Genomic DNA, 57,671 nt, shown 5'->3' on the forward strand with positions numbered 1-57,671 from the left:
CATATTTATGCAAAAATGCTTATATCTGTATGTATATTCAACTCCACCATTGACCATCAGACCTCAACTGATTTTGTTGAGTAGACATTGCCAGTTATATACATTCCGTTTGTAATGATACTTAACATATTTTTGTGACTTATGGCCTATTAAAACAGCATTTAGCCTTAGTCCAACAATATCATGTATATACTAGCTTATTTGCTCCAGTTTGTAAACATTATGAAGCAACTTTCTTCACAGAATGTCCAACTTTTTCCTATTTGTTTCTTTTATCATTACCATTATTTTACATAATCTCTATTCGCGCAAAAAAAGGATTAGCAGCCTTTCGAAAATGACACGTTCCTAATCCCCTTTTATTTTCCTATCCTATTCCATTTCTTTCCTTCTCAAAATATCAAACCTATCCAATTCCACGCCAAGATCAATCCACAATTTCTGCTTCGGATGCGGCGCACTCTCCATCTGGTTCCCTTCATCATCCCAGATCCCCTTCACCGTAACGCAGACATTCTCCCCATCCGGTTTCATCACTTCAATCTCTTCCCCAACCGAAAACTTATTCCTCTGCTCAATCGCATATCTACTTTTTTCATTCTTCTCCCCAACAATCCCCAGATACGTATACTCCTTCACATACGTATTACTATCATAAATCTGGCTCTCATGATCCGGCTTCCCATAGAAAAATCCCGTAGTAAACTGCCTGTACGTACAGTTCGAGATCTGATCACGATACCACTCCATATTCTCCTCATACTTCTTGGGGCTCTCCAGATAATCATCAATCGCCTTCCGATACGTCCTTGCCACCGTCGCCACATACAGCGCCGTCTTCATTCTTCCTTCAATCTTATAACTGTCAATCCCTGCATCCAGCAAATCCGGGATATGCTCAATCATACAAAGATCTTTCGAGTTAAAGATATACGTCCCTCTCTCATTCTCATACACCGGCAGATACTCCCCCGGTCTGGACTCTTCCACGACCGCATACTTCCACCGGCACGGATGTGTACAAGCCCCCTGGTTCGCATCTCTTCCTGTGAAATAATTGGACAGCAGACATCTTCCCGAGTACGAAATACACATCGCCCCATGAATAAATGTCTCAATCTCCATCTCCTCCGGAATATGCTCCCGAATCTCTTTGATCTCCGCCAGCGACAGCTCCCGCGCTGTCACGACGCGCTTCGCCCCCTGTTCATACCAGAACTGATACGTTCCATAGTTCGTATTATTCGCCTGTGTACTGATATGCCGCTCAATCTCCGGGCACACTTCCATCGCAATCCGATACACTCCCGGATCCGAAATAATGAGTGCATCCGGTCCAATCTCTTTCAATTCGGCAAAGTAAGCCCGCACACCCTCCAGATCCTGATTATGTGCCAGAATATTCGCGGTGACATACACTTTCACTCCATGCGCATGCGCAAACTCCACGCCTTCTTTCATATCTTCCATCGAAAAGTTCTTCGCCTTCGCGCGGAGTCCGAAGACTTCTCCGCCGATATATACGGCATCTGCGCCGAAGATCACTGCTACTTTTAATACTTCCAGACTGCTGGCTGGAACCAGTAATTCCGGTTTTCTCATGTTGTTTCCTCTCTCTTCTCATGGCTTTTCATCGTGATCGCGATTCCATCTCCCAGCGGCACGACCGATGTCAGCAGCCCTTCATTGTGTGTCAGTTCAAATAAGTATTCCCGCATCCGTTTGTGGATCGTGCGGTTCCGGCGTTCCACGGCGAAGCGGGATTCGATGACGTCGCCGTCCTGCAGCACGTTGTCGGTGATCAGTACGCCGTTCTTATCAAGGACACGCAGGACTTCCGGCAGGAAGTGGATGTACTGTCCCTTAGCGGCGTCCATAAAGATAAAATCGTACGGGCCGTCCAGGGTTTTTAAGACTTCTGCAGCGTCTCCCGGGATCAGCGTGATGCGGTCGGCGAAGCCGGATTTTTCGAAGTTCTCCCGTGCGATCGGGATTCGTTTTTCGTAATTTTCTATTGTGGTAATCTCTGCGTCCGGTTCGCCGTACTGTGCCATGAAAACAGCAGAGAATCCTACGGCAGTTCCTACCTCCAGGATTCTCTTTGGCTGTTTCATCTTTAAGAATACTTTTAAAAAGCTCTGCATTTCACGGCGAATGATCGGCACCCGGTCCTGTTTGGCCGTCCGCTCCAGATTTTCCAGAAACGGGGTGTGGCCGGTGTCCAGGGAATTGATGTAGGTTACCATTCGTTCGTCTATTATCATGTAAGATTCCTCTTGTTTTGCAAACGTGCGTTATTCCGCAGACGGCTGTCCTTCGGTGTTGATGCCCGCCAGAATTTCCAGCATTTCATCGACGGTCTGTGCGGTGTTCAGCACGTAGGAACCGTCCTTGATGCCGCCGTAGTAGCCGGACAGGCGGTACTGGACTTCGAAAACCAGAAGGCTTTCGTCGATCAGTCCGTTGTCTTTCAGGAGTTCGCCAAGTTCTTTCGCCTCCATGCCGGAACGCACCTGTACGGTGACTTCCTTTCCTTTTCCTCTGGATGCGACTGGCTCCTCAGCAAACACGTCATGTCCAAACTGATATGAAGTTTTCGCTGCCAGAATGATCACAAGAATTACGCAGACGTAAATGAGCAGGCGCACGGTTCCTTTCGCACCTGTCAGCGCTGCGCGGTATCCGGCATCCCTTTTCTTTTCGGACATGGGCGCTCTCCTTTTGATTTTCGGTTTTAGATTTCCGGTACGCCGATGCGGATTGCCTCTGAAATACGGTCCTGCACCTTCTGTACCATCTTACAGACCTCGAGTTCCGCTTCAAGATAGGCGTTTGCTTTCTCGCTTTTGCGGAGTGCGTAGGAATCCCGTTCGAGGGAATCTACCGCATCGTAAAGGTCTACGTTTTCGGACTGCTGCAGTCGGTAGTTGCGGATTCGATAGTCGTCGACCCGGCTTTTTAAGTCCGGGTCTTTTTCAAGTTTCTCTTCCATCCACAAGTAATTCTGATATGCCCTGCTCTCCCTCATTTCTTCGATGAGCGCGTCCAGGCATTCTGTTACTTTGTCCATGGTATTTATGCCTCCATGATGATCGGAAGGATCATCGGTCTTCTCTTTGTTTTCTTCCATACATAATCGCCGAGGGCATCTTTGATCGTGGATTTGATCTTGCCCCAGTCGGAGATATTTTTGGAAAGGCAGCCATCCAGCGCCTCTTCTACAACTTCTCTTGCCTCGCCCATCAAATCCTCGGATTCGCGTACATAGACGAAACCGCGGGATACGATGTCCGGGCCGGCCAGAAGCTGGTTCGTTCTCTTTTCGAGAGTCAGTACAACGACCATGATTCCGTCCTCGGACAGATGCTGGCGGTCACGCAGGACGATATTTCCTACATCACCAACGCCGAGTCCGTCGACCATGATGGCTCCGGTGTGGACTTTGCCAGTTACTGCTGCGCCGTCCTCATCGAGTTCCATGACATCACCGGAATACATGAGGAAGATGTTCTCTTTCGGGATGCCGAGACTCTGTGCTACTTCTGCGTGTGCTTTTAAGTGGCGGTACTCGCCGTGTACCGGAATGGCGTATTTCGGTTTTACCAGGGAGTAGATCAGTTTGATTTCCTCCTGGCAGGCATGTCCGGATACGTGAACGTCCTGGAATACGACGTTGGCACCCTGTGCAGACAGTTCGTTGATGACGTTCGAAACGGCTTTTTCATTTCCCGGGATTGGGTGGGAACTGAAGATCACGGTGTCGCCCGGCAGGATCGAGATCTTTTTGTGCAGGTGTGCCGCCATACGGGACAGTGCTGCCATGGACTCGCCCTGGCTTCCGGTGGTGATCAGGACAAGCTGCTCGCCGGTGTAGTTTTTCATCTGCTCCACATCGATCAGGGTATTTTCCGGGATATTGATGTAGCCCAGCTCCTGCGCGATGGAGATGATGTTGACCATGCTGCGGCCTTCGATGACAACTTTACGGCCGTATTTATAAGCAGAGTTGATGATCTGCTGCACACGGTCGACGTTCGATGCGAAGGTTGCGATGATGATTCGGGAATTCTGATGCTCGGCAAACAGGCCGTCGATCGTCTTTCCTACGGTCCGCTCGGACATGGTAAAGCCAGGCCGCTCTGCATTGGTACTGTCGCACATCAGTGCCAGAACGCCTTTCTTTCCGATCTCTGCGAATCTCTGCAGGTCGATGACATCACCAAAGACTGGTGTGTAGTCGACTTTGAAGTCTCCGGTGTGGACGATGATGCCAGCCGGGGAGTAGATTGCCAGTGCTGCTGCATCTGCAATACTGTGGTTTGTTTTGATAAACTCAATGCGGAATGCGCCCAGGTTGATGGACTGTCCGTGTTTGATGATTTTCCGTTTTGTGGTACGGAGCAGGTTGTGCTCCTTTAATTTGTTTTCGATCAGGCCGATGGTCAGTTTGGTGGCGTAGACCGGCACGTTCACTTCTTTTAAGATGTAAGGCAGGGCTCCGATATGGTCCTCGTGGCCGTGGGTGATGACGAAGCCTTTGACTTTGTCGATGTTTTCTTTCAGATATGTTACATCCGGGATGACCAGGTCGATACCGAGCATGTCGTCTTCCGGGAATGCAAGTCCGCAGTCTACGACGATGATACTGTCCTCATACTCGAAAACGGTGATGTTCATACCGATCTGTTCCAGACCGCCAAGCGGTATAATTTTTAATTTACTTCCATTATTCTTTTTCAAATAGCACCTCCGCGCATGTTTTCCAAACGATTCCGTTACCGGTACGGCTTCACGCACGCATCCCCTGAGCGTCACTTCAGGCTGATGGAGCATGTCCCGCACCTGCAGGATTTGCCCTTTAAAGCGCTGTCCCGGTCCCGCTTTGTCTGCGTCCCGGTATGGCTTCAAAACGGCTGGTTCAATAGGTGATGTCTGCCTCGTCATCCAACATGGAAGCAAATACGCCGGAAACGGCATCGAATTCGGTGTCGTCTTCTACCATAACATACTCTGCCTCTGCGTCGGTGTCGGTGGAGATATCCTTCAGAATATAGGCATTTGCCTCGTCGTCCTTTGAATCGGATACCAGAATATAGTTGACTCCGTTGATTCTGGTCTGCTCCTCCACATAAAATTCTTCTTTGCCGCCATCATCTGTTACAAATGTTATTTTTTCCATACAATATTCCTTTGTTCAGTTTTCCTGTGATTCCTTCTGATGGGAAAGATAGTCCAGATATCCCTGCAGGATAAAAACAGCTGCAATCATATCTACGTACTCCTTGCGGTTTTCCCTGCGGATTCCGGTTTCCATCATGGTGCGGTCTGCTTCGACCGTTGTCAGCCGCTCGTCCCACATGACAACGGGCAGACCTGTCCGTCTCTCCAGCATTTCTTTGAACTCGAGAGATTTTTCGGCCCGCTCTCCGATGTCGTTGTTCATATGTTTCGGGAAGCCGAGTACGATTTTTTCCACGCCGTACTCTTTTGCTATCTCTTCAATCCGGGCCAGCGTCTGGCGCAGCTTATTCTCCGATTTTCTGCGGACAATTTCGATTCCCTGCGCAGTAAGACCCAGGGCGTCGCTGACTGCCACCCCTACTGTTTTTGAGCCGTAATCTAATCCCATTATTCTCATAGTAATTACGCTCACTTCCAGGATTCATTTTTGATGTACTCTTTTAACAGTTCCTCTACCAGCTCGTCACGCTCTACTTTCATGATCAGGCTTCTGGCCCCCTTGAAGCTTGTAATGTACGTCGGATCGCCTGACATGATATAGCCTACGATCTGGTTGACTGGATTATACCCTTTTTCTACCATGGCGTTGTAAACGGTTTCGAGTACCTCTTTTACCTGAATCTCCGGCTCTGTTTTTACTTTAAAATATTGTGTGTTACTTAATCCTGACATTCTTTTCACGTCCTCGTATTTATTGATATCATTTATATTCTAATACATGTTATGGGAAATTTCAATCGTGAAATTGCCCAACTATTTGAATGTTACAGTTCACTGCATCTCAGCGAACTGTAACATTCAAAGCCCGCATGGAAAATTTTGCTTTGCGAAGGGGCGGCAGCTATTTCTGATGTTATTTTATCCCTGAAAACGCCGCATTATTCATATGAATTGGAAGTAAAAATCATTTCCAGAATTTTCTGGGCACAGGCGGTCAGGTCTTTTTCCTCGAGATACTGGTCATTTTCGGCACTCAGCGCATCCAGGATTTCGCGGCGGTCGATGTCGGTTCCCGGCATCACAAGATCGTTTCCGGCAGCGATGCATTTTGCGGCAGAGGAGCCTCCGTCGGCGTTTGTTGTGGTCCAGTCTGTCATGATGATGCCGGCAAAGCCCCATTCCTTTCTTGCAGCGGTTGTGCACAGATCGTAGCTGTTGGCGGTGTGGACACCGTTTACCTTGTTGTAGGAGGTCATGATCGCCTTTGGCTGGGATTCTTTGATTGCAATTTCGAAGCCCTTCAGATAGATCTCACGCAGAGCGCGCTCGGAGACGATGCTCGATACGCCGCGGCGGTTTTCTTCCTGATTGTTGCAGGCGTAATGTTTGATGGTCGTTCCGACGCCGTGCTGTCTCTGCACACCGCGTGTGAGAGCTGCTGCGATGATTCTGACCAGAATTTCGATTGAATTTTCTCCCGCCCTGTTCTATACTAATGTAAACAAATGTAGCTGTTTTTTATTCCAGATAACTACAAAATCGGAGGTATCACGCTTTATGCATATGACACAAATTCAATCTGTCTTAAACGAGAAAAAAATCACGTTTTCCTATACGGAAGAGGATAACTGCGGAAGCATCGACTTTGAGCACCGCGGTCTGCGGTATCATATCTGGGAATTTGCAGACGATGTGGAGCCGGTCGGCGTGGAGACCAATCTGCGGTATGCAGGGCGCGATGAGGAAATCGAAGGCGATTACGATACGATTCTCGCAGAACATTTAAAGAAAGAATTTTAAGCGATTTCATTTCATTTTTGGGAAAAGATGTGTATTTTATGACGCCAGTTCTTCAACCACAGCTCGAAAAAGTCACGCTGGAACAGTATGAAATGCTTCCAGAAGAGAAACGCTTCGAAGTTTTTGACGGTGTCATCTACGACATGGCAAGCCCTTCGCAGGTTCATCAGGCACTATCCATGCAGCTTTCTACACTCATCAATACTTACATTCTTCGCAAAAAATCATATATTTTCTAACGCTGCCAGAAACAGCTCATAGAAGTCATCTTCCCCTTCAAGCGCCGGGGAATTTTCTCTGCCGCCATTGGTGCTGCGTTTGATTTCTGCGTAAAATTCTTCACCTGCCATGGCAAGATCCATTTCATAGATGGAAACGCCATAGGCATGGCAGATTTCGCAGAATGCGTGGATTGGATTCGGATTTTCCCTTGTCTGAAGCAGTTTTTCACGCAGAATGGGGTCTGCCTTTGCTTTTTTCTGCCAAGCTTTTGCCTGCACTGCAGGGAAGTTCTTTCATCGCCATGATTGCTGTTCTCAGACATCTGCGAGCCGTAACTTTTCTCAATCAGTTCGTTTTTTGTCAATAAATGATTTCTTGACGCTTTCAGATCTCTGTGATACAGTAATGGCAGAAACGAGGTGATTGCATGAAAAACACATTTGAGCAGCAGATTTACGAGATCTTTGGAACAACAGATCCAAAGGAGCTGCGCAGGCTTTCCAAGGACGCGGAACAATACCAGCAGTTAGCCCAAAAAGAAGCCCTGCGCCATGCGGCTGGAAGAAAACCTGCTTTTTCGCTGCCACAAATCATTCAGATGGCTGCCATGCAGCAGCAGGGAAAAAGTATTGCCGAGATCGCGCGCACCTTTCAGGTCAGCAGGCAGACGGTATACAATCAAATTGCCCGTGCTCACTGTTTCAGCACGGATCCCGATGTCAAAACGCGGATGTGTTTTCTTTACCGCGATCAGCTTTGCACAACGATTGATATCGACTTCCGTCATGAGAAAATTGCAATCCAGAATTACACAAAAAAAATTCCGCTTCGTGCCTTTGGCGTTGTGGAGCATCCGACCTGGGATGATTTTACCTGGTTTCTGGAAAGCCGCTGTTTTCCCAAAACACGCGATCATGCCAAAGATATTTTAAAAGAAATGGGACTTCCCTTTTATGATCCGCTGCTTATCATTGAAAAAACAGATGGGCGAATGGCCGGTGACGAGCAATGGATCCTGATTCTGAAGAATAAGGAGGCACGCCATGGAACAGATCCGTCTTGATAATCAGCTGCCTGTCAAAAAAACAGATCACACCTCAAAAGGGGACCAGCTCAAGTGGAAAATCGGTAATATCTGGTACAAATCCGACTATATGGGATATGAGGGACTCTCGGAGACACTGGTGTCTCATTTACTGCAAAAAAGCTCTCTTTCCCACCCGTTTGTCCTGTATCAGCCAGTTCGGATTGCATACCGCGGTACTCTCCGCAGTGGCTGTTCCAGTCCTGATTTTCTAAAAGCAAATCAGATGCTGATCCCATTGGAAAAACTGTACCGCCAGAATACCGGAGACAGTCTGGCAATCACGCTTGCTGCTTTTTCAGAACCGGCGGAACGCATTCGTTTTCTGGCAGATCAGATGGAACACATGACGGGAATTCAGAATTTCGGTGCATATCTGACCGCTATGCTGGAAATTGATGCCTTCTTTCTAAACGAAGACCGGCACACCAACAACATCGCTGTTCTATATGATACAGAAACAGAGCAATATTCTCCAAGTCCTCTATTCGATCAGGGTTTATGCCTGTTTGCAGACATTAGCAATGACTATCCTCTGGATCTGCCGATGGATGTCTGTATAGAATGCATCGAAGCCAAACCTTTCAGCTCTGATTTTGATACACAGCTGGATGCTGCGGAGGAATTATACGGTATCCAGCTTCACTTTTCCTTTACTGCAAAAGATGTCTGCACGGAACTGGATTCTCTGGCCGATTACTATCCTCTGGAAATCCGCCAGCGTGTTGAGCAGATCATACGCCGACAGATGCGCAAATATGGATATCTGATGCGCAGTTAGAGTCGAAAAGAAAACAGTACAGAAAAGTCCCCACGCTGTGTGTGTCTTCTGTACTGTTTTCTTTTTTGACCTTTTTACACGATCTTATGCCATTTTCTTAAATACCGGAATCGAATCGATCGGTGCAGCGGCACGGATAGTCTGTCCGCCTTCGTACACTTTTCCGTCTCTGGTGTCTTCCCAGCGTCCTGCCGGAAGATATACTTCACGCTCAAACTCGTTCAGATGGAAAATCGGCGCTACCAGGTATTCGCTTCCGAACATATACTGATCCTGCAGCTCCCAGCATTTTTTGTCATCCGGGAACTCGTAGAACATGGTACGGATCAGCGGAGAACCGTTTTCGGATGCTTCGTCATACAGCTGTTTGATGTAATCGTGCATGCTGATGCGGATGTCGTAATATTTTTTCATGATCCGGTAATTTTCTTCTCCATAGCTCCACAGTTCATTGGACTGGCCGGTATACAGGTAGCCGCCGCCAAAATCACGGTCATCGAGCGGTGGAATGTTGTGCGGTCCGCGGTCGCCGTGCATACGAAAAACAGCAGAGTAAACGGCAAACTCATACCAGCGGATCAGAAGCTGCTGAAAATCCGGGTCGTTGACATCATCTGTCATAAAGCCGCCGATATCGGTTGTCCACCACGGAATGCCGGCAAGACCCATATTAAGGCCGGCCTGGAGCTGATCATAGAAGGCCTCAAAGGTACTCGGCACATCGCCGGACCATACAACATTTCCGTATTTCTGACTTCCGGCCCAGGCGCAGCGAAGCAGGTTTACAATATTTTCTTCTCCTTCTGCTTTCATGCCGTCATAGAAGACACGGCTGTACAGCTGCGGATAGATATTGCTGCAGGAAAGAGCCGGTCCGTCGATATAGCGGTAATGATCGAAATCGTAAACGCCGAAATCCGGTTCTGAGTTGTCCAGCCAGAAGGCATCGATTCCAAAATCATAATAGTTTTTCTTGCAGACTTCCCAGACGTATTTTCTGGTTTCCGGGTTGAACACATCGATTTCCACGCAGTCCCCCTGGAAATCATACGTCTGCAGGGCGCCGCGCTCTGTTTTAATCAGCAGGCCGCGGTCCAGCATCGGCCAGAAATTCTCGCTCTTCCGGTCTACGCTTGGCCATACGGAAACGATAACTTTGATTCCCATGGAATGCAGTTCGTCCACCATGGCTTTTGGATCCGGCCAGTATTTTTCATCGAATTTCCAGTCGCCCTGTACGGTCCAGTGGAAGAAATCGATGACAATCTGATCGATTTTGATGCCTTCCTTCTGGTAGCAGCGTGCCACTTCAAGCACTTCCTCCTGCGTACGGTAGCGCAGCTTGCACTGCCACAGGCCCATACGGTCCTCCGGGAATTTCGGCGCGCGGCCGGTCACTGCGGTGTAATTTTCCAGGATCTCTTTCGGTGTATCGGCTGCGGTCAGCCAGTAGTCCATATCTTTGGTCGAGCGTGCAGTCCATTCGGTGTAGTTCTTTCCGAAGGTTACCTGTCCGACAGCCGGATTGTTCCACAGCATACCATATCCTAAGCTGGATACGGCGAATGGTACGCTGATCTGGGAGTTCCGCTGCGCCAGCTCCAGGGTGCATCCCTTCAGATCCATGTATTTCTGCTGATACTGGCCCATTCCGAAAATCTTCTCTTCGTCGTTGCTCTCAAATTTCAGGTTCAGGCTGTATTCGCTTCCGCCGATCACACCTTTCCACTCACGGTTGACCGTTTTTAAGCAGCGGCTCTCTTTGCTGATCGTTCCGTCGTAGCAACGGTGATATTCTCTTAAAATTTCCTGTTCTTCTTTGTAGAAGGTGATAACTCCTGCAAAGTTGACCACAGCACGGATTTTTCCATTGGTGATGGATGCGCTGGTTCTTTTTCCCATCGATCCGTCGATTTCCAGATGATCGACCGCAAACTGCTCTGCTTTTGCCTCTGTTTTTTCCGGCACTTCGGTCAGCGCCCAGTCCTTTCCGGAAAATCCCGGAAGCATCGTTGCGCGGACACGTAAGGAATCTTTTCCCCACGGCTCAATCCGCAGTGTTTCTCCGTTTGCCTGTGCAATTAACACACCATTTTTTGTCTGAAAACGCATTGTTTTATTCTCCTTTTTTGAAAAGAGAGGTCACAGAAAAATTTGCTTTTCCGTGCCTCTCCCTCCCTATATTCTTACATTCCGATGCTTATGCAACAACAACTTCGTTCGCATCTGCTGCCAGCACAGCCTCTTTCTTCTCGTTTCCGACGAATACTTCTACTTTCAGTTCGGTATGTGCGCCTTCTACGGATACTTTCACTGCATCGCCGTCTTTGACTGCTTTCACGGTGAATACGGTGTTTCCGTGGATATCCGAAACCTTTGTCTCGGCTGCGTCTTTTAACTGATATACGCAAACAGTTGCGTGGTCAGCGTAGTCGTAATCCGGTTTGGTGTCGCAGTTTCCTCTTACTACGATGCTGTTCTCTCTTACATACAGCGGCATGGAGAAGTAGTCGTAGGTTCCCTGGAACCATCTGCCGCCTTCTTTTGTCTCGCCGGTCAGAAGCTCTGTCCAGATGCCTTCCGGCAGATAGTACTGTGCTACCTTGTCCTCACGGAAGACAGGTGCTACCAGAAGGGCATCACCCAGCATGTACTGCTGATCCAGATACGGAACGGCCGGGTCGTTCATGAACTCGAATACCATCGGGCGCATTACCGGGGTTCCTTCCTCGTGTGCCTCTACAGATTTCTGGAAAATGTACGGCATCAGCGAGCATTTCAGGTTGGTGAAGAATTTTACTACGTCGCAGGACTCTTCGTCGAACAGCCACGGCACACGGTAGCTTGTGGATCCGTGCAGACGGCTGTGGGTGGACATGAGGCCGAATGCGCACCATCTCTTGTACAGATCCGGTGTTGCGGTGCTCTCGAATCCGGAGATATCATGGCTCCAGAAGGAGAAGCCGCTCATGGCGAAGGAAAGGCCGCCGCGCAGCGTTTCTGCCATGGACGGATAGTTTGCAGAGCAGTCGCCGCCCCAGTGTACCGGGAATTTCTGGCTTCCTGCTGTTGCACTTCTTGCAAACAGAACTGCCTCGTTCTCACCTTTTACTTCTTTTAACAGGCTGAATACTGCCTGGTTGTACAGGTATGTATAGTAGTTGTGCATTGCCTGCGGATCGCTTCCGTCGTGGTAAACAACGTCAACCGGGATTCTCTCGCCGAAGTCGGTCTTAAAGCAGTCTACGCCGCAGTCCAGAACAGTTCTCAGTTTATCGGTATACCATTTAACCGCATCCGGGTTGGTAAAATCCACAAGGCCCATACCTGCCTGCCAGTTGTCGGTCTGCCATACGCCTTTTCCGTCTGCTCTCTGCAGCAGATAGCCGTTTGCAGCGCCTTCTTTGAAGAATGCGGTTCCCTGTGCAATATACGGGTTGATCCATGCACAGATGTGAAGACCTTTGTCGTGATATTTCTTTAAGGTTGCGCGAATATCCGGGAAGCATTTCTTGTCCCACTCAAAATCGCACCAGTGGAATTCGTGCATCCAGAAGCAGTCGAAGTGGAAAACGCTCAGCGGAATATTTCTCTTTTCCATTCCCTCGATGAAGGATGTGGTAGTCTCTTCGTCGTAGTTTGTGGTAAAGGATGTGGACAGCCACAGACCAAAGGACCACGCCGGAGGAAGTGCCGGGCGTCCGGTCAGCGCGGTGTACTCGTTCATGATCTTCTTCGGTGACGGTCCGTGGAACAGATAGTATTTGATTCTTTCGCCCGGTACGGAGAAGCCGACATACTCTACTTTTTCACTTGCTACTTCGAAAGAAACGTTGTCGGTACTGTCAACGAGAATACCGTAGCCGTTGTTTGTCATGTAGAACGGTACGCATTTGTAGCCGATTTCGGATGCCGTACCGCCGTCCTCGTTCCAGGTGTCTACAACCTGTCCGTTTTTTACGAATGGAGTAAATCTCTCGCCAAGGCCGTATACGCACTCGCCGACGCCAAGGGAGAGCTCGCTTACCATATATGGCTGATATTTTTCGGTCATGTAATTCTGGGCTGGCAGCATGGTGCTCTGCTGACGGTCCCATCTGATATAGGAAAGGTTGCGGAAGCCGCTTCCGGTCAGAACTTTTCCATCTGCCTCGAAGGTGTAAGCAAAGACACCTTTTCTCTGTACGCGGACCTGTACGCTTCCGGTATCAAGAACTGCCTCATCCTCGTTGATCGTTACAGTTACGTCCTCGTATACGCTCTCTGTTTTGTCGAAGGACGGAACTTTGTTGTCGTAGGCTTCGTAGTGCCATGCCTCCATGGAGATGGTGTCCGGTGTATGTGCTACGAACTCAACGGTGATGGTCGGCAGGTTCAGGGTCATGCCTCTGTGCTCGATCGGACGTGTGGTAGCCAGGATACGCATACCGCCTGGAATCTGCTCTACTTCATAAGCCTGCATTGCATGGGATGCATTTGCTTTTTCACTCGGAAGCCAGTAACCTTCTGTGAATTTCATCTTTTCATTACCTCCTGATTTGATGCGCCCGAAACAGAGGATGAAAAGCACTCTCTTTTCATCATTTTTTACAGAATTCCTGTTTCAGGCTGACGTTTTTTGGTAATTTTATCCTACCACACTTTTCCTGTCGAAAACAGGGAGGATTCTGTGAAAAAATACGGCGATATTATCTTTTTTCCGGTTTGAACCTTTTTCTGGTTCCAATATGCAAAACGGGAGTGTGTCCCGCAAAAGTATCCTGTTGCATTTCCAATTACTTTTGCCGGGACACACTCCCATCTTTCTTCTTTTGTTTTTTCTTTATGCCACAATCAGATAGGCAACAACTGCCAGCAGGATCTGCAGGATCACAAAGCGGATCACAACCTGACTGTCGGACCATTTGTATTTCAGGCGGACATGGTCATGCAGCGGTGTTCTTGTATTTTTGAGGATCGCGATTTTCAGGAAACGGAGTAAAAATACTTTGACAAGGCCGATTCCTCCGTCGACGATCATCACGCCTGCCATCAGCAGATATAAGAACGGATGGCGGGACTGCATGGCAAGGATGGCGATGTAGAAGCCAAGTGCTCTCGAACCGGCGTCGCCCATCAGCATGCTGCTCGGCGAGGTATTGAAATACAGGTACGCGAGAAGCGCTGCCACGAACAGGTAATTGGCTACGGTGAAGCTTCCAAGGACATCGTGGAAAATCATACTGAACGCGAAGATGACCACGCAGGAAAGGCTCGCGCAGAGTCCGTCGACACCGTCGGAACAGTTTGTAACGTTGATCGAAATCCAGATCAGGATGATGCCGAGGATTATGTAGACCACTTTCGGAATGGTAAGGGACATGCTTCCGAAGTAGATCGTGGTGGAATTGTAATTCACAAAGGTGATGACGGTCACAATGGAGATGACGAGGTCAATCGCGCCTTTTTTGTAATCGCTCCACGGGGTTTCGGATGCATCATCGAGGTAGCCGCTCAGCATGATGCAGACGAGCAGGATCGCGTAGATCACATACTCGGCGCCAAGAGGCAGGAACAATACGCTTCCGATCAGGAAACAGATGACGATCACGAGGCCGACGCCGCGCAGTTTTCCGCGGGAGAGGCCGCCGTTTACGGCAAATTCTCTGCCGTGATCGCTCGGCAGAAAGGAAAATGGATGCTTTAACGCCAGAAAGGTCAGCAGAAAGGTGACCACGATTCCCAGCATGGCGATCTGGCCGGGATTTAAAAAATTACTCCATACTTGATACATACGTTTTCTTCCTTCACTTTTCTTTAGATTGAGTTTGCACGAAGCCGTATGTGACGTGGCTTTGTGTTCATTTATTATAACAACTTCATACAAAAATTGCTATACCCAATTCGGGGGTTTCGTGATAAGATAGTGATACACTAAGTTGAACAAAAAAGGAGTTTTTTATGCCACGCAAAGATCATCTGCCGCGCCAGACACGCCAGGAACACATCACGCTGCAGCCGAACCGCAGCATCGAATTTCGTGTAACCGACGATTTCGGCAGTTTTTCGCCGCCGCACTGGCACGACGCGCTGGAAATTATTTATATTCTGGAGGGTTCCTCCATTGTCACGCTCTCGGACCGCACAAAGACCGTCCTTCCGGGTCAATTTCTGCTGATCAATTCCGGGCGTATCCACACGGCGCGCTGTCCGTCCACGGGAAACCGCTCGATTCTGATGCAGATTCCGGATGCGTTCCTTGCGAACTATCTGCCTGATCCGTCACAGCTCTGGTTCTCGATTGACTACGACAGTACGAATCCGGAAGTGCAGAAAAATATCAGCCAGCTCCGGCGTCTTCTGCTTTCGATGATGCAGCTTCATGACGAAATGCCCGACGGCTATCTGCTGACGTTCCAGCGGGAGCTTTTTACGTTTCTCGATCTGCTCTACACGAAATTTTCCGAGAAGAGCCCGCTTGCGCACCACCCGATGAGCTCCCGGACGCAGACACGGCTCGATACGATTCTGACGTACACGCAGGAAAATTACCAGCGGCCGATTACGCTGAAGGAGGCTGCCGATGTTGTCTCGCTGCAGCCGGAATATTTCTGCCGGTTCTTCCGCCAGAACATGGAAACGACGTATCTGGAATACTTGAATTCCTACCGTCTTTCCCGCATCTACCGCGACCTGATCGCCACGGATCTGCCGGTCGGCACGCTCGCGGAAAAGCATGGTTTTACAAACGATAAGCTATTTCACCGCCTCTTCCGCGAGCGGTTTCACACGACGCCGCTGCAGCTTCGGAAGGCAGCACGCGAGAAAGGATCCTGATAGCTTTCGCTGTTTTAATATCTTTGAGAATGGGAGTTTAACACGATGACAAAAGAAAAACTGGCGCTTGCCGTCATTGAACGTTTGAAACAAGAATATCCTGACGCCGACTGTACGCTTGACTATGACCAGGCGTGGAAGCTGCTCGTCAGTGTCCGCCTGGCCGCACAGTGCACCGATGCGCGGGTCAATGTTGTGGTGGAGGATCTCTACGCAAAGTATCCTGATATTGATGCGCTGGCAAACGCGACACCGGAGGAAATCGAGGAAATTGTGCGGCCGTGCGGTCTTGGAAAGAGCAAGGCACGCGACATCAACGCCTGCATGCGCATGCTGCGCGACGAGTACCACAGCCAGGTGCCGGATGACTTTAACGCACTTTTGAAGCTCCCGGGCGTGGGACGGAAAAGTGCGAACCTGATTATGGGCGATGTATTCAAAAAGCCTGCGATTGTGACGGATACGCACTGCATCCGACTGTGCAACCGCATCGGGCTCGTGCATGACTGCAAGGATCCGAAGAAGGTGGAGATGGCACTCTGGAAAATTGTGCCGCCGGAAGAAGGAAGCTCGCTCTGCCACCGGTTTGTGGAGCACGGACGCGAGGTCTGTACTGCGCGGACGACACCGCACTGTGAACGGTGTGTGCTCGCGGATATCTGTGAGAAGAACGGCGTAGAAAAATAGCATTTTTCTATGCGTTTCCATGCGAAAAAGGCTTTTGCATACCGGACAGATTTTTCTGATTCTGTCCCGGCTGCAAAAGCCTTTTTGTTTCTATTTTTTATACGACCGAAAGAAGTCCGTCAGCGCTTTCAGCGTTTTCCCGAGCACCTGCACTTCCTCTTCTCCGAGTTCCGCCATCACGGCATCCGTCATCTGCTCGTGGAATTTTGCGTGATGATGGAATGCCTGCCGTCCCTTTCCGGTCAGGTGGATGTAGACGATCCGGCGGTCCTTCTCGCTGCGCTCCCGCTCGGTGTAGCCTTTTTTCACCAGACTGTTCATCGACGTTGTCAGCGATCCGACCGTGATGTCGAGCTTTGCCGCGATCGATGACATATTGCCGCCCTCCAGGCCGACGGCTTCTATGATGTGCATATCGTTGTTCGTCAGATCCTTGAAATCCTCGGTGATGATCGCCTCTTCTTCCAGTTTTTGTATCTCGTGAAACAGATGGACCAGTGTCTCATTGATGATTTCTCTGTTATCCACTCCTCTTCCCCTTTCCGTCTGTTCTGTCCCTTCTGAACAGGGTTCCGCTCTTTCTGTCTGTATTGTATCAAAAAAGTTCCAGACAAACAATACCAAAAACTGCCTGGGAAACGGCGGATCGCTCCGTGCCGTTTCCTAGGCAGTTCTGTTATGTTTGATTCAATTACATCTGCCCTTTTTTCTTTAACCGTGTAAAACAGATCATGAAAAAGCAGATGCCGTATACGGTTGTGATCGGGGTGGACATGCCGACGAAGGTCAGGTTCGTATTCGGCAGGTGTGAGAAGAACAGCGCCAGCGGAATACGGATCAGGCAGGCGGAGGTGATTCCCTGGATCATAACCGGGATGCTGATGCCGCGGCCGTTGAAGTATCCGATGCTGCTGAACAGCACACAGGTCAGAATACATTCCGGTGCGAAACCGCGCAGGTAAGCGGCGCTCTGCTCGATAACGGCCGGATCGCTCGTGAAGATTCTGGAGATGACACTTCCACCGAAGAAACCGATGCAGAAAATCACAACTCCAAGAGAGCAGCCCGTTGCGATTGCGGTGAGGAAGCCCTTCCACGCGCGGTCTTTCTTTCCGGCTCCGGTGTTCTGTGCCACGAATGCTGACACAGACTGCATCACAGAGGACGGGATCAGCATGATGAATGAGGTCAGCTTCTGCGCCACACCGTATCCGGCGGACGGCATAAGGCCCATGCCGTTGATGATCGAGTTGATCACAAGGAAGGAAATCTGTACGGTCGTCTCCTGCAGCGCGATCGGCACACCGACGTTCAGGACTTTCTTCAGCTCGTCATGGTCGATGCGGCAGTCTTCTTTTTTGAATTCAATCGGCAGATTGCCTTTTTTCAACACACCCATGGAGGCGATGACAGAAATCAGCTGCGCCAGAACCGTCGCAAGCGCTGCTCCCGCAACGTCCAGTTTCAGCACACCGACGAAGAACAGATCTCCGGCAATATTGGCTGCGCAGGCGATGCCGACGAATAAAAGCGGCAGATTTGCATTACCGATTCCGCGAAGCACGCTGCTGATGACGTTGTACGCGATGATGATCAGAATACCGCCGGAACAGATCCGCAGGTAGAGGACGGTTTTGTCAAAAGACTCCGCCGGGACCTGTAAAATATTGGCGATCGGGCCTGCGAACAGCTCCAGAATCACCGTCATGACGACACCGATGATGGCGAACAGAACAATCGAGGTTCCCACGGTTTTGCCGGCCTTATCCGGCTTGCCCTCGCCGATGTGCTGGCCGATCATAACGGTCGAACCCATCGCAAGGCTGGTGATGATAAATGTTACCATCTGCATGAAGCTGCTTCCGGTTCCGACAGCGGAAATACTCGACGCATCGCCGAACCAGCCGACCACGAGAAGGTCGACCGCACCGTAAGCCGCCTGCAGAATCAGCGCGCCGAGCACCGGCAGCGCAAAACGGATCAGGGACTGGAAAATCGGTCCCTCTACAAACGATACTTCTTTCTTATTTTCTTTTGCCATTGTTTTTCACTCCTTTTATTCCCGGCATCGTTTCCTGCATCCGTGTGATTGCATGCACAAATTCGTCCACCACCGCGTCGTCCAGATCTGGCAGGCGGGATGCCCATTCCCCGTGAAAGTGCGTCACGCGGAGTTCCACAAACTCTTTTCCCTCTTCGGTCAGTGTCAGGTTGATCACGCGCTTATCTTTTTCATCCGCCTGTTTCACGAGAAGATTTCTCTCCTCCAGTTCCTGCACCAGCTTGGTGATGCTCGGCAGCGTTGTGTTCATATAGCTGCTGATGTCGCTGACGCGGCAGAAGCCCTGCTTTTTCTGAATCTCATTCACCGCATCCAGCACATGCACCTGCCGCGGCTTCATACCGTCCGGCAGGTCCGGGAGTTTCTCGATCAGACGCTTTGCATCAAAACACGCATCCAGGAACTGCTTTAATTTTTCCTGTGTCATGGAAAAGGTTCCTTTCTGTTTAAAAATTAGTTATCTTTAGTAATTACTTTTGATAAGTATAGCAGGAAATGAAAAAATGTCAAGAGGGAACTGATGCTAAAAAAGAGCTGATTGAAAGTTCTGGCAATGCCAGATTCTTTCATCAGCTGTGTTTCATCCATTTCCCCTGACAATAATCCGTGAACAGCCTCAAGACTGGCATAAAATGATTTTTGAGCAGAATATCGGATATAAACAGAATTATTATTAATTTCATCTTCCAGTCCAGGTACATCTTCCATCATGTTTGGAACATCTACATTTAATGAAATTACACCCTTTCCATCTGCGATCAATGTTTGTCCTTCTTTTGAAATCATACACTCCAGGACATCGAATGCCAGGTCCAGTTTTTCCTGATCTTTTTCCAGTTCTTTGTTAAATGCAATATTCAGAGAAGGGGTCATATTTATAAAAGCTTCATCCGAAATCTGTGAAAAAAACGGTATACGAGTTAATTCTGCATCCATCTGTTCCTGAAATTCCTGCATAAGTGCCGGATAACCATGAAACATTGCTGCTTTTCCCTCAAGGAACATCTGCGTTGCAGTATTAATATCGACGCTGATATCATCACTTGTAAAATGTGAGTCCTTCAAAAATGTATTGGTTTCTGAAAAAATACGTTTCCATAACGCATCATCAAACGCGATATCCCCTGATGCACTTTCAGCTGAGCTTCTCCATTCGATTCCATCCAGACTCATGAATTCCCCAATTGCACCTGTCTGAATCACCTCATGAGCAGACCAGTCTTCTGCAAGATCCAGGGAATACGGTTTTATACCATTATCATAAAATTGCTGACATGCCTGTGCATATTCCTTATAGTTTTTCGGTATCTTGATTCCATACTGTTCAAACAATGTCTTGTTGGCAATAATCGTCTGCGGTATACCGCAGATAGGAAGCCACTGAATCTCATTTTTTGAATTTTTATAATATTGCAATGCATAGGAGTAATACCTGGAAACCACATCATAAGAAGCAAAATCCATTAGATATGGCTCCAGATCCTGTGCATCTTTTCCAGAAAATCGACGTACGGTTATGATATCCGGCAGTTCACCATGTTCCTCAAAATAGCTATATAAATCGGTATCATTGTTACCGGTAATAAACTCAATATCCTGATCTGGAAACTGCTCATGGATATAGGGTACAATATTTTTCATTAAACGATTTTCCCACAGATACACGGTAAGGTGATCGTCATTTTTAGATACTGCTTTTTGAGATTGTCCACAGCCAGACAAAACAGTAATTGCTAAAAGCACGCCTGACAGTAATGCTATCAGACATTGTTTTGCCTTTTTCATCCTCGTATTTTCCTCATTCTTTCCTGATAAAATCATTAATTCAATAATTGGGAAACAATTACAGCCAGTTTTCCAGAACATCATTCAGCTTATTCATATCCAGCGGTTTCGCGATATGTCCATTCATGCCTGTATTTTTTGCCAGCTGTACATCTTCTGCAAAAGCATTTGCTGTCATGGCAACAATCGGTAGTTTTCCCTGTTCACCCGGAAGGCTCCTGATTGCTGCGGTTGCCTCATAACCATTCATGACAGGCATTTGGATATCCATAAAAATAAGGTCATACAAGCCTTTCGGTGAAGCTTCTACTTTTTCAACTGCAATTTTTCCATTTTCTGCCGTTTCCACTTCCGCCCCTGTCATCTGCAGAATTTCAACAGCAATTTCTCTGTTTAACTCATTATCCTCGACCAGCAGAATTCTTTTTCCTGTGTAATCTGCTTCAGACAGCTCATCCAGATAATTTCTTGCTGTTTTTTCTTTTCTGCCAGAAGTAAACTGCCGCAATGTAGCCGTCAAACGGGAACGGAACAGCGGTTTTGCAATAAAAGCATCTACGCCTGCAGCCTTTGCTTCTTCTTCGATCTCACTGAATTCATAAGATGTCAGTACAATAATGGTAATCTCTTTCCCTATCCGTTTCCGGATCTGTCTGGCTGTTTCAATTCCGTCCATATCCGGCATTTTCCAATCTAAAATAACAGCAAAGTAATCATTTTTTAGCTCATGATGTGCATAACAGCGCTCAACGGCTTCTCTGCCGGAGAGAACCCATTCGCCTGTAATCCCAATCTCCTTCAATGTGGCAACTGTACTTTCACAACATGTCTTATCATCATCCACAACCAGAACAGGTAGATTCATCAGATTTCTGTCCTGTTCTTTTTCTTTTTCCTGAAGTTCCAGATAAATTGTTACTGTAATTTTAGTTCCCTTATGTAAGGTGCTTTCCACTTTAATATTACCATTCATCAGGTTCACAATATTTCTGCTGATTGCCATTCCCAGACCTGTTCCCTGGACTCTGGTTGTCCGATGGTCATCTGCGCGGCTGAAAGGATCAAACATGATTTTCTGGAATTCCGGTGACATACCGATCCCATTATCCTCAATCGTAAATTCATAGCATCCAAGTTCCGAAAATCCATTTGGCTTTTCCTCTATGGAAAAAGTAATATTCCCGCCATCCGGTGTATACTTGACCGCATTACTCATCAGATTCACAAATACCTGCTGGATTCTCAGGCTGTCACCACAGACACTCTCATGTTCAATGTGATTAATGTGTATATCTAAATTGTGTTTATGTTCATCAATCACCGGTTTTGTGAGTGTTATAAGATTATCCACCAGATCTGGCAGATTGAAATCCTCCTGTGCCAGCGTCATTTTTCCACTTTCAATACGTGCCATATCCAGCACTTCATTAATCAGCCCCAGCAGATGACGGCTTGATTTTGTAATTTTGCTGAGACATTCAATGACTCTGTCCTGGCTCTCAATATTTGCTCCTGCAATTGCTGTCAGGCCGACAATGGCATTCATCGGTGTCCGGATATCGTGGGACATATTGGAAAGGAATTCTGTTTTCGCACGGTTTGCATTTTCTGCAGACCGGTAAGCCTCTTTCAGTGCCTGACGGGATTCAATCTCTGCTTTCTTCTCCTGTGTCACATCCATGGATGCCAGCAATACCTTTTCCAGCTTTCCATTCTTCCATTCCAAAGGAATATAAGAAGCGATCTTATAAGTCTTTTCATCCAGGCTGCAGTACTCAAACTTATAAATATCATTTTCACTTTTCAGATTCTTCCGGATATTTTCCGGTGCGATCAGGATGTCCATAGTTTCCAATGTTTCCAGTGTCTTATACTTTTCAAGAACCTGCATCTGAAAATCATGATAGAATCCCAGAGGTTTATATAGCATCTGTCCATTCAGGTTATAGAATTCATATCTGTCATTTTCCAGATCACAGACAACAAAGCGGTCAACCAGACGCACAATACTCTGAATCAGCTGCTCCATGGAAGCATTATCCGCTGCCATCTGCAGATGCCGTGCGCTCTCTACCTTTGTCTCTGTGATATCACGCAGAAAGATCATGGCATATTCTGAATCCTCTATTTCGCCACGTATGACCACATTGCGGACCCATCGTTCTTCTCCATTCAGAGTGATACGGCACTCTAAAGCCAATTCGGTTTCCAGACCCTTCAGCCTTTCTGCAATATAACCACGGTCGTAAAAAGAGGATACCGCCTTCTTATCTGTCTCCACAACATAGGAATCCACAAAATGACGGATCAGTTCATCCCATGTATGACTCTGTTCAAAGACTGTCATCAGGGACGGTTCAACCTTAAAGGTATCAAAAGTATTCGCTTCCAGATTTACATAATACTCACACAAATCTGCTTTCGTAAAAGCCCGGTGGAAAGCAGCAGATTTTTGTGCCTGCATGGCCTCTTTTTTTTCCGCATCAATATTAATAAAAATCCCGGCAATCCTGCTGGCAGAACCATCCAGACGGCGTATTACTTCTGCCGATGCCCGAAACCACTGGTATTGATTATCCTTCATTCTCATACGATACTCTACCTGGTATTTTATCTGGTTCGTCTTATCCTTAATTGCCGCCTGAAGCTGCACCATTACTCTTTCTTTATCCTGTGGATGCAGAAGATCTGACCAGGATTCCAGTTTATTCGGAAAGTCCAGAGTGTCATGATAGCCAAGCATTTTTCGGAATTCATGACTCCAGTTTGCATTCACAATCTCACTGTTTTCGTCACAGTCAAAATACCAGAAGCCGGAACAGATAGCCTCATTGAGCAGTGTCAAATTTACATGATCCCAGTTGACCTGTACGGACATAACCCAGATCTGTCTGCCCGCCTCATCTGTCGCATCCTCTTTACAAAGCCGTACATTTTTCACTGTACCGTCTGCTGTAAGGATCTGTGCTTCCCCTGTTCCGTGAAGCTGCAAAAAATGGTCTCGCTCCTGTCTATCTTCCTCGTCATAAAAGAAGTTTCTCAATGAGCCTTTTGTCTGTTCCATGAAAGTATCGAATGTATATCCTGTACTATGCAACAGCAGATTATTCACAGACAAAATAGACAGGTTTTGGTCATAAGATCCTGTCATTATACCTACCCCGCCATTATTTTCCAGTGTTTTCTGTACGGCCTGTGACATAGCCTGTGTCTGTCCCGTTACAGCCTCACCTAAAGAATATATTTTGTCTTCATACTTTTCCATTTTATAAAAATCCTCTCTCTGTTTTATGCTTCATTATCCTGCTTTTATCTGTATACAGAGAACCTGTCCCTGCCAGTTTTACATTTACGTTATAATATCCTACAAAACGTGAAAAACAGGTATACGGATTTGAGAAGTTGCAGCCACTACACACAATATTCACACAAAATTCTCTTTATGTTTTCAATTTTTATAGGCTTTGCCAAGTGAGCATTCATTCCTGCTGCCAGACACTTACTCCGATCGTTCCTGCTGTAAAACGGTATCTGAGGCTTTTTTTATTTATCTGATTTTTTTCTGTTTCCATGGAACTTCTGAACGCTCACCTCCTGGTATCATTACAAATATACATAAAAACTCATTTTTATATTACCATGAAATTTTTTACTTTGCAATGCACATACCTTTTCAGACGCTGCTTTTCTTGTTTCCTATTTCAGAAAATTGCAACCAAAGGGGCGCACCTGAAAATTTCTTTTCAAATGCGCCCCTTCGCTTTCTTTTTTTCTGTCAGATCAATCCGTAATGCTCCATCGCCTTTGCCACGCCGTCCCGCTCGACGGTATCGGTTACGTACTCTGTGTACGGATCCAGAATCTCATCATGTTTTCCAAGCGCAATGGTGTGTGCGCCGCACCGGAACATGGTAAGGTCGTTGCTGCTGTCGCCAAATACGTATGCATCTTCTTTCTCCAGCTGAAACTGTTTCAGCGCATAGTCCACAGCTGTTCCTTTGCTGCAGCCGTGCGGAACGATTTCGTATACACCGCCGCGGCGATCCATGATATCAAACTCCTGCTCAAATTCACGGTACATACGTTCTATATCAGACTGTGCATCGGTTACGATACAAAATTTATCGTAAATGATTCCTTTTGTCTCCGCTGTCTCCGCGAGTCCGATTCCGACAGCAGCGAAATAGGCACGGGTCTGCTCGACCTCCCGAAAACGGGATACCTCCGACGAAAAATAAACATTATCCGTTCCCTCCAGAATCATGCCGATCCTGCACTCCTTTAAAATAACCGGGATTTCCTCACAGCGCTTTTTCGGAATCGTCTGATGCATCAGGATTTCGCCGTCCCGGCGCAGATAGGTCCCGCAGCCGCACAGAAATCCGGAAAACGGAAGCTTTTTCAGCTCCTCGGGCAGCTCCGACCAGGTGCGGCCGGTATTAATAAACGTAAGATTTCCTTTTTCCGCTGTCTTTTTCAATGCATCGAGCGCGCTCTGCGGAATTTCTTTTGTAATCTCACTCAGTAACGTTCCATCAATATCAAAAAATAATGCTTTCACAAAAATTTCCTCCTCGTGTACTGTTTCCTGTTCTCTTTCTGACATACGAAAAAATGCCGAAGCTCTTGATTGTCAAGGCTTTCGGCATTTTCATTCCAGTCGAAGCGACGGGATTCGAACCCACGACCTCTGCGTCCCGAACGCAGCGCTCTACCAAACTGAGCCACGCTTCGATTTTATTTGTTTTCTGAACTCTCGTCCGTCAACAATAGCTATTATATATGATGTCTATAGGAATGTCAACACCTTTTTTGAAATTTTTTTAATTTTTTTTATTATTGCTTCAAAAGGTACATTTTACACGGGTTTGCGGCCTTTTTGGTGTTCTTTTAGAATGACAGTTTCTGAGAAAGTCAAAAAAGAGATATGCCGGAAGTTCTGTTCCGGCATATCCCTTATCTTTGTTTCTCAGCTCAGCTGATATACATCTGCATACTGCACGCCGAAGCTCAGCGCCTCGGAATGGCTGCTGCAGAAGATGTCTACGTGCCCGTAAGCGGTTCCGCGGTCTTCTACCGTGTAAACCTGGCCGTTGATCATCAGTCTCGTTCCGAATGGTACACCGCCCATGGCAATCGTTCTGCCTGCGGTCGGTGTGGTTCCGCTCGCGGTGGATCCGCCGGACCACTGTCCGGTACAGATGGAACAGGAGCAATAGCCTGTCAGTTTAAATCTTCCAAGGTATGTTCCGCTGGAGGAGCTGCTGGAAGTATCTGACGCGGATGGACTCCCCGTTGTCGTGGAGGATGCGCTGCTGTCCGAAGAACTGCTTCCGGAACTGCTGCTTGTATCGGTATCTGCTTTCGCTGCGGCATTTGCTGCTTCTGCGGCTGCGACTCTTGCGGCCTCGGCCTCGGCTGCCTGTTTTCTGGCGGCCTCTGCCTCAGCTTCTGCGGCAGCCTGCTGTGCGGCGGCTGCTTCCTCTTCTGCTTTCTTCTGCGCTGCAATCTCCTCTTCTTTCGCCTGACGGATCAGGTCGTTGATTGCATCTGCTTTGCTGTTGATTTCATCTACCAGTGCACTCTCGCTGGATTTTGCATCGTCCAGCTCTGCGGAGTAGGTACGGAGTTCCTGATAAGCTGCTGCGTACAGCTCCTGAATGGCTTCCTGCTGATCGCTGCTCTGCTGCTGCAGTTCTACGATCGCTGCCTGCTCTTCCTGCACCTGTGTTTCTTTTTCTTTTACCTGGTCTACCGTGTCCTCATACTCCTGCATAAGATCGCGGTCGAAATCGGAAATTTTCTGTATGTATTCTGCCCGGCTGATCAGCTCTGAAATGCTTTTGGAAGAAAAGAGCATTGCCATGTATCCGTTTCCGGAAGAATTTTCATACATATACTGGATACGGAGCTTCATCGCCTCGTACTGCTCTTCTTCTTTTGCTTTTGCATCTTCCAGATCTGCCTGAATCTGTACCAGTTCGTTCTGCTTCGCATCATACTGATCCTGAAGCTCCTGCAGACGGTTCTGCAGATCGTCCAGCTGCTGGTTCAGTTCGGAAAGATATTCTTCTGATTGTCCCTTTTTGGAATTGAGTTCGTCAATCCTGCTCTGTATGCTGTCAAGCTGAGACTGTGCGGCAGCCTGTTCTGCCTGAGCATTTGAAATTTTCTCCTTTGTACTGGCACCATAGCATGGCAGAACGGTTGCTGCCGTAAGCACTGTGGCCAAAACCAGGCTGAATAATTTCTTTTTTTTCATGTCGTACACCTCATACTTATTACGTTCTGTTGCTGATTGTCACTCCAAGTTACTGCGGAAAATGGGCCTTTTTTCCCGCCGTACTTTGCCATTATAACACAAGTATGTCTGAAATGAAAGTCTTTTTTAATTTCTGTTAATAACTTTGTAATATTTCGACGTTTTTCCTGCAAAAACTGGCATGATTTTTCTACTTTCTCCATCCAACAGGGTACTTATTTTTCAAGGTTCCATTGACCAGTTTGCCCCATCCAAGGCCGAATCCATCGACGCAGACCAGCTTCCAGCCCGACGGCGATGCGGTCTCTCCCGGCTCTACGGAAATTGTCTCACCGTGGAGATATTTTTCGGTACGCTCGTCATCTGCCTTTAAATTCATGTAATCTTTGAACTTGTCCGCGGAGAGTGTCACGGCAAACGGCTGTGACGGCTCGAAACGGTCTTTTTTCAGTTCACCGAGATACAGACCGTTCCGCAGGAAATGAAGATTCCGCACGCCATCCGGCAGGGACGGGGAATGGTATACTTTTCCGGCGCGGACTTCCAGTTCCTCCACCGGGATCGGTGCTGTCATCCGGGACAGGAAATCGGAAAGGATCTGTTTTTCTGCTTTCGACGGACCCGGTGCTTCCGTTCCGCGGTCTTTTTTCCGGTTTTTCTGTTTTTTGTTTTTCTTTTCGATCGGTTTTTCTTCTGTCTCATAAGGAATGGCTTCGCCTTTTTTGCGGAACAGGGCAAGGTAATGGCCCTCGCCGTTCATTTTATGCGGCCAGATGCGCACGGTCTTTTCGATCTCCGGATCGCCGTTTCCCCAGACTGGATTGCCTTTTGAAAAACCTTCGTAGCCTTCCATCTCGATCAGTTCCATTTCCGGGAAGTTTTCCAGAAGGAAAGAAACGGTTCCCTCGTCCTCCTGCGGGGCGAAGGTACACGTCGAATACATCATGAGGCCGCCCGGACGCAGCATTTTGACAGCATTCGAGGTGATCTCGCGCTGCAGATCCGCAAAGAAATCCGGCCGCTCCGGGGTCCAGGTGCCGATGACTGCCTCATCTTTCCGGAACATGCCCTCGCCGGAGCACGGTGCATCCACGAGGATTTTATCGAAGAAGCCCGGGAAGACGTCTGCAAGGCCTGCCGGTGTCTCATTGGTGACAAGCACGTTTTCACTTCCGAACAGCTCCAGATTGCGCAGCAGTGCTTTGGCGCGGGCGTTGCTGATGTCATTGGCGACGAGAAGGCCGGTTCCTTTCAGGCGCGCATTCAGCTCGGTTGCCTTGCCGCCCGGTGCGGCGCAGAGATCGAGCACACGCTCACCCGGTTCGATCGGGAGGCGGGACGCCGGGGTCATGGCGCTTGGCTCCTGCAGATAGAAGACGCCTGCCGCATACAGCGGAGACTGGCCCATGCGCATGCCGTCCGGCACGAAATAGCCGTTTGGAATCCACGGAATTTTCTTCCACGTTCCCGGAACAAGCGGCGGGAAATCTTCGGTCCGGCATTTTTTTGTATTTACACGCAAGCCTGCCGTGCGGGGTGCGTCGTAGGAAGTTAAAAATGCATCAAATTCATCGCCCAGCATGTCCTGCATGCGGGTCAGAAATTCCTGTGGTAACTGCGCCATGTATTGTCTCTCCTTTTTATTTTGCTTTGTTGTGCATCGGTCCCTTTTCGTGAACTGGCGATGCTTTTTCTGTCTTTGTTTCTTTTGTTTTGCATCTGTTTCATAATTTCTCACAGAAAAAGAGACAGCTTTTTCGATTTTTCAATCTTTTTGCTGTCTCTTTTTTGCATAGCGGAGAAGAAGGGATTTGAACCCTTGCGCCGTTTCCGACCTACTGGTGTTCGAAGCCAGACCCTTCAGCCTCTTGGGTACTTCTCCGTATTTTGTCAAATACATCATATATTATAGTGCTTTTTTCGGGATTCGTCAATGATTTTTTCGATGGTTTCCGATGGAAATACGGGGATTGTATTTTTTACGGAAATATTCGAAAGTGCAACTTACTCAAACAAATAATCTTCCTCAGGCAGCATCCCATCCCGATGCTGCCTCTTCTTTTATTCTTTCCCTTCTTCCGCCCTCTTCCTCTCTTCTTTTTTCTTCTTTTTCACCACCCGCAGTCTCCGGAAAAACGCACTCAGCATCTCCGAGCACTCTTCTTTCAGCACGCCGCGCTCGACCTTCACCTGATGGTTAAACTCGTGCATTTCCAGCATATTTAAGATCGATCCCGCGCAGCCCGCCTTCGGGTTCATGCTGCCGATGACGACTTCGCTGACTCTCGCCTGTACGATCGCACCGGCGCACATCTGGCATGGTTCCAGGGTGACATACAACGTACAGCCCTCCAGCCGCCAGTCGCCGAGCTTTTTGCTTGCTTTCCGGATCGCATTCAGTTCCGCGTGGGACAGCGTGTTTTTATCCGTATTTCTGCGGTTATAGCCCCGCGCAATCACCTTTCCCTCGTACACAATCACACAGCCGATCGGAACTTCCATCAGCTTTTCCGCTTTCTTCGCCTGCGTAATCGCCTGGCGCATGAAGCGTTCCCGTTCTTTCCGGTGCGCTTTTTCCTCCGGCGTTACCAGCTTTGTTTCTTCTTCCATTGTGCACTTCCTTTCTTCTCTGCGTATATTTTCTGTCCTTCCCGCATATCGTGAACTGTAGCGCAGTATCTTTTTCTACTCTTTTTACTTCTATGCAGGAGGTTTTTATGTCTGATTACCGGCGTTTCATTGCCTATCTATACGAATACCCGAACAACCGCAAGGGCGGATGCTGCGGCTTTGTCCGCGTGGAGTCGCAGAACGGCTTCTGCCGCATGGACTTCCAGATCAAATCGCCGTCTCTTCCGCCGGAGACCTCGGTCACGGTCTACGGTTTTATCCGCCGGTCAGGGCGGATGTACGGCATTCCGCTCGGAAATCTCCTTGCGGGGCGCTCTTCTACGAGTGGAAAACTCTTCACGCACTCCGATGCCATTGGGCAGACGGATGTCACGCTCGACGAGCTTGGCGGTCTGATCCTGCTCTGCCGCCAGACCGGCGTCATCGCCACCCAGTGGGACGATCTTCCGATTCAGCCGGAGTTTTTCGCTCCCACGCTCCCGCAGGAGCCCAAAACATCCGCAGACAATGATGCCAGACCGACCGAAGAGAAAACTGCCGAAACACCCGAACCTCTGGATCCCGCCGTACCTGCGCAGTCCCTGCCATCATCAGACGCTTCCAAAGCACAGTTCGATGAACTTTCCACAGAATTCAGCAGCAATTCCGAACTTTATCCACGAAATTCCAGCCCGGAATCCACCGTCTCCACAGAATCCACATCAACTGACACGGTAAACACCGTTCCTGCAGACCGGATCACGCAATCATCCGCCAACACACTCTATCCCGCATCCGCAGAATCTGTGAAAACCGCAGAAAGCTATCCCTCTGCCAACCCGGAACCGCCGCAGCCCATCCCGGATTCTGCCGCCCAGCCGCTACATATGACTTCCGCCGATTTTCCCGCCGCAGCAGCCGTGCCGCCGTCCCGCGCTGCTCTCTATCTCCAGCTTCAGGACCAGTTCCCGGAGTTCCACCCGTTCCCAGATGATGATCTGACCGACTGCCTGCGCCTCTCACTCGACGATCTTCCACAGCTCCGCGCCGTCGGTCTTTCGGTGGATGCGAACCGCTTCGTCCTCCATGGCTCCTCGTCCTATCGCCATCTGCTCCTCGCCCGGAACCGCGACCAGCAGGAACTCTGGTATTTCGGCGTCCCCGGCGTCTACACGCCGAATGAGCAGTTCATGGCAAGCCTCTTCGGCTTTTTCCACTTCAGGCAGGCGATGCGCCCATCCGAGCTCGCGCCCGATGCCCGCTTCGGCTACTGGTACCGCACGCTTTAAAGCGTTTTTTAATCCACGCCGCGGATCTCCACCGTCTCAATCTTTCCGCGCAGGATCTCGCAGAACCGCTCGAGCTGCTCCCTCGCATACCCCGAGAACCTCGGATCAATCACATAATCCGATTCCCGGTAATTCTGCAGGAAGTACCGTTTTGCCCCGGAAAGCCACTTTCCGATCGCTTCGATCTCTTCCCTTCCATGCAGCTCTTTGCAGAGCGTTGTCCGGAACTCATAGTCCACCACGCCGCTCTTTAAAAACTCGACCGACTCATTGATCCGCATCACATCGATCTTTTTCACGCCCGCCGTCTCGCCGTACCGGGACGGCGCATTTTTGATGTCCATGGCGACGTAATCGATTTTCTTCTCTTCCACCAGCTTTTTCAAAATCTCCGGCCGGTATCCATTCGTATCGAGCTTCACAAGATATCCCAGTTCCTTAATTTTCGTCACGAACCGCTCCAGATCCGGATCCAGCGTCGGCTCACCGCCCGTCACGCAGACGCCGTCCAGCACGCCGCGCCGCTTTTCGAGCACTGCAAAAATCTCCTCCTCCGGAATCACCGGCTCCCATTCGGGATGCTGCACGAGATTTCCGTTCTGGCAGAACGGGCAGCGGAAATTACATCCGCCCGAAAACAATGTGCACGCCACCTTGCCCGGGTAATCCAGCAGCGTCAGCTTTTGAAATCCATGTATGACCATATGCTATCCTCTCCGACCGCAGGACTCCGAACTTTCGTCCGCCCTGCAACAGAAAAAGCGGAACCATAATGTCCGCTTTTTCCATTCATCTTCTATTGGTAATTATTTGCCGTAACGCTCTGCCTGGGAACGGATCAGGTCCAGATCATCAAAATAGTTGATTTTCATGGCTGCTTTGACATCCGCCAGTGTCTGAGCGGCAACTTTTTCTGCCTCTTCGCTGCCTTTTTTCAGCATCTCATAGATCGCCGGAATGTCTTTTTCCAGCTCTTTTCTGCGGTTGCGGATCGGCTCTAAGGTCTCCTGCAGTACATTGTTCAGGAACTTCTTCACTTTGACATCGCCAAGGCCGCCTCTCTGGTAATGTGCTTTCAGCTCGTCGAGATTTGCGTAATCCGGCAGATAGCGCTCGAAGTGCTCCGGCTGGCAGAATGCATCGAGATAAGTAAATACGGTATTTCCCTCGATCTTGCCCGGGTCGGTGATCTTGATGTGATCCGGGTCGGTGTACATGCTCATGACTTTTTTCTTGATCTCATCCGGCTCCTCGGACAGGTAAATGCAGTTTCCGAGCGATTTACTCATCTTCGCTTTTCCGTCGATACCCGGCAGACGTCTGCAGGAATCATTCTCCGGCAGCATAATCTTCGGCTGCACAAGTGCTTCGCCATAAACCGTATTGAATTTGTGGACGATCTCCTGTGTCTGCTCGATCATCGGCATCTGATCCTCTCCAACCGGAACGGTCGTTGCCTTGAATGCAGTGATGTCGGCTGCCTGGCTGATCGGGTAGGTGAAGAATCCAACCGGGATGCTCGCCTCAAAGTTTCTCATCTGGATCTCCGATTTTACGGTTGGGTTTCTCTGCAGTCTGGAAACCGTAACGAGATTCATATAATAGAAAGAAAGCTCGCACAGTTCCGGAATCTGAGACTGGATAAAGATGGTGCTCTTTTCCGGATCAAGTCCGCAGGAAAGGTAATCCAGTGCTACCTCCAGAATGTTCTGGCGCACCTTCTCCGGGTTGTCCGCATTGTCGGTCAGCGCCTGTGCGTCTGCAATCATGATGTAAATTTTATCGAATTCACCGGAGTTCTGCAGCTCCACGCGGCGGCGCAGTGAACCAACGTAATGTCCTACATGCAGCTTGCCGGTCGGTCGGTCGCCGGTCAGTATAATTTTTCCCATTTTTTCTTCCTGCCTTCCTGATACGTAATCTTCGCAGTCCGCTTCTGTATGAAAAATTTCATGAAAATTCTCATAACTGCGGACCTTCTACATACCCTCTATAATACCGTCTTTTTACAAACACTGTCAATGGTCTTTTCCTGTAAAATCCCTCAAAATATCTATTATGAGACAAATCGTTCAACAGCCACGTACAGCCTTCCCTTTTTCGTCTGGTTCTGCACGCCCACATAGCGGAATTTTCCCATATGGCGCACGGTCACGAGATCGTCCTCTTTTAATGACGCACTCGGCGATGTCACCAGCTTTCCGTTGATAAACACCTGGCCGCCCTCGATCAGCGGCACCATTTTGCTCCGCGAACTGCTGAACGCCAGCGACAGCACCGCATCGAGCCGCACGGAAGCGACGGAGCCTTCTTTCCGCTCGGTTTTCGGCTCCGTCAGCTCCTCCGGCAGTCCCGCCTCGACTTCACAGTACACGCTCGTATGGCGCACTTTTTTCAGCTCCGCACAGATGTAGTCCGCCATATCCGCCATACAGATCAGATACGCCTGGTTTCCATCGATCAGAATGTCTCCCAGCTTATACCGCTCCACGCCGAGATTCATCAGTGATCCTAAGAAATCACGGTGTGACAGCGCATCCGCAAATTTTTCATTCAGCGGGCTGATGCGCACGACTACGATCGGAAGCATCGACGCATCACCGTCCTCTGCATAGGATGGCAGAAACAGCGCCGCTTTCCGCTCTGCCGCCTCGTATCCGCCGGACAGCACGTAACGCACGCCCGGAATTTTATTTACCGTACGGTAGAACAGATCCTGCTCCGCCAGCGTCAGAAACTCCGTGTGCGACGGAACATCCCTGTGATAACACTGCTCTGCCAGATCCTGAATCCGTCCGACCAGCACTTCTTCCTCATTCATGGTAATCCCCCTTTGATACACCGCGGGCTGCCCCTGTTTTCTTTCGGGCAGCCCACGTATCACACTTTATTTATCCAGCAGCATCGACAGCCCGATCCGCTTCTTCGCCAGATCAAGGCTGATGACCTTCACTTCCACGATATCGCCGACGCTCACAGCCTCCAGCGGATGCTTGATGAAGCGTTTCGTCATCTGGGAAATGTGGACGAGTCCGTCCTGATGCACGCCGATATCGACGAATGCACCGAAGTCAATGACGTTGCGCACGGTTCCCTTTAAGATCATGCCGACCTTCAGGTCCTTCATATCGAGCACGTCGGTGCGCAGGATCGGGCGCGGCATCTCGTCACGCGGGTCACGGCCAGGCTTCTGCAGCTCTTTGATGATATCGCGCAGCGTAATCTCGCCGACACCGATCTCCTCTGCCATCTTCTTGTAATCTTTGATGAAGAACGCCGTCGGTCCATCGCTGATCTGCTCTGTCTTCATATTTAACTTTGCAAACAGCTTCTCGACTGCCTCGTAGCTCTCCGGGTGCACGCTTGTGCCGTCCAGCGGATTTTTGCCTCCGGTAATGCGCATAAAGCCTGCACACTGCTCAAACGCTTTCGGTCCGAGTTTTGCCACTTTCAGGAGCTCTTTTCTGCTCTCAAAACGGCCGTTCTCCTCACGGTATGATACAATATTTTTCGCAATCACCTTGCTGACACCGGAAATGTATTCCAGCAGCGACGCGGATGCCGTATTCAGATCGACACCGACTTTATTCACGCAATCCTCAACGACACCGCCGAGCGCCTCGCCGAGCTTCTTCTGGTTCATATCGTGCTGATACTGGCCGACGCCGATCGATTTCGGATCAATTTTGACAAGCTCTGCCAGCGGATCCTGCACACGGCGTGCGATGGAAGCGGCGCTTCGCTGTCCGACATCAAAGTTTGGAAATTCCTCGGTTGCCAGCTTGCTTGCGGAGTAAACAGACGCTCCTGCCTCGTTTGTGATCACATACGCAACCTTCTCCGGAATCTCTTTTAAGATCTCGACGATGATCTGCTCGGACTCACGGCTTGCAGTTCCGTTTCCGACAGAAATCAGGGTGACGCCGTATTTGTGGATCAGATCTTTTACGGTCGCTTTTGCTGCTGCAATCTTCTTCTCGTTCGTCGGCGCGGTCGGGTAAACCACGGTGGTATCGAGCACTTTTCCAGTCGCATCGACAACGGCCAGCTTGCATCCCGTACGGAACGCCGGGTCCCATCCAAGGACAACCTGGCCTGCGATCGGCGGCTGCATCAGAAGCTGCTCAAGGTTCTTTCCAAAGACCTTGATCGCACCATCCTCTGCCTTTTCGGTGAGCTGATTTCTGACCTCACGCTCGATGGCCGGAGCGATCAGACGGTTGTAGGCATCCTCGATGGTCGCCTGCAGAACCGGCTTTGTCTGCGGATTCTCTTTGGTGATGATTTTTTTCTCGAGATAACGCAGGATTTCTTCCGTCGGCGCCTCAATTTTGACGTTCAGGAATTTTTCTTTCTCACCGCGGTTCAGTGCCAGCACACGGTGTCCGGCAATTTTTGATACCGGCTCGGAAAACTCATAGTAATTCTCGTAAACGGACTCTGCTTTCTCATCCTTTGCTGTCGAGACGATCAGGCCCTTCGCCTCGGTTCTGCGGCGGATCTCCATACGGTAATCGGCCTCATCGGAAATGCTCTCGGCGATGATGTCGCAGGCACCAGCAATGGCGTCTTTTGCCGTTTTGACTTCCTTTTCTTCTGAAACAAAAGCCTCTGCCTCTTTTTCGAGCGGCTCTTTTGTCATCTGCAGAAGAATGATATTCGCCAGCGGCTCCAGTCCTTTTTCTTTTGCGATCGTCGCACGCGTCCGGCGTTTCGGACGGTACGGGCGGTATAAATCCTCTACGACCACGAGAGTTGCGGCCTCTTCGATGGATTTTTTCAGTTCTGCGGTCAGCTTGCCCTGCTCCTCGATGCTCGCAAGGACAACGGCCTTGCGGTCATTTAAACTGCGCAGGTACATCAGACGGTCGTACAGATTTCGCAGTATCTCATCGTTTAAGGAACCTGTTGCTTCTTTTCGATATCGTGAAATAAAAGGGATCGTGTTTCCCTCGTCAATCAGTTTCACTGCAGCTTCTACCTGCCACGGTTTGACGTTCAGCTCGGCTGCCAATACCTGATTCATATCCATAGGTAAATTCCTCCTGTTGTCTCTTCCAAAACACGCTGTTCCTTCTCTGTTTTTCCCGCATAAAAAGCGGGACCCTTGGCGGAACAGCCACTCTATTACCTTATCAATAGGTCTTGTTTTTGTCAACCTTACATGATAAAATCTTTACTATAGCTTTTTTGACAGACTGCGTGTGAAACCGCGCTTTTTTGCAGAAGAAAGGACATTTTATGACACCAGAAAATTACGATCCAAACACCAATGAGTCCGGAGATTCCTATCAGTCCTCCCATCCGTACGGCGTGCCTGAGGGCCAGCGTCCCGGACCGTATCAGCATTACCAGCAGCAGCCTCCCGTACAGCCGCCGCGCAGGACGGGTTCGCAGGCCCTTGCGGCCGCTTCGATGGTCATGGCGATCTGCTCCTTTTTGTTCATGCTTAACATGGGGTCCCTGTTTTTCGGCTCGCTCGGCGTGATCTTCGCCCTTTTAAGCCGCGGCGCAGGACGCATGAGCGGCACGGCAAAAGCCGGTCTTGCGGGCTGTACCATCGGCATAATTGTCGGTATCTGCATCATGTATGCTTTCCTGCTTTTCAACATGGTCAGCGGCGGCAGCACCAACCTGCTTGAGCGGTATTACAATCAGTACATGCAGGAATACCAGATGACACCGGATAACGGAACAACCACCGACGGAAATACCATCTAGGTACCAGAAAGGATTTTTCATGAACGGACAAAAACAGAAATTTTCAGAACCGAAAAAGCAGGCCCGTGAGGCCATGGCAGGCCGATGCGGCACGCTGGTGGGCGCAACCGCAATCAACCTGTTTCTCACCTTCTCCTGCTCCCTCATCCCGACGCTGATTTTTTCAGGCACAACGCTGTACGATATCATTTTCCTGAATCTGACGCTGTTCCTGTTTTCCCTGCTCCTCAGCCTCTTTCAGGCGGGCTACTTAAAGATCTGCCTCTCAACGCTGCGCGGGGAACCGATTTCCGTCGGTGATATGCTCTACGCTTTCTATCACCACCCGGACCAGTACGTGCTGATGTTCCTTATCATCAACGGCATCAGCTCCGTGATCGCCCTGATTTCCAGCATTCCGGGCTTCCAGTATCTTTCCTCCCCGAGTGCGGATCTGACGCTTGGAACAGCACTTTCCATCGAAGCCGAGCTTTCTTCTCTGATGAACGTTTACGTTTACAAGCTGATCGGCTCTCTCGTTTCCACGCTGGTGCTGGTTCCGTTTTCCCTTTCCACCTTTGTGATGAACGACGCTCCCGGCATCGGCCCGATCCAGGCAATTCGCCAGAGCTTTGCGATGATGAAGAAGAACTTTTTCCGCTACATTCTGCTTCTCTTAAGTTTCTTAGGGCTTGAGATTCTCGCATCCTGTTCCTGTGCCATCGGCTTTTTGTGGGTAATGCCCTATATGCAGATCACGATGGCTGCGTTCTATCAGGAACGGAAAGATGTCCTGTATCCGGCATCGGAACCGGTGGGATATGATACGGATTCCTTTGGATCCGGCACAGATCTTTAAAAATAAATTTTAAGATAACTAAAAAGACGTTTCACACCCCTTGCTTTACGGCTGTGAAACGTCTTTTTAGTTATGTCTATTTCGAGATCTTAAATTCTCGCGCGGATTCTGCTCTGGATTCCGTCGAGTTTCTCTGCTTTTTCTCTGTACTCCTGCTCTGTGATTTCGCCTGTGATGAATGCGAACTCCTCGGACAGACTTGGAACTGCTACGATTTCTGCTTTTCCGAACAGCTCCTCGATCTCACTCTGGCGCTCTGCGGCGTGGCCGGACACGCGGACGAAGAAGCGGCTCTTTACATCATCGATCTGCAGCAGGTCCAGTTTTTCCTCGCTCCAGCTCATCATGATGTTTCTGCCTTTGTTCTTTGCGCAGTCTACGACATCGGCTACAACGGCACTTGCGGTCGGAAGCTTTCCTGCTCCGCTTCCGTAGAACATCGCATCACCCAGTACATTTCCGTGGATGAAGATGGCGTTGAAGACACCGTTTACGCTGTACAGCGGGTTTTTCGCGTCAATCATCACCGGGCTTACCATGGCGTAATACTGATTACCCACCTTGCGGCTTGTTGCGAGCAGTTTGATTGCGGTTCCCATCGAGGTCGCATATTTGATATCCTCTGCGGTGATCTTTGTGATTCCCTCGGTGTAAACCTCTTCGTAATTGACTTCTTTTCCATAAGCAAGAGAAGAAAGAATCGCAATTTTACGGCACGCATCGTAGCCTTCTACATCTGCTTCCGGGTTGCGCTCTGCGTAGCCGAGGCGCTGTGCCTCTTTTAATACATCCGCGAAATCGGAACCGTCGCTTGCCATTTTGCTTAAGATATAGTTCGTGGTACCATTTAAGATACCAGTTACTTCATCGATCTCATCTGCAGTCAGGGAGGAGTTTAACGGACGGATGATCGGGATACCGCCGCCGCAGCTTGCCTCAAACAGATAATTTGCACCGTGCTCTTTTGCGATCGTGAGAAGCTCTGTGCCATGTCTTGCCACCAGCTCTTTGTTGGATGTGCAGACGCTCTTTCCAGCCTCCAGCGCACGTTTTGTGAAGGTGTAAGCCGGCTCCACACCGCCCATTACTTCAACAACAATATCAACCTCCGGGTCGTTTGCGATCACTTCGTAATCGTGTACCAGCACTTTTTCAACCGGATCTCCCGGGAAATCTCTTAAATCCAGGACATATTTGATATTAATTTCGTTCTCTGCTCTCTTGTTGATGCTGTCATGGTTCGTGTTGATCACTTCTACCACACCGGAACCAACCGTGCCATATCCTAATACTGCAATCTGAATCATCTCTTTTGTCCCTCTCTTGCTTTTTCTTTTTCAGGACTCCTGTCCTAATATTTTAAAATAATGAACTCCCTGTCTGGACTCAATCTCGTTAATCATCTCCGAGGCGTCTCCCCGGTCTTCCGCGATATCCACGCTGATCGTCAGCGATGCCACACCGTTTAACGGGATGGTCTGATGAATGGTCAGAATGTTTCCGTGAAACTCGGCAATAATCTTCAGCACATCGGAAAGCAGTCCCGGCTCATCGTCCATCTGCAGAATAAATGTAATCGTTTTTCCTTTTGCATTGTCATGAAAAGGAAGAATATCATCTTTGTATTTGTAGAAAGAGCTTCTGCTGATTCCCGCTTTTTCCGTTGCCTGCTGCACGGTAAGCTCCTGCATATCCATCAGCCGTTTGGCCTCGATGACCTTCAAAAGGACCTCGGGAACCGCTTTTTCTTTGATTACATAGTACTTTGTTTTTTCTTCTCTCATGGCAATCCTCTACCTTTATACTCTTTCCAGGAAATACATTTGTTTTCACAGGAAAGATCGTACCATATTCCGACACAATACGCAAGGAATTTTTTCGAATCGCTTTTCAGAAGCCAATGCTTCCGCCGCCGTGGCTGTTTCCGCTTGACGAAGTGTGAACGGTGCTTCCACCGCCACCTCCGCCGCCAGAAACGCCTCCGCCGTGGTTGCCATCATCCTTCTGGATTTTGTGCATCGATACATGGCGATCGATCAGTGCATCCCTGCGGTCTCTGATTTTCACGCGCTTCAGATCCGCATAACTCTTTGCACCACGGTTTTTCTTTCGTCGATAGCTTTTCCAAATTCCAAAATAAACAAGAATTCCTGTCGCAGCAGCTGCGATAACAGCAATAAGAGCCTCCGTTCTGTTGATCTTACGGTAATGAATAATGGAACCATCTTCTGTAATCAGATAGTCCGCATCGGAAACGCCGCGGTCGAAGCATTCCTGCGTCATCGTAATCATTTTTGCAAAAGTTCCCGCATAGTCGCCGTCTTTCGCGTACCCCTGCGCCGCCTGCAGAATATCGTCAATTTCCGTGTCCGACATATAATACTGCATAATACCGGACGTCGAAATCACGATCTGGCGCTGTCCCATGTCGATGAGGAAGCAGACACCGTTTGGCTCTTTCGGATACTTTTTGTCATAAAAATCATCTGCAATCGCCTGACAGTCCTCGGAACCGCTGCTGCGCTCGGTCAGGATGACCATATGAATTTCCGTATTGTTCTCGAACTCCGCGCAGGATCTCTCGAGGTCCTGCTCCTCCGCATCAGAAAGAAGCGATGCATTGTCGTAGATATGCTGGGATTCGGCTTTTACGGTATTCACAGAAAAAATCCCGCACAGCAGAAGGGCCGCAAAAATCCCGAGCAGATATTGTCCTGCTTTTTTCATTCTTCTCATGCGAAATACCCTCCTATCAGCATCACAATCAGAACCAGAAGAGCACTCACAGCCGACGTCAGAAGGGCTCTCTTCCGCTCATAGGGAAAATCGCCGTTGATCGTTCCGGTCTGGCCGTTCATCGCATAGTAGTAAACCTTCCCGTCTTTTCCCGGATACGTCAGTGTCCAGACCGGAAACAGTACGTAACGCCAGTCCTCCCGCTTTGGAGAAAGCTTCATTTTCTCCTGCTCGAGGGAGAGATACTCGTTCGCCTCGTTCCGCATTGCGCCGCGCGCCATCGTCTCCAGTTCTTTTTTCAGTTCCGGTGCGATCTGCGCCTGTTCGATATCACGTTTTTCCGCCTGAAATCCGGAAAGATAGCCCATAGAAAACGGCTGCATCTCCTCCAGACGATAGGGCTGCACGCATTCGATCAGATCGCGGTCGGCCTTGTTCAGTGCATTGCGCGACAGACCGTCCACGCGGACCTCGCCCTCCCGGCGGACATCGTAGATGCTGGTCTCTTTGTACTCCACATCACCGGTCTGCCAGACTCTCACCTTCCGGCCGTGTGCCATGTAATCCGTCTCAAAGTCTCCGCCGTAAATCCAGTACGGGAAATAGACACCCGTCATCTTCTGTACCTGGTTTTTCTCGAAAAAGTCCTTCGGAATAAAGCGTTTCTTCCGCGCAAATGACAAAAATTTCTCGATTGCCTGCTCCTTGCTGATCTTAAACGGCAGCACGAAATCCGGCATATATTCTCCCGAGAGCCGGCCGGAAAGCACCACCGGGTTGTGGCAGTAGAAACAGTATGTCGCTGCCGTCGTCGCATCGGTCACAATCTCAGCGCCGCAGTTCGGACAGGTGTAGACAACTGCTTCGCCCTGCTCTGTTTCCCCTTTTGTTTCCTCCGTACTGCTTTCCTTCTGTGCATCGGATGCTTCCTGTGCACCGGCAGCATCGTCCTCCCCGTTCAGCGCTTCCGCTGCTTTCGGGTTCGCCTTTTCGGCTTCTTCCTGTGTAAACGAGGACAGGCAGTACTCGCATTTATACTTTCCGCTTGCCGGATCGAAGGTCAGATCGCCTCCGCAGTTCGGGCATTTGTATGTAATAACCTCCATATTCTATCCCTCCTTCCCCGGAGCCGCTGTTGTATTGGATGGTTATCTGTTTTCTTTTACTGTCTTGGTTTTCCGCAGTTCGAGCAGAACTTGCCGGTATTCTCCGTTCCGCATGCGCAGACCCATTTTCCTGCCGCTTCCGGTTTCGGGCTGCCACAGTTCGAACAGAATTTACCGCTGTTCTCGGTTCCACACTTGCCGCAGATCCACACCATCGGCTTTGCACTTCCGCAGTTTGAGCAGAAATTGCCGGTGTTCTCCGTTCCGCAGGAGCATTTCCATACGCCTTTTGCAGCTTCCTGCTGTGCCTTGGCTGCCGCCTGCTGCTGCATCTGCTGCTGATTCGAAGCGGACGCCGATGCAAACGAGGAACCGAAGGCATTCATGCCCATCTGAACACCCATAAAGCCGTTCATGGCTCCGTTTGGGTTGGCTGCTGCTTTCTCCATACTGCGTGCCATCGCTCCCTGTACATAGCCCTCACGGATCGATGGATCAGACATCATCGCACCTTCGTTGCGCATCTGGATCAGTTTCTGGGAAGCTTCATCGTAGGAAAGGCTTGCGATTGCCACGGACTGGATCTCCATGCCGCGCATTGCCCGCCAGCTCTCATCCATCGCATCTGCCATGTAGCGGGACAGCTCGGCGCTCTTGGATGCTGCGAACGAAATGCGGATGCCGTCGGCTGCCATCTGATTGATCGAGGACTGCAGGCCCTCTAAAAATTCGTTCATATACTGCTCGTTGATATCCTCAATCTCCACGCGGGATGCGTTTCTCGGCACAGCCTCTGCGTAGAAGCGGAGCGGATCGACGATGCGGATGGAATAGGAACCGTGTGCCCGAAGGAACAGCTCGGCATTGTAGAACTGGTCGAAATAGTTGACCGGATTTCTCGTTCCGAATTTGATTCCCTTGATTTCCTGCAGATTAATATAGAAAACTCTCTGCTCATGCGGGGTCTGGCCGCCGAATTTCAGGCGCTCAAACGTATCTTTTACTGCCGCGTCAAGCGATCCGCTGAACATCGACGGAGACGATGACTGATCTACGGTAAAGTAGCCCGGCTCTGCGGTGTAATCAATAATCTTTCCGCCGTCCACCAGCATCATGAACTGATTGTCATAGACATGGATCACAGAACCGTTTGAAATCGTCTGGCTTCCCTTTTTATTCTGGCCTTTTCTTACCAGAATTCCCTCTGTAAATACCGTATGTTCCCCCATCTCATACGGTTCCACGGTCTCCAGCCACTGATCGGCGAGACTGCCGTGTACTGCATTGACTGCTGCTCTGATAATACCCATACTTTTACCTCCTGTTTGCCTTTGGCTTCAAAACAGAAAGGAGCATTTCCGTCCTCTGTTGGTGAAAATGCTCCTTATTTTACTTGTCACTGTGCTCTGCCCACAGCCGAATTATGCTTCTTCCTCTTTCGCTCCGGTTCCGAGGGCAATCCACTTCAGATATGCGTTGATAAACAGATCAATTCCGCCGTCCATGACTGCATCGACGTTTCCGGTCTCTGCGTTGGTACGGTGGTCTTTGACCATGGTGTATGGCTGCATAACGTAAGAACGGATCTGGTTGCCCCAGCCGATCTCGGTTACTTCGCCGCGGATGTCGCTCAGCTTATCTGCCTGCTCCTGGAGTTTCAGCATATACAATTTTGCTTTCAGCATCTGCATTGCCTTGTCCTTGTTCTGGAACTGGGAACGCTCGTTCTGGCAGGTAACCACGATGCCGGTCGGCATATGCGTGATTCGAATCGCCGAAGATGTCTTGTTGATGTGCTGTCCGCCGGCACCGCTGGAACGGTACGTATCGATACGAATATCCTCATCACGAACCTCAACATCGATCTCTTTGTCGATATCCGGCATAACATCGCACGATACGAACGATGTCTGGCGTTTTCCTGCCGCGTTGAACGGAGAAATACGGACGAGACGGTGAACGCCTTTTTCGGATTTCAGATAACCGTAAGCGTTTTCGCCGTTGACCTGGAATGTCACGGACTTCACACCGGCCTCATCACCGTCCAGAAAGTCGAGTTCCTCGATCGTAAAGCCTTTGCGTTCTGCCCATCTGGTGTACATACGGTACAGCATGCCGCACCAGTCGCACGCCTCGGTTCCGCCTGCACCTGCGTTCAGTTTGATGATCGCATTGTCCTTGTCAAATTCGCCGGACAGCAGGGTTTTGATGCGGATGGCATCGAAGGATGCCTTGAACTCTTCCATCATTTCCGCGATTTCCGGAACAACGGAATCGTCATCCTCCTCCTGTCCCATCTCAATCAGAGTTTCCATATCTTCTTTGGCGGATACCAGTTTCTGATACGTATCTCTGTCCTCTTTCATGCTGCTCAGCTGTTTCATCTGCTCCTGCGCTTCTTCGGGATTGTCCCAGAAATTGGGTTCCTCCATTTTACGCTCTAATTCTTCGATCCTCTGCTCTTTGTTAGCGAGGTCAAAGTGAATCCCTCACTTCCACTAATGGTTTATCGTATGTGCCAAGTTCCATTTTGAACTGGTCTAATTCAACTACCACAAGCTTCACCTGCTTTCTGTTTTATATTTTGTATGACACGCAGCTTCTGGTAGGGAAGCTGCGTGCTTTGTCAAACGGATCGTGCTCATCCGTCTCACTGCTGTTCTGCTTTTATCAAACCGGTTTTCTTCCGCAGCACTGTTTGTACTTCTTGCCGCTTCCGCACGGGCATGGATCGTTTGGATAGATCTTACGCTCTGCGCGCTGTACCGGTTTTCTCGGGCCGGACTCGTCTTTGTTGGTTCCGGTCACTTTGGCTACCTGCTCACGTTCTACTTTCTGCTCAACACGTACATGGAACAGGAGACGGACGGTATCCTGCTGGATGGACTCGAGCATTTCGTTAAACATGTCGTAAGCTGCCATCTTGTACTCAACCTTCGGGTCTCTCTGGCCGTATGCCTGCAGGCCGATACCCTCGCGGAGCTGATCCATATCATCGATATGATCCATCCACTTCTGGTCGATAACCTTCAGAAGAACGACACGCTCAAGCTCACGAATCTGCTCCTCCTCCGGGAATTCTGCTTCTTTCTCCTCGTAGAGTTTAACAGCTTCCTCTTTTAACTGCTGTTTCAGCTCGTTTTTGGAAATCTTCTCTACGCGCTCTTTTGTCACTGCCTTCACCGGCATGATGGAGAGCAACATCTCATTTAACTCGGTCAGATCCCACTCGGACTGCTCGGTGTTCTCGCCGATGCAGAGATCCACAGTATTGTCGATGGTGTCGGCAATCATCTTGAAGATGGTGTCTCTCATGCTCTCGCCGTCCAGAACGCGGCGTCTCTCTTTGTAGATGATCTCACGCTGCTCGTTGTTGACCTGGTCATAGTCGAGCAGGTTTTTACGGATTCCGTAGTTGTTGCCCTCGATCTTCTTCTGCGCTTTTTCGATGGCGGAAGAAAGCATCTTGTGCTCGATCTGCTCATTTTCCGGTACGCCGAGGGATTTGAAAATGCCCATCAGTTTTTCGGAACCGAAGAGTCTCATCAGATCGTCTTCCAGGGAAATGTAGAAACGGGACTCACCCGGGTCTCCCTGACGGCCGGAACGACCGCGGAGCTGATTGTCGATACGGCGGGACTCATGACGCTCGGTGCCGATGATCTTTAAGCCGCCGGCAGCTTTTGCCACATCATCCAGCTTGATATCGGTACCACGGCCGGCCATGTTGGTCGCGATGGTAACGGCTCCTGCCTCACCGGCATGGGCTACGATTTCTGCCTCGAGCTCATGGAACTTCGCATTTAAGACCTGATGCGGAATTCCCTCGCGGCGCAGCATTTTGCTGATCAGCTCGGAAGTCTCGATGGTGATGGTACCAACCAGAACCGGCTGGTTCACGGCATGTGCCTCTTTGACTTCCTCTACGACTGCGTGGAATTTCTCTTTTTTCGTCATGTATACGGCATCGTCCATATCCACACGGATGACCGGGCGGTTGGTCGGGATCTCGATAACGTCCATGCCGTAGATGTCACGGAACTCCTGCTCCTCGGTGAGGGCAGTACCGGTCATGCCGGCTTTTTTCTCGTATTTGTTAAAGAAGTTCTGGAACGTGATGGTTGCCAGAGTCTTGCTCTCTCTTCTTACTTTTACGTGCTCTTTTGCCTCGATTGCCTGATGCAGACCATCGGAATAACGGCGGCCCGGCATGATACGGCCGGTGAACTCATCGACGATCAGAACCTCGTCGTCTTTGACTACATAGTCCTTGTCGCGGTGCATCAGATAATTGGCACGCAGCGCCAGGATCACGTTGTGCTGGATCTCCAGGTTCTCCGGATCGGAGAGGTTCTCAATATGGAAGAAGTTCTCGACTTTCTTCACACCGTCATCGGTCAGGGTAACGAATTTGTCCTTCTCGTTGACGATGAAGTCTCCGGTCTCCTCGATCTCCTCGCCCATGATCGCGGTCATCTTGGTCATCTCGCCGCTTGCCTCGCCGCGCTGCATCTGGTGTGCCAGAATATCTGCGGTCTCGTACAGCTTGGTGGATTTGCTGCTCTGTCCTGAAATAATCAGAGGTGTTCTTGCCTCGTCGATCAGGACGGAGTCGACCTCGTCGATGATACAGTAAGCAAGCTCTCTCTGTACGAGCTGCTCTTTGTAGATCACCATGTTGTCACGCAGGTAATCGAAACCAAGTTCGTTGTTGGTGATGTAGGTGATGTCGCATGCATACTGCTGGCGGCGCTCATCGTTCTTCATATCGTTCAGAACGACACCGACGGTCAAACCGAGGAATCTGTGGACTTTGCCCATCCACTCAGCATCTCGGTTTGCCAGGTAATCGTTGACGGTAACGATGTGGACACCGCGTCCGGTCAGTGCATTCAGGTAAGCCGGAAGGGTGGAAACGAGGGTTTTTCCTTCACCGGTTTTCATCTCGGCGATACGGCCCTGATGAAGGATAATACCACCGATCAGCTGTACGCGGTGGTGCTCCATACCGAGGGAACGTTTTGCTGCCTCGCGGACGGTTGCGAATGCTTCCGGGAGAATGGAATCCAGGGATTCGCCTCCGTTGTAGCGGTCTTTATATTCCTTTGTCTTGGCACGCAGCTCTTCATCGGTCAGCGCCTGCATGGTCGGGCGGAGAGCTTCGATTTTGTCTACGATTGGATAGATTCGTTTCAACTCGCGCTCACTGTGCGTACCAAAAAGTTTTTCTGTGAATTTCATAGAATGTTTGCTCCTGCTTTCTCTATTAATTGCCATATTAACATATGGTACTATTCTACCACTTCTGGCACAAGATAACAATGAATTTTTCGTAAACATTTGGTGCCGTTCCCCGGTTTTCCGCTGTTTTTACGGCTTTTCCCGGACTTTCCGGCCCTTTCCGCGAAAAAGTCACCCTGTTTCACAGCTTTTCTAAACTGGAAACAGGGTGACTGTTCATTCTTTATTTACTTTTCAGCACTCCGGCTCGATCAGACCGTAGGTGTTGTTCTTTCTCTTGTAAACGACGTTTACTTCGTCGGTCTCTGCATTGCGGAATACGAAGAAGGTGTGTCCAAGAAGTTCCATCTGTACGCAGGCATCTTCCGGATACATTGGTTTCATGCCGAATTTTTTCGTACGGATGATCTGGATGTCTTCGTCCTCCAGATAGTCATGCTCCAGATATTCTTTCTGGAAGTTTCCTGCTTCCTGCTGTTTGTCGGCAATTTTGTTTTTGTATTTGCGAAGCTGGCGTTCGATGACTTCCTCTACCAGATCGATGGATACGTACATATCGTTGCTTACCTGCTCGGAACGGATGATATTTCCTTTTACCGGAATGGTAACCTCAATTTTCTGTCTTTCTTTCTCTACACTTAAGGTTACAATGACATTTGTGTCAGGCGTAAAATATTTCTCCAGTTTGCCAAGTTTTTCATTGACCGCGGCTTTTAATCCCTCTGTCACGTCAATATTTTTTCCGCTGATGGTAATTTTCATTATGCCCAACCCCTTTGCTCTCAAATTTTACAGGTTTTTCACTTCCCCTGTAAGTATCTCTAATTATAGCAATAGTTGTCTTTATTTGCAATAGTATTTAGAAAATTCATGAATATTTTAGAGTTTTTTCTGTTACAGTTCACTTGCATCTTATTTTTGACAGATTTCATGCTCGCATGAAATCTGTCGAGAATAAGATACAAAGGGAGCGCCTGGTTATGAGCAAAAAGGAGCTGCGCAGCAGCGGAGAGCGCTGAAAGCGCGGTTTTGCGAATGGCGCGGGTGAACGTCCGTTTCCGCTTACCGGCGGCATACTGCCAGCACGTCTTCAAACTTCATTTTGCCGCCGAACAGATCCAGTGCGCTGCCAATTGTCACATCGACGTGGTTGTTTCCCAGTTTTTTGAGCAGCTCCAGGTCTTCAAAACTTCCCACGCCGCCGGCGTACGTCACCGGAAAATCTTTCATCTTCGCAAGCAGTTCCACCAGCTCCGTCTCAATGCCGGAAGCCTTTCCCTCGACATCCACGGCATGGATCAGGAACTCATCACAGTATTCTGACAGGTGATGCAGCAGTTCCTCTGTCACTTCTTCGTCCGTGAACTTCTGCCAGCGGTCCGTCACGATATAGTATTTTCCGTCCCGCTTCCGGCAGCTTAAATCCAGTGTCAGCCGCTGCTTTCCTACCGTCGTCACCAGCTTGTCCAGATTTTCATAGAACACATGGCCGTCGCGGAACACATACGAAGTCACAATCACATGGCTTGCCCCCGCTGTCAGAAACTCGCACGCATTCTCCGCATCAATGCCGCCTCCCACCTGCAGGCCGCCCGGGTACGTCGAGAGTGCCAGCAATGCCTGGCGCTTCGTCTCCTCGTAAAACTCGGTACCTTTCTTGTTCAGCAGAATCACATGGCCGCCCGTAATGCCCTGCTCTTCGTACAGCTGCGCATAGTACGACGCATCCTGCTCCGAGACAAAATTCTCGCTCGCCTGATTTCCCTGATCTTTCAGCGATCCCCCGACAATCTGTTTTACTTTTCCGTTATGAATATCAATACATGGTCGAAATCTCATTTTCCCCGTTTCCTTTCTTTTCTCTCCCCTTAAGTTTTCCACATTATATCAAAATCCGACCATTCTGTGTATAAATTCACCAAATTTTCATGGTTCTTTCATAGAAAAGAAAGAAGAACCTGCTTTTTCCACAGATTCTTCTTTCTTTTCCGGCTTGCCGCCGTTCTTTATTTATCGATGTCCTCAAAGGCCTCTTTCACTTTATCCATAAAGCCTTTTTTCTTCTTCGGCTGCTCTGCAGTTTCGCCGTTGGCTGCTTTTTCTTCTGCTGCCGGGCGGTTTCCGCAGGCTTCGTCGAAGGCGCGGAGGGCTTCTTTTGCTTTCTCATTCAGTTTCGTCGGAGTCTGGACTACGAGTGTTACGTAGTGATCACCGCGCACATTGCTGTTGCGAAGGGACGGAACACCTTTTCCCTTCAGACGGATCTTCGTATCGGTCTGGGTTCCCGGTTTTACAGTGTAGAGAACGTCTCCGTCAACGGTGCTGATCTTCACATCGCCGCCGAGTGCTGCCTGGGCAAACGTAATCGGTGCAGTGGAGAAAATGTTCATATCCTGTCTCTGGAAGATCGGATGACGGGTTACCTGAACCTCGACAATCAGATCTCCTCTCGGTCCGCCGTTTACACCCGGCTCACCTTTTTCACGGATCCGGATGCTCTGTCCATCGTCGATTCCGGCCGGAATGTTGACCTGAATGCGTTTTCTGCTGGATGTATAGCCCGTGCCGTGGCATGCGGTACATTTATCGCGAATGATCTTTCCGGTTCCGTTACAATCCGGACACGTTGTCACGTTTCTCACAGAGCCGAACATGGTCTGCTGTGTGTACGTAATCTGACCGGTTCCGTTACATTTGGAGCATGTCTCTGGTGAAGTTCCTGGTTTTGCGCCGGTTCCGTGGCACGTTGTACAGGTATCCTTCAGGTTGATCTCGAGCTCTTTCTGGCATCCGAAAACAGCTTCCTCAAACGTAATGTGGACAACAGCGCGGAGGTTTGCTCCCTTCATCGGTCCATTGTTTGCTCTTCTTCTGCTTCCGCCGCCACCAAACAGGTCGCCGAAAATATCGCCGAAGATATCACCCATATCTCCGCCGCCAAAGTCGAAGCCGCCGAATCCGCCGGCTCCTGCGCCGCCACCGCCGTTTTCAAATGCAGCGTGGCCAAACTGATCGTACTGACGCCGTTTGTCCGGATCACTCAGCACGCCATAGGCTTCTGTCGCCTCTTTAAATTTTGCCTCGGCCTCTTTGTCGCCCGGGTTCATATCCGGATGGTATTTCTTGGCCAGTTTACGGTATGCTTTTTTTAATGTTGCATCGTCCGCTCCGCGGTCTACGCCGAGGACCTCGTAATAATCTCTTTTTTCTGCCATTTATGTTCACCTTTTCATTTCTGTTCCACAAATTTCATCTTTGCAGAAATGTTTTTCCGCACGCTCCAGTATAGCACTTTTCCGAAAGCAATACCAGCATAAATACAGGGGGCGGAATGTATTTTCCGTCCCCTGCAAACATTCGCCTCACAGGGCTTTTTGCGTTTATTTACTTATTGTTTCAACTCACAGTCGGTATTTTCACGGAGTGTGACATGCTGAAAATTAAACCTCTTTGTAGTCAGCGTCTACGACATCGTCGTCATGGCCGCCTGCTGCTCCTGCATTTCCCATATCCGGGCCTGCACCAGCTGTTCCGGCACCAGCGCCTGCTGCGCCGCCCTGCTGCTCATACAGCTTTGCGAACAGTTTCTGAGCGCTTGTCATCAGTTTTTCCTGAGCTGCTTTCAGGTCAGCTACCTGTGCATCTGTCATCTCTTCCGGATTGCATTTTGCAATGAGGTCTTTCAGTGCGTTCAGGTCAGCTTCTACTGCTGTCTTATCGTTTGCATCCAGCTTGTCGCCGACTTCCTCGATTGCTTTCTCGGTCTGGAATACCATAGAGTCTGCATCGTTTCTTGCGTCGATTGCTTCTTTGCGTTTCTTATCCTGAGCTTCGAACTCAGCAGCTTCTTTGACTGCTTTGTCGATCTCGCTGTCGGACATATTAGAGCCTGCGGTGATGGTGATGTGCTGCTCTTTTCCTGTTCCCAGGTCTTTTGCAGATACATTTACGATACCGTTGGCATCGATATCAAAGGTAACCTCGATCTGCGGAACGCCTCTTCTTGCTGGCGGAATTCCATCCAGACGGAACTGGCCGAGGGATTTGTTGTCTTTCGCGAACTGACGCTCACCCTGTACTACGTTGATATCTACTGCTGTCTGGTTATCAGCTGCGGTGGAGAAGATCTGGCTTTTCTTGGTCGGGATTGTGGTGTTACGCTCGATCAGACGAGTTGCAATACCTCCCATCGTCTCGATGGACAGAGACAGCGGAGTTACATCCAGAAGAAGGATGTCGCCTGCGCCGGCATCTCCTGCAAGTTTACCGCCCTGTACGGAAGCACCAAGTGCTACGCACTCATCCGGGTTCAGGCTCTTGCTCGGCTCGTGTCCGGTCAGCTGTCTTACTTTATCCTGTACAGCCGGGATACGGGTAGATCCGCCTACCAGAAGGACTTTGGAAAGCTCGGATGCCTGAAGGCCTGCATCAGAAAGTGCTCTCTGTACCGGCTCTGCGGTTTTCTCTACCAGGTCGTGGGTCAGCTCATCGAATTTAGCCTTTGTCAGGTTCATATCGAGATGTTTCGGGCCATCTGCGGTTGCAGTGATGAACGGCAGGTTGATGTTGGTTGTAGTTGCGCTGGAAAGCTCTTTCTTTGCTTTCTCTGCTGCTTCTCTGATTCTCTGCAGAGCCATTTTATCATTGGAAAGATCTACGCCTTCCTGTTTCTTGAACTCAGCAAGGATATAATCTGTTACTTTCTGGTCGAAGTCATCGCCGCCAAGACGGTTGTTTCCTGCTGTGGAAAGAACTTCGATAACACCGTCACCGATTTCGATGATGGAAACATCGAAGGTACCGCCTCCAAGGTCGTATACCATGATCTTCTGCTCTTTCTCGTTATCCAGTCCGTATGCCAGAGCTGCTGCGGTAGGCTCGTTGATGATACGTTTTACATCAAGACCTGCGATTTTACCGGCATCTTTGGTTGCCTGACGCTGTGCGTCATTAAAGTAAGCCGGAACTGTGATAACTGCTTCTGTTACTTTCTCACCAAGGTAGTTCTCTGCATCACCTTTCAGTTTCTGAAGGATCATAGCGGAGATCTCCTGCGGAGAGTATTTCTTTCCTTCGATGTCTACTTTATAATCAGTACCCATCTCACGTTTGATGGAACGGATGGTTCTGTCTGCGTTTGTTACAGCCTGACGTTTTGCCGGCTCGCCGACCAGACGGTCACCTGTTTTTGTGAATGCTACGATAGATGGAGTTGTTCTTTCACCCTCTGCGTTTGCGATAACGGTTGGTTTTCCACCTTCCATAACGGCTACACAGCTGTTTGTTGTTCCTAAGTCAATACCAATAATTTTGCCCATTGTTGTTTCCTCCTCAATGAATTATGCTAAAAAATGGTTTAATTTCTATTTATTTATCTTCAAGGCTTAGTTAGCCACCTTGACCATACTGTGACGGACTACGGAACCTTTGTACATGTAGCCCTTCAGGAACTCTTCTACGACGATGTTCTCGCCGGCTTCCTCATCCTCCACATGCATCACTGCGTTGTGCAGGTTCGGATCGAATTCCTTTCCAACGGCCTCGATCACGGTTACACCGAGTTCATCGAGTGCTGTGGTAAACTGTTTGTATACTTTATTCATGCCGTCTGCGAACGGATCTTCCTCCGGGTTTTCCACCGTTGCAAGTCCGCGCTCGAAGCTGTCAACAACCGGAAGAATCTTCTCGATGATGTCTTTTGCTCCAATGGCATACATATTTGTTTTTTCTTTTTCGGTGCGTTTGCGGAAGTTATCGAACTCTGCCATCTGACGGGTCAGGCGGTCAGTCAGCTCTTCGATTTTCTCATCTTTTTTATCTTTTTTCTTTTTGAAGAACTTTCGTTCTTTGCCATCCTCAGCAGTTTCTTCTGCAGCTTCCGCTTCTTTTGCCTCTGCTGCTTTCTTTGCTTCTTCCTGCTCCGCAGCCGGTTCGGTTTCCGGCAGATCGGTCTCTGCTCCGGTTTCTTTTTCCATCTCGCGTGTAGGTTCTTCCATGGTTTCCTCTTTCTTTCTATTTTCTTCGCTCACTGATCATTCCACCTTTCTACTCACCTGTGTCCGGCTTTTTGAAGACGGCGTCCAGTTGAACTTTTAATGTTTTCAGGTTATCTACCACATTTTCGTAATCCATCCGCTTTGGTCCCACGATACCGATTGTTCCGCGCATACCGTTTCCCATATCGTATGTGGTGGTGACCACGCTGCAGTCCCGTAAGGGTTCCATCGAAGATTCATTTCCGATGTATACCTGAATACCGGTATTTTCCTCTCCGTCCTGCTCCTCGGCAGCTCCTTTGATCATATCGACCAGTTTCTGCCGTTCCTCGAATGTGGAGATCAGCTGGCTGGCTTTGCTGCTGTCGGAAAGCTCAGGGTACTTGAAAATGTTGGTTGCGCCGCTGGTGTACACCGGCACATCTTCTTCGCTGACTGCGATGGCTTCCGCTACGGTATCGACCACTTTGCTGATGATGCCGGAGTGGATGCCTGCCTGCTCTTTCATCTTCTTGATCATGCCAAGATTGATTTCTTCAATGGTCAGGCCATTGAGTTGTGTGTTCAGAAGCAGGTTCAGCTTTAATATCTGTTCATCGTTGATGGTCTCGTCGAGGTCGATCATCTGGTTTTTCACCAGGTTGCCTTCTACGACGATGACGGCCAGGAGCTGCTCTTCATTGACTTTTGAGAGCTGGATGAATTTCACTTTATTTCTGTGATATTCCGGTCCTGTAATCAACGTTGCATAGTTGGTAGATGAAGCGAGGACTTTGACAACCTGCTGCAGAACTTTTTCCATTCGGTCTGTTTTTTCAATGACCATGTTTTTGATGTCTGCAACTTCCTGTTCTTTTTCCCGCATCAGCTCATCTACATAGAGGCGGTAGCCTTTATCGGAAGGAATGCGTCCTGCGGAAGTGTGGGGCTGTAAGATGTAACCCATCTCTTCCAGATCGGACATTTCATTCCGGATTGTGGCGGAGCTTAAATTCAAATCCGTGTATTTGGAAATCGTTCTTGAGCCGACCGGCTCGCCCGTTTCCAGATACGTCTGGATGATCGCTTTTAATATTTTTCTTTTTCTTTCATCCAATTCTGTATCCACTAAGATAAGCTCCTTCCTGTTGTATAGTCCTGTTAGCACTCGTTTTAGTGGAGTGCTAACATCTATGCTCTTAAGATAGCACTCTGCCTTTTGTTTGTCAACACCTTTTCCCGGTTTTTCTATGAAGAAATTGTGAAAAAAGTATAAACCGTTTTCTTTCTGAAAAGGAATCTGACTTTTCTTTTTTATTGCATTCTACTGTTTCAAAGGCGCTATAGCCGTATGGTAGGATTCTGCCATTTTGATACGACCATTTAGTAGCATTTTTTTCAGAGGTGATGAATCATGAAATATCAGAGACTGGAGGATCTGCGCACGGACCACGATCTGACGATCCGCCAGGTTGCCGACTATCTCGGCTGCAACCGCGATGTGTATACCCGATATGAAAAAGGCGTCCGGCAGCTGCCGATCTCCATTGCCATCCGTCTGGCGGAGCTGTATCAGGTCAGTCTGGATTATCTGGTCGGCATCAGCGATGAGAAGCGGCCGTATGGATCCTGACTTTCCGGTGTCTCCGCCGCAGCAAAAGCAGGAGGACAGTTTTTCTTTTCCCTGTCCTCCCTGTTTTGCTTTTTCGTTTACAGATTCTGCAGATATTCCATCATCCGCGTTTCGCTGAGTTTCCATCCGTCCGGCTCCCCGCAGAGATACAGCGTAAAATGCCCGCACGGGACTCCGTTTTCCAGGTGGATGCCGGTATACAGTTCTACAATGAGGAGTTCTTCTGCTTTTTCTTCATATATATTAGTGATCTGATAGATGCGCTCTCCCTTTTCGTCCACCGGCCATTCTTTCTTCAGCACATCCCTCAGACGGCTCTCCTGCCCCTGCGCTTCGCATTCTTCCTCCCGGCTGATCATTTTTTCAAACGCTTCCGGCGTCTCCATCCGTTCCACTATATTCTGGACAAAATCTTCTATTTCTATTCTTTCTGCTTTTCCCATTCGTTCCCCCATTTCTGCCGTACATATTTTTCTGTTTTCTGCACAGGCTGTCTTCACCCGCCGTTTCTCTCTCCCGCCCCATTCTCCAATTTGCGACCATATGATCTGATTTAACTTTGTCCATCCAACCGTTTGGTAGTATGGGTTTGAATCTGAAAGGATGGTACAACGTATGAAATACCAGAGAATTGAAGATATGCGGATCGATCAGGATCTCACCATCAAAGAGATTTCTGCCCTGCTCGAATGCAACCGCGACGTCTATTCCCGCTACGAAAAAGGAATCCGCGACATCCCGATCGACTATGTGATCCGGCTTGCACGGTTCTATGACTGCTCGGTCGACTATCTGCTGAGTGTCTCCAGTAAAAAGAGAAAATTCGGCGATTAATTTTTTTATTGTTGTCTTTTTTATTTTTGTGTTTTTCGTTTTGATACGACCGTTTGGTCGTATTTTATATTATAATGGTATTCTTATTTTGCGTCAATTCTGAACAAGAAGGAATCAAAATCGGACGCAAAAAAGCGTGCCGGAAAGTTTTCTGTCGCTTTTCCGGCACGCTTTTTTTCATGCTCTTTTCTTCTTTTTTATTCTTCCATGTCATCCAGGCTCTTCTTCAGTGTGATCATTTTGTCACGCAGCTCGGCGGCCATTTCGAAGTTGAGTTCGGCGGCAGCGGCTTTCATCTGTTTCTGTACCTGGCCGATCAGTTTTTCCAGTTCTTCGCGGCTCATGGACTCCGGGTCTTTTTCCATCTTTTCTTCTGTCTTTGCCACTTCTTTCGAAATGCTGATGAGATCGCGGACGGCTTTTTTGATGGTGGTCGGAGTGATGCCGTGTTCTTTGTTGTAGGCTTCCTGCAGGGCACGGCGGCGCTTCGTCTCGTCGATCGCGAGTCGCATGGAATCGGTCATCACATCGGCGTACATGATAACATGGCCCTCGCTGTTTCGCGCGGCACGGCCGATGGTCTGGATCAGGGAGGTTTCGGAACGCAGGAAACCTTCTTTATCGGCATCCAGGATCGCCACGAGTGTAATTTCCGGGATGTCGAGACCCTCACGCAGAAGGTTGATGCCGACGAGCACATCGAAGACATCGAGACGCATATCACGGATGATCTCGGTCCGTTCCAGGGTGTCGATATCGGAGTGCAGGTAGCGCACGCGGATGCCGGCCTCTTTCATATAGTCGGTCAGATCCTCTGCCATACGCTTCGTCAGCGTCGTCACGAGAACTTTGTTGTGTTTTTCAGTTTCTTTCTTTACTTCCGAAATCAGATCGTCGATCTGTCCCTCCACCGGGCGCACCTCGACATCCGGGTCGAGAAGGCCGGTCGGGCGGATGATCTGTTCGGCGCGCAGCAGCTCGTGGTCTGCCTCGTAGTCGCCCGGCGTGGCAGATACGAAGAGGATCTGATCGATCCGGTCCTCGAACTCGCCGAAGTTCAACGGGCGGTTGTCTTTTGCGGACGGCAGACGGAATCCATAGTCCACCAGCGTCGATTTCCGCGACTGGTCGCCGGCATACATGCTGCGGATCTGCGGAACAGTCTTATGCGACTCATCCACGATGATGAGGAAATCATCTCCGAAATAGTCCATCAGTGTGTAGGGCGGCTCGCCTGGCTTTAATCCGGAGAGGTAACGCGAATAGTTTTCGATGCCGGAACAGATGCCGGTTTCTTTGAGCATCTCAATATCGAAATTGGTCCGCTCCTCGATGCGCTGGGCCTCGATCAGTTTTCCCTCGTGCTTGAAGAACTTCACCTGCTCTTCCATATCCTTTTCAATCTCGCCTGTTGCTTTCAGGATCGTGTCCATCGGCACAACGTAGTGGGAGGCCGGAAAGATTGCGATATGGTTCAGTTCACATAAGATTTCACCCGTCAGCGTATCGATCTGCACCAGACGGTCAATCTCATCCCCGAAGAACTCGACGCGCACCGCCTTGTCCGTCTCTTCCGCCGGAAAAATCTCCAATACATCACCGCGCACGCGGAACGTACCGCGGTGGAAATCCATATCATTCCGGTCATACTGAATATCAATCAACTGCCGGATCACATCGTCCCGGTCCTTTTCCATTCCCGGGCGGAGCGAAATAATCATCTCCATGTAGTCCTTCGGGCTTCCGATTCCATAGATACACGAAACACTGGAAACCACAATGACATCGTTCCGCTCACTCAGTGCAGAAGTCGCGGAAAGCCGCAGCTTATCAATCTCATCGTTCCGCGCAGAGTCCTTCGCAATATACGTATCCGAAGACGGCACGTAAGCCTCCGGCTGGTAGTAGTCGTAGTAGGAGACAAAGTATTCGACGCTGTTTTCCGGGAAATATTCTTTGAATTCTCCGTAAAGCTGCGCCGCCAACGTCTTATTGTGCGCAATAATCAAAGTCGGCTTGTTCAACTGCTGGATCACATTCGCCATCGTAAAAGTCTTGCCAGAGCCCGTAACCCCTAGTAAAGTCTGGCATTGGTTGCCTTCCCGGAACCCTTTGACAAGGGTTTCGATTGCCTGCGGCTGGTCTCCGGTCGGCTGATAATCTGACACTAATTTAAACTTTTTCTGTTCGTTTTCCACTTCAATACCTCCCGATACGACTAGTATCAACCAGAAAATTCGTGTAATTTGAGGTCAAAATTCGTGTAATGGCCTTTATTTTTTTTAGTCAAAATGGCAATTACACGAATAAAGTCACTAAAAATATTTTTTTTGACTGGGCGTCACTTACCATAACGCCCAGTCATTCTTCAAAACAGAATAGCACAAAACAACATAATTATAAAGGTACAATCCTAAATTTTCTTTGTCAGCTTATGCATCTGATTGTATAAATATTCAATTCTTGCTTGCGAACATCTGTTCTTTTCTCATTGTAGCAAAAAAGAAATATAAACACAAGACCAATCTATAATTACTACTATGTTTTTAACAAAATAAAAAACCGCCTGCGTGAAAAGCAAACGGTTCTCTATCTCTATAACATTTCATTTTTTCCTTCTGCCTGCAAAAAGTTCTCTACTCTATTAAGAAATTCTTTTGCATTGCAAATCTGATTTTCCGAGTCCTCTTTTGATGCAATAAAGAAATCTGAGTAGTCACATTTTTCTCTAATGCGGTATGCACTGTCTATCAGTTTATATGTACCCCTATCGAACTTTCCTCCATGCACATAAACCTGATTAAAATGAGCAATTACAGAACTATGCTTCGAAGCATCAAAGCCTCCCAGAATATTTACCGCCCTAATCGCGTGAAAGATTGCATAATATGATCTGTTTATCGCAACCTTATAAAATCCTGACCGGTGATTGCTTACAGCCGCTTCCATATCTTCTTTGGCACGAGCGAAGCGATATTCTGAAAGAGTTTTTACATCAAGCTGCATAC

At 49.1% G+C, this 57,671-nt stretch carries 54 protein-coding genes and 2 tRNA genes (1 of these 56 cut by a window edge); 11 read left to right on the forward strand and 45 right to left on the reverse strand.

The genetic code is table 11. From position 1 onward, the window contains the following. Positions 1–372 precede the first annotated feature (372 nt). The 9 genes from DWX32_RS03320 to DWX32_RS03360 all read right to left on the reverse strand — a co-directional run bounded on the left by DWX32_RS03320 (position 373) and on the right by DWX32_RS03360 (position 6,602). Positions 373–1,602: a peptidase U32 family protein gene (locus DWX32_RS03320; protein ID WP_055228330.1), complete on the reverse strand. Its 1,230-nt coding sequence runs from the start codon at positions 1,600–1,602 to the stop codon at positions 373–375. Next, a complete protein-coding gene (locus DWX32_RS03325) occupies positions 1,599–2,264 on the reverse strand; it encodes an O-methyltransferase (RefSeq protein ID WP_055265050.1) in 666 nt (221 codons plus the stop codon). The genes DWX32_RS03320 and DWX32_RS03325 overlap by 4 nt, the downstream gene beginning before the upstream one ends. 30 nt (positions 2,265–2,294) lie before the next feature. Beyond that, positions 2,295–2,708, reverse strand: a complete 414-nt coding sequence (locus DWX32_RS03330) for a solute-binding protein (RefSeq protein WP_117761676.1) — start codon at positions 2,706–2,708, stop codon at positions 2,295–2,297. 26 nt (positions 2,709–2,734) lie between these two features. Next, on the reverse strand, positions 2,735–3,070 hold the full coding sequence (locus DWX32_RS03335) for a YlbF family regulator (protein WP_158578899.1): 336 nt from the start codon (positions 3,068–3,070) through the stop codon (positions 2,735–2,737). 5 nt (positions 3,071–3,075) lie between these two features. Further along, positions 3,076–4,740 (reverse strand): ribonuclease J, encoded by a 1,665-nt coding sequence (locus DWX32_RS03340; protein ID WP_055218756.1) that lies wholly within the window; start codon positions 4,738–4,740, stop codon positions 3,076–3,078. 178 nt (positions 4,741–4,918) lie between these two features. After that, on the reverse strand, positions 4,919–5,179 hold the full coding sequence (locus DWX32_RS03345; protein WP_022461718.1) for a DUF1292 domain-containing protein: 261 nt from the start codon (positions 5,177–5,179) through the stop codon (positions 4,919–4,921). A 15-nt stretch (positions 5,180–5,194) separates the two neighbouring features. Continuing rightward, entirely contained in the window at positions 5,195–5,638 is a 444-nt protein-coding gene (gene ruvX, locus DWX32_RS03350; RefSeq protein ID WP_022461717.1) for a Holliday junction resolvase RuvX, read from the reverse strand. Positions 5,639–5,649: 11 nt separating this feature from the next. Further along, positions 5,650–5,913: an IreB family regulatory phosphoprotein gene (locus tag DWX32_RS03355; RefSeq protein ID WP_022461716.1), complete on the reverse strand. Its 264-nt coding sequence runs from the start codon at positions 5,911–5,913 to the stop codon at positions 5,650–5,652. Positions 5,914–6,119: 206 nt separating this feature from the next. Then, positions 6,120–6,602, reverse strand: a complete 483-nt coding sequence (locus DWX32_RS03360; protein ID WP_243037546.1) for a glycoside hydrolase family 3 N-terminal domain-containing protein — start codon at positions 6,600–6,602, stop codon at positions 6,120–6,122. A gap of 136 nt (positions 6,603–6,738) precedes the next feature. Here DWX32_RS03360 and DWX32_RS03365 point away from each other — a divergent pair, with 136 nt between their 5' ends. Together DWX32_RS03365 and DWX32_RS03370 are read left to right on the forward strand one after the other, a co-directional pair. Continuing rightward, a complete protein-coding gene (locus tag DWX32_RS03365; protein ID WP_055265060.1) occupies positions 6,739–6,981 on the forward strand; it encodes a hypothetical protein in 243 nt (80 codons plus the stop codon). 38 nt (positions 6,982–7,019) lie between these two features. Then, positions 7,020–7,220 (forward strand): Uma2 family endonuclease, encoded by a 201-nt coding sequence (locus tag DWX32_RS03370; RefSeq protein WP_117509614.1) that lies wholly within the window; start codon positions 7,020–7,022, stop codon positions 7,218–7,220. Here DWX32_RS03370 and DWX32_RS03375 read toward each other — a convergent pair. Then, positions 7,206–7,481 (reverse strand): hypothetical protein, encoded by a 276-nt coding sequence (locus DWX32_RS03375; RefSeq protein ID WP_118659268.1) that lies wholly within the window; start codon positions 7,479–7,481, stop codon positions 7,206–7,208. The genes DWX32_RS03370 and DWX32_RS03375 overlap by 15 nt on opposite strands. A gap of 149 nt (positions 7,482–7,630) precedes the next feature. On the opposite strand from DWX32_RS03375, the gene DWX32_RS03380 reads away from it, so the two are divergent. Both DWX32_RS03380 and DWX32_RS03385 read left to right on the forward strand, forming a co-directional pair. Next, the gene (locus DWX32_RS03380) at positions 7,631–8,266 is read left to right on the forward strand and encodes a helix-turn-helix domain-containing protein (protein WP_117813047.1); all 636 of its coding nucleotides are present in this window, start codon (positions 7,631–7,633) and stop codon (positions 8,264–8,266) included. Continuing rightward, the gene (locus tag DWX32_RS03385; RefSeq protein ID WP_118659269.1) at positions 8,247–9,068 is read left to right on the forward strand and encodes a hypothetical protein; all 822 of its coding nucleotides are present in this window, start codon (positions 8,247–8,249) and stop codon (positions 9,066–9,068) included. The genes DWX32_RS03380 and DWX32_RS03385 overlap by 20 nt, the downstream gene beginning before the upstream one ends. An 84-nt stretch (positions 9,069–9,152) precedes the next feature. Here DWX32_RS03385 and DWX32_RS03390 read toward each other — a convergent pair whose 3' ends face one another. The 3 genes from DWX32_RS03390 to DWX32_RS03405 all read right to left on the reverse strand — a co-directional run bounded on the left by DWX32_RS03390 (position 9,153) and on the right by DWX32_RS03405 (position 14,841). Further along, positions 9,153–11,180: a glycoside hydrolase family 31 protein gene (locus DWX32_RS03390; RefSeq protein WP_118659270.1), complete on the reverse strand. Its 2,028-nt coding sequence runs from the start codon at positions 11,178–11,180 to the stop codon at positions 9,153–9,155. Between the two features lie 88 nt (positions 11,181–11,268). Beyond that, entirely contained in the window at positions 11,269–13,587 is a 2,319-nt protein-coding gene (gene yicI, locus DWX32_RS03395; RefSeq protein ID WP_118659271.1) for an alpha-xylosidase, read from the reverse strand. Between the two features lie 303 nt (positions 13,588–13,890). Continuing rightward, entirely contained in the window at positions 13,891–14,841 is a 951-nt protein-coding gene (locus DWX32_RS03405) for a phospho-N-acetylmuramoyl-pentapeptide-transferase (RefSeq protein WP_118641095.1), read from the reverse strand. A gap of 167 nt (positions 14,842–15,008) precedes the next feature. Here DWX32_RS03405 and DWX32_RS03410 point away from each other — a divergent pair, with 167 nt between their 5' ends. After that, a complete protein-coding gene (locus tag DWX32_RS03410) occupies positions 15,009–15,884 on the forward strand; it encodes an AraC family transcriptional regulator (RefSeq protein ID WP_117509585.1) in 876 nt (291 codons plus the stop codon). 45 nt (positions 15,885–15,929) lie between these two features. Beyond that, positions 15,930–16,571: an endonuclease III domain-containing protein gene (locus DWX32_RS03415; protein ID WP_117509586.1), complete on the forward strand. Its 642-nt coding sequence runs from the start codon at positions 15,930–15,932 to the stop codon at positions 16,569–16,571. A gap of 90 nt (positions 16,572–16,661) precedes the next feature. On the opposite strand, the gene DWX32_RS03420 is transcribed toward DWX32_RS03415, so the two are convergent. The 11 genes from DWX32_RS03420 to tadA all read right to left on the reverse strand — a co-directional run bounded on the left by DWX32_RS03420 (position 16,662) and on the right by tadA (position 29,290). Continuing rightward, on the reverse strand, positions 16,662–17,099 hold the full coding sequence (locus DWX32_RS03420) for a MarR family winged helix-turn-helix transcriptional regulator (protein ID WP_022463033.1): 438 nt from the start codon (positions 17,097–17,099) through the stop codon (positions 16,662–16,664). Between the two features lie 163 nt (positions 17,100–17,262). Further along, entirely contained in the window at positions 17,263–18,612 is a 1,350-nt protein-coding gene (locus tag DWX32_RS03425; RefSeq protein ID WP_118601591.1) for an MATE family efflux transporter, read from the reverse strand. Beyond that, positions 18,596–19,060: a MarR family winged helix-turn-helix transcriptional regulator gene (locus DWX32_RS03430; protein ID WP_022463031.1), complete on the reverse strand. Its 465-nt coding sequence runs from the start codon at positions 19,058–19,060 to the stop codon at positions 18,596–18,598. The genes DWX32_RS03425 and DWX32_RS03430 overlap by 17 nt, the downstream gene beginning before the upstream one ends. A gap of 26 nt (positions 19,061–19,086) precedes the next feature. Continuing rightward, positions 19,087–20,418, reverse strand: a complete 1,332-nt coding sequence (locus DWX32_RS03435) for an ABC transporter substrate-binding protein (RefSeq protein WP_243037547.1) — start codon at positions 20,416–20,418, stop codon at positions 19,087–19,089. A 58-nt stretch (positions 20,419–20,476) separates the two neighbouring features. After that, on the reverse strand, positions 20,477–23,683 hold the full coding sequence (locus tag DWX32_RS03440; RefSeq protein WP_117801397.1) for a response regulator: 3,207 nt from the start codon (positions 23,681–23,683) through the stop codon (positions 20,477–20,479). Between the two features lie 510 nt (positions 23,684–24,193). Beyond that, positions 24,194–24,979 (reverse strand): Cof-type HAD-IIB family hydrolase, encoded by a 786-nt coding sequence (locus DWX32_RS03450; RefSeq protein ID WP_242857168.1) that lies wholly within the window; start codon positions 24,977–24,979, stop codon positions 24,194–24,196. Between the two features lie 99 nt (positions 24,980–25,078). Next, positions 25,079–25,152 (reverse strand) — tRNA-Pro (locus DWX32_RS03455). Between the two features lie 235 nt (positions 25,153–25,387). Next, positions 25,388–26,680, reverse strand: a complete 1,293-nt coding sequence (locus tag DWX32_RS03460) for a PcsB-like coiled-coil domain-containing protein (protein WP_118659272.1) — start codon at positions 26,678–26,680, stop codon at positions 25,388–25,390. 190 nt (positions 26,681–26,870) lie between these two features. Then, positions 26,871–28,304: an RsmF rRNA methyltransferase first C-terminal domain-containing protein gene (locus tag DWX32_RS03465; RefSeq protein ID WP_117509592.1), complete on the reverse strand. Its 1,434-nt coding sequence runs from the start codon at positions 28,302–28,304 to the stop codon at positions 26,871–26,873. Positions 28,305–28,476: 172 nt separating this feature from the next. Continuing rightward, positions 28,477–28,562, reverse strand: a tRNA-Ser gene (locus tag DWX32_RS03470). Between the two features lie 179 nt (positions 28,563–28,741). Beyond that, positions 28,742–29,290: a tRNA adenosine(34) deaminase TadA gene (gene tadA, locus DWX32_RS03475; protein WP_118659273.1), complete on the reverse strand. Its 549-nt coding sequence runs from the start codon at positions 29,288–29,290 to the stop codon at positions 28,742–28,744. Between tadA and DWX32_RS03480 the strand changes: the two genes are divergently transcribed. Continuing rightward, positions 29,290–30,579 carry a DUF6128 domain-containing protein gene (locus DWX32_RS03480; protein WP_158579546.1) on the forward strand — a complete coding sequence of 430 codons (1,290 nt, stop codon included), beginning with the start codon at positions 29,290–29,292 and terminating at the stop codon, positions 30,577–30,579. The two genes, tadA and DWX32_RS03480, sit on opposite strands and share 1 nt — an antisense overlap. A gap of 8 nt (positions 30,580–30,587) precedes the next feature. On the opposite strand, the gene DWX32_RS03485 is transcribed toward DWX32_RS03480, so the two are convergent. The 4 genes from DWX32_RS03485 to DWX32_RS03500 all read right to left on the reverse strand — a co-directional run bounded on the left by DWX32_RS03485 (position 30,588) and on the right by DWX32_RS03500 (position 35,611). Continuing rightward, a complete protein-coding gene (locus tag DWX32_RS03485; protein WP_055228308.1) occupies positions 30,588–31,283 on the reverse strand; it encodes an anaerobic ribonucleoside-triphosphate reductase activating protein in 696 nt (231 codons plus the stop codon). Positions 31,284–31,385: 102 nt separating this feature from the next. After that, complete coding sequence (gene trpS, locus DWX32_RS03490; protein ID WP_022461312.1) at positions 31,386–32,471, reverse strand: tryptophan--tRNA ligase; 1,086 nt, start codon at positions 32,469–32,471, stop codon at positions 31,386–31,388. Positions 32,472–32,635: 164 nt separating this feature from the next. After that, positions 32,636–33,400, reverse strand: coding sequence for a YlmH family RNA-binding protein (locus DWX32_RS03495; protein ID WP_118659275.1), 765 nt, complete (start codon positions 33,398–33,400; stop codon positions 32,636–32,638). A 66-nt stretch (positions 33,401–33,466) separates the two neighbouring features. Continuing rightward, complete coding sequence (locus tag DWX32_RS03500) at positions 33,467–35,611, reverse strand: Tex family protein (RefSeq protein ID WP_118659276.1); 2,145 nt, start codon at positions 35,609–35,611, stop codon at positions 33,467–33,469. 209 nt (positions 35,612–35,820) lie between these two features. Between DWX32_RS03500 and DWX32_RS03505 the strand changes: the two genes are divergently transcribed. Both DWX32_RS03505 and DWX32_RS03510 read left to right on the forward strand, forming a co-directional pair. Beyond that, positions 35,821–36,300: a hypothetical protein gene (locus DWX32_RS03505; RefSeq protein WP_117801393.1), complete on the forward strand. Its 480-nt coding sequence runs from the start codon at positions 35,821–35,823 to the stop codon at positions 36,298–36,300. Between the two features lie 19 nt (positions 36,301–36,319). Next, a complete protein-coding gene (locus DWX32_RS03510; protein WP_118659277.1) occupies positions 36,320–37,138 on the forward strand; it encodes a DUF975 family protein in 819 nt (272 codons plus the stop codon). Positions 37,139–37,227: 89 nt separating this feature from the next. On the opposite strand, the gene DWX32_RS03515 is transcribed toward DWX32_RS03510, so the two are convergent. From DWX32_RS03515 to hrcA, 13 genes are all read right to left on the reverse strand, one after another. Next, positions 37,228–38,445, reverse strand: coding sequence for a homoserine dehydrogenase (locus tag DWX32_RS03515; protein WP_118659278.1), 1,218 nt, complete (start codon positions 38,443–38,445; stop codon positions 37,228–37,230). Positions 38,446–38,475: 30 nt separating this feature from the next. Then, positions 38,476–38,922 (reverse strand): ACT domain-containing protein, encoded by a 447-nt coding sequence (locus DWX32_RS03520; protein ID WP_022461318.1) that lies wholly within the window; start codon positions 38,920–38,922, stop codon positions 38,476–38,478. Positions 38,923–39,028: 106 nt separating this feature from the next. Further along, the gene (locus DWX32_RS03525; protein ID WP_118659279.1) at positions 39,029–39,874 is read right to left on the reverse strand and encodes a TPM domain-containing protein; all 846 of its coding nucleotides are present in this window, start codon (positions 39,872–39,874) and stop codon (positions 39,029–39,031) included. Then, positions 39,871–40,980 (reverse strand): TFIIB-type zinc ribbon-containing protein, encoded by a 1,110-nt coding sequence (locus DWX32_RS03530; RefSeq protein WP_118659280.1) that lies wholly within the window; start codon positions 40,978–40,980, stop codon positions 39,871–39,873. Before DWX32_RS03530 ends, DWX32_RS03525 begins: the two co-directional genes overlap by 4 nt. Before the next feature lie 56 nt (positions 40,981–41,036). Further along, positions 41,037–42,290: an SPFH domain-containing protein gene (locus DWX32_RS03535; protein WP_055228302.1), complete on the reverse strand. Its 1,254-nt coding sequence runs from the start codon at positions 42,288–42,290 to the stop codon at positions 41,037–41,039. Between the two features lie 111 nt (positions 42,291–42,401). Next, positions 42,402–43,509 (reverse strand): peptide chain release factor 2 gene (prfB, locus tag DWX32_RS03540; RefSeq protein WP_117509617.1). Its coding sequence is split into 2 segments (ribosomal slippage): positions 42,402–43,457 and positions 43,459–43,509, totalling 1,107 coding nucleotides; the frame shifts between segments, so codons are not numbered across the junction. A 141-nt stretch (positions 43,510–43,650) separates the two neighbouring features. After that, positions 43,651–46,221: a preprotein translocase subunit SecA gene (secA, locus tag DWX32_RS03545; protein ID WP_055218413.1), complete on the reverse strand. Its 2,571-nt coding sequence runs from the start codon at positions 46,219–46,221 to the stop codon at positions 43,651–43,653. 234 nt (positions 46,222–46,455) lie between these two features. Further along, on the reverse strand, positions 46,456–46,983 hold the full coding sequence (gene hpf / locus DWX32_RS03550) for a ribosome hibernation-promoting factor, HPF/YfiA family (protein ID WP_055218411.1): 528 nt from the start codon (positions 46,981–46,983) through the stop codon (positions 46,456–46,458). Positions 46,984–47,283: 300 nt separating this feature from the next. Beyond that, the gene (hisA, locus tag DWX32_RS03555) at positions 47,284–48,060 is read right to left on the reverse strand and encodes a phosphoribosylformimino-5-aminoimidazole carboxamide ribotide isomerase (RefSeq protein WP_117813030.1); all 777 of its coding nucleotides are present in this window, start codon (positions 48,058–48,060) and stop codon (positions 47,284–47,286) included. A 167-nt stretch (positions 48,061–48,227) separates the two neighbouring features. Beyond that, the gene (dnaJ, locus tag DWX32_RS03560) at positions 48,228–49,436 is read right to left on the reverse strand and encodes a molecular chaperone DnaJ (RefSeq protein WP_117813029.1); all 1,209 of its coding nucleotides are present in this window, start codon (positions 49,434–49,436) and stop codon (positions 48,228–48,230) included. A 225-nt stretch (positions 49,437–49,661) separates the two neighbouring features. Further along, positions 49,662–51,539, reverse strand: a complete 1,878-nt coding sequence (dnaK, locus tag DWX32_RS03565) for a molecular chaperone DnaK (RefSeq protein ID WP_055228293.1) — start codon at positions 51,537–51,539, stop codon at positions 49,662–49,664. A gap of 66 nt (positions 51,540–51,605) precedes the next feature. Then, entirely contained in the window at positions 51,606–52,217 is a 612-nt protein-coding gene (gene grpE, locus DWX32_RS03570) for a nucleotide exchange factor GrpE (RefSeq protein ID WP_442857656.1), read from the reverse strand. A gap of 49 nt (positions 52,218–52,266) precedes the next feature. Beyond that, positions 52,267–53,325: a heat-inducible transcriptional repressor HrcA gene (hrcA, locus tag DWX32_RS03575; protein WP_022461073.1), complete on the reverse strand. Its 1,059-nt coding sequence runs from the start codon at positions 53,323–53,325 to the stop codon at positions 52,267–52,269. 285 nt (positions 53,326–53,610) lie between these two features. Here hrcA and DWX32_RS03580 point away from each other — a divergent pair, with 285 nt between their 5' ends. Further along, complete coding sequence (locus tag DWX32_RS03580) at positions 53,611–53,829, forward strand: helix-turn-helix domain-containing protein (protein ID WP_055218403.1); 219 nt, start codon at positions 53,611–53,613, stop codon at positions 53,827–53,829. Between the two features lie 77 nt (positions 53,830–53,906). Here DWX32_RS03580 and DWX32_RS03585 read toward each other — a convergent pair whose 3' ends face one another. Next, on the reverse strand, positions 53,907–54,272 hold the full coding sequence (locus DWX32_RS03585) for a hypothetical protein (RefSeq protein WP_022461735.1): 366 nt from the start codon (positions 54,270–54,272) through the stop codon (positions 53,907–53,909). A 172-nt stretch (positions 54,273–54,444) separates the two neighbouring features. On the opposite strand from DWX32_RS03585, the gene DWX32_RS03590 reads away from it, so the two are divergent. Next, on the forward strand, positions 54,445–54,663 hold the full coding sequence (locus tag DWX32_RS03590; RefSeq protein ID WP_055228291.1) for a helix-turn-helix domain-containing protein: 219 nt from the start codon (positions 54,445–54,447) through the stop codon (positions 54,661–54,663). 197 nt (positions 54,664–54,860) lie between these two features. Here DWX32_RS03590 and uvrB read toward each other — a convergent pair whose 3' ends face one another. The 3 genes from uvrB to DWX32_RS03605 all read right to left on the reverse strand — a co-directional run. Continuing rightward, positions 54,861–56,861: an excinuclease ABC subunit UvrB gene (gene uvrB, locus DWX32_RS03595; RefSeq protein WP_118601599.1), complete on the reverse strand. Its 2,001-nt coding sequence runs from the start codon at positions 56,859–56,861 to the stop codon at positions 54,861–54,863. Between the two features lie 397 nt (positions 56,862–57,258). Beyond that, complete coding sequence (locus DWX32_RS03600; protein ID WP_055265118.1) at positions 57,259–57,669, reverse strand: HEPN domain-containing protein; 411 nt, start codon at positions 57,667–57,669, stop codon at positions 57,259–57,261. Continuing rightward, positions 57,659–57,671: the end of a nucleotidyltransferase domain-containing protein gene (locus DWX32_RS03605; RefSeq protein ID WP_055265120.1), read on the reverse strand. 338 nt of this gene lie beyond the right edge of the window; the window shows 13 of its 351 coding nt (coding positions 339–351); the start codon falls outside the window, past its right edge — the gene reads right to left on this strand; its stop codon occupies positions 57,659–57,661. The genes DWX32_RS03600 and DWX32_RS03605 overlap by 11 nt, the downstream gene beginning before the upstream one ends.

The organism is Blautia sp. AF19-13LB (genome assembly GCF_003479105.1).
GTDB lineage: Bacteria > Bacillota > Clostridia > Lachnospirales > Lachnospiraceae > Fusicatenibacter > Fusicatenibacter saccharivorans.

What these genes read in the sequence shown, in the direction of transcription:
- DWX32_RS03380 (WP_117813047.1), top strand. Translation starts at nt 7,631, where the DNA reads ATGAAAAACACATTTGAGCAGCAGATTTACGAGATCTTTGGAACAACA.
- DWX32_RS03440 (WP_117801397.1), bottom strand. Translation starts at nt 23,683, where the DNA reads ATGGAAAAGTATGAAGACAAAATATATTCTTTAGGTGAGGCTGTAACG.
- dnaK (WP_055228293.1), bottom strand. Translation starts at nt 51,539, where the DNA reads ATGGGCAAAATTATTGGTATTGACTTAGGAACAACAAACAGCTGTGTA.
- DWX32_RS03520 (WP_022461318.1), bottom strand. Translation starts at nt 38,922, where the DNA reads ATGAGAGAAGAAAAAACAAAGTACTATGTAATCAAAGAAAAAGCGGTT.
- DWX32_RS03335 (WP_158578899.1), bottom strand. Translation starts at nt 3,070, where the DNA reads ATGGACAAAGTAACAGAATGCCTGGACGCGCTCATCGAAGAAATGAGG.
- DWX32_RS03465 (WP_117509592.1), bottom strand. Translation starts at nt 28,304, where the DNA reads ATGGCGCAGTTACCACAGGAATTTCTGACCCGCATGCAGGACATGCTG.
- DWX32_RS03510 (WP_118659277.1), top strand. Translation starts at nt 36,320, where the DNA reads ATGAACGGACAAAAACAGAAATTTTCAGAACCGAAAAAGCAGGCCCGT.
- DWX32_RS03590 (WP_055228291.1), top strand. Translation starts at nt 54,445, where the DNA reads ATGAAATACCAGAGAATTGAAGATATGCGGATCGATCAGGATCTCACC.
- grpE (WP_442857656.1), bottom strand. Translation starts at nt 52,217, where the DNA reads ATGGAAGAACCTACACGCGAGATGGAAAAAGAAACCGGAGCAGAGACC.
- DWX32_RS03320 (WP_055228330.1), bottom strand. Translation starts at nt 1,602, where the DNA reads ATGAGAAAACCGGAATTACTGGTTCCAGCCAGCAGTCTGGAAGTATTA.
- hisA (WP_117813030.1), bottom strand. Translation starts at nt 48,060, where the DNA reads ATGAGATTTCGACCATGTATTGATATTCATAACGGAAAAGTAAAACAG.
- ruvX (WP_022461717.1), bottom strand. Translation starts at nt 5,638, where the DNA reads ATGAGAATAATGGGATTAGATTACGGCTCAAAAACAGTAGGGGTGGCA.
- DWX32_RS03415 (WP_117509586.1), top strand. Translation starts at nt 15,930, where the DNA reads ATGACAAAAGAAAAACTGGCGCTTGCCGTCATTGAACGTTTGAAACAA.
- DWX32_RS03460 (WP_118659272.1), bottom strand. Translation starts at nt 26,680, where the DNA reads ATGAAAAAAAAGAAATTATTCAGCCTGGTTTTGGCCACAGTGCTTACG.
- DWX32_RS03495 (WP_118659275.1), bottom strand. Translation starts at nt 33,400, where the DNA reads ATGAATGAGGAAGAAGTGCTGGTCGGACGGATTCAGGATCTGGCAGAG.
- hpf (WP_055218411.1), bottom strand. Translation starts at nt 46,983, where the DNA reads ATGAAAATTACCATCAGCGGAAAAAATATTGACGTGACAGAGGGATTA.
- DWX32_RS03370 (WP_117509614.1), top strand. Translation starts at nt 7,020, where the DNA reads ATGACGCCAGTTCTTCAACCACAGCTCGAAAAAGTCACGCTGGAACAG.
- DWX32_RS03425 (WP_118601591.1), bottom strand. Translation starts at nt 18,612, where the DNA reads ATGGCAAAAGAAAATAAGAAAGAAGTATCGTTTGTAGAGGGACCGATT.
- DWX32_RS03530 (WP_118659280.1), bottom strand. Translation starts at nt 40,980, where the DNA reads ATGGAGGTTATTACATACAAATGCCCGAACTGCGGAGGCGATCTGACC.
- secA (WP_055218413.1), bottom strand. Translation starts at nt 46,221, where the DNA reads ATGAAATTCACAGAAAAACTTTTTGGTACGCACAGTGAGCGCGAGTTG.
- DWX32_RS03385 (WP_118659269.1), top strand. Translation starts at nt 8,247, where the DNA reads ATGGAACAGATCCGTCTTGATAATCAGCTGCCTGTCAAAAAAACAGAT.
- DWX32_RS03580 (WP_055218403.1), top strand. Translation starts at nt 53,611, where the DNA reads ATGAAATATCAGAGACTGGAGGATCTGCGCACGGACCACGATCTGACG.
- DWX32_RS03325 (WP_055265050.1), bottom strand. Translation starts at nt 2,264, where the DNA reads ATGATAATAGACGAACGAATGGTAACCTACATCAATTCCCTGGACACC.
- DWX32_RS03525 (WP_118659279.1), bottom strand. Translation starts at nt 39,874, where the DNA reads ATGAGAAGAATGAAAAAAGCAGGACAATATCTGCTCGGGATTTTTGCG.
- DWX32_RS03430 (WP_022463031.1), bottom strand. Translation starts at nt 19,060, where the DNA reads ATGACACAGGAAAAATTAAAGCAGTTCCTGGATGCGTGTTTTGATGCA.
- DWX32_RS03355 (WP_022461716.1), bottom strand. Translation starts at nt 5,913, where the DNA reads ATGTCAGGATTAAGTAACACACAATATTTTAAAGTAAAAACAGAGCCG.
- DWX32_RS03330 (WP_117761676.1), bottom strand. Translation starts at nt 2,708, where the DNA reads ATGTCCGAAAAGAAAAGGGATGCCGGATACCGCGCAGCGCTGACAGGT.
- DWX32_RS03405 (WP_118641095.1), bottom strand. Translation starts at nt 14,841, where the DNA reads ATGTATCAAGTATGGAGTAATTTTTTAAATCCCGGCCAGATCGCCATG.
- DWX32_RS03390 (WP_118659270.1), bottom strand. Translation starts at nt 11,180, where the DNA reads ATGCGTTTTCAGACAAAAAATGGTGTGTTAATTGCACAGGCAAACGGA.
- dnaJ (WP_117813029.1), bottom strand. Translation starts at nt 49,436, where the DNA reads ATGGCAGAAAAAAGAGATTATTACGAGGTCCTCGGCGTAGACCGCGGA.
- DWX32_RS03345 (WP_022461718.1), bottom strand. Translation starts at nt 5,179, where the DNA reads ATGGAAAAAATAACATTTGTAACAGATGATGGCGGCAAAGAAGAATTT.
- DWX32_RS03515 (WP_118659278.1), bottom strand. Translation starts at nt 38,445, where the DNA reads ATGATTCAGATTGCAGTATTAGGATATGGCACGGTTGGTTCCGGTGTG.
- DWX32_RS03435 (WP_243037547.1), bottom strand. Translation starts at nt 20,418, where the DNA reads ATGAAAAAGGCAAAACAATGTCTGATAGCATTACTGTCAGGCGTGCTT.
- DWX32_RS03505 (WP_117801393.1), top strand. Translation starts at nt 35,821, where the DNA reads ATGACACCAGAAAATTACGATCCAAACACCAATGAGTCCGGAGATTCC.
- DWX32_RS03600 (WP_055265118.1), bottom strand. Translation starts at nt 57,669, where the DNA reads ATGCAGCTTGATGTAAAAACTCTTTCAGAATATCGCTTCGCTCGTGCC.
- yicI (WP_118659271.1), bottom strand. Translation starts at nt 13,587, where the DNA reads ATGAAATTCACAGAAGGTTACTGGCTTCCGAGTGAAAAAGCAAATGCA.
- DWX32_RS03535 (WP_055228302.1), bottom strand. Translation starts at nt 42,290, where the DNA reads ATGGGTATTATCAGAGCAGCAGTCAATGCAGTACACGGCAGTCTCGCC.
- DWX32_RS03500 (WP_118659276.1), bottom strand. Translation starts at nt 35,611, where the DNA reads ATGGATATGAATCAGGTATTGGCAGCCGAGCTGAACGTCAAACCGTGG.
- trpS (WP_022461312.1), bottom strand. Translation starts at nt 32,471, where the DNA reads ATGGGAAAAATTATACTGACCGGCGACCGACCGACCGGCAAGCTGCAT.
- tadA (WP_118659273.1), bottom strand. Translation starts at nt 29,290, where the DNA reads ATGGAAGAAGAAACAAAGCTGGTAACGCCGGAGGAAAAAGCGCACCGG.
- DWX32_RS03585 (WP_022461735.1), bottom strand. Translation starts at nt 54,272, where the DNA reads ATGGGAAAAGCAGAAAGAATAGAAATAGAAGATTTTGTCCAGAATATA.
- DWX32_RS03485 (WP_055228308.1), bottom strand. Translation starts at nt 31,283, where the DNA reads ATGGTCATACATGGATTTCAAAAGCTGACGCTGCTGGATTACCCGGGC.
- DWX32_RS03410 (WP_117509585.1), top strand. Translation starts at nt 15,009, where the DNA reads ATGCCACGCAAAGATCATCTGCCGCGCCAGACACGCCAGGAACACATC.
- DWX32_RS03365 (WP_055265060.1), top strand. Translation starts at nt 6,739, where the DNA reads ATGCATATGACACAAATTCAATCTGTCTTAAACGAGAAAAAAATCACG.